The sequence below is a fragment of the Vibrio sp. 1078-1 genome (genome assembly GCF_033340475.1).
The window spans coordinates 57,672-115,342 of record NZ_JAWOWM010000005.1 but is presented as its reverse complement, the minus strand read 5'-3'; the positions used below and the strand labels follow the sequence as shown (position 1 = coordinate 115,342).

At 42.6% G+C, this 57,671-nt stretch carries 54 protein-coding genes (2 of these 54 cut by a window edge); 23 read left to right on the top strand and 31 right to left on the bottom strand.

Translation table 11 applies throughout. The annotated features are described in order from the left end of the window. The 3 genes in view from R7190_RS12835 to cutA are tightly spaced (at most 14 nt apart) and all read left to right on the top strand, a layout consistent with a single transcriptional unit that may run on beyond the window. Positions 1–156 carry the 3' end of an SgrR family transcriptional regulator gene (locus R7190_RS12835; RefSeq protein ID WP_186585320.1) on the top strand. The gene continues 1,554 nt to the left of window position 1, outside the view, so only the last 156 of its 1,710 coding nucleotides appear in the window; its start codon lies beyond the left edge, outside the window; it ends in the stop codon at positions 154–156. Beyond that, positions 140–391: a hypothetical protein gene (locus R7190_RS12830; RefSeq protein WP_186585318.1), complete on the top strand. Its 252-nt coding sequence runs from the start codon at positions 140–142 to the stop codon at positions 389–391. Before R7190_RS12835 ends, R7190_RS12830 begins: the two co-directional genes overlap by 17 nt. Before the next feature lie 14 nt (positions 392–405). After that, on the top strand, positions 406–738 hold the full coding sequence (gene cutA / locus R7190_RS12825) for a divalent-cation tolerance protein CutA (RefSeq protein WP_186585316.1): 333 nt from the start codon (positions 406–408) through the stop codon (positions 736–738). Here cutA and R7190_RS12820 read toward each other — a convergent pair. Next, positions 700–1,296 carry a DUF2238 domain-containing protein gene (locus R7190_RS12820; protein WP_005376330.1) on the bottom strand — a complete coding sequence of 199 codons (597 nt, stop codon included), beginning with the start codon at positions 1,294–1,296 and terminating at the stop codon, positions 700–702. The genes cutA and R7190_RS12820 overlap by 39 nt on opposite strands. Before the next feature lie 242 nt (positions 1,297–1,538). Between R7190_RS12820 and R7190_RS12815 the strand changes: the two genes are divergently transcribed. Both R7190_RS12815 and R7190_RS12810 read left to right on the top strand, forming a co-directional pair. Continuing rightward, a complete protein-coding gene (locus R7190_RS12815; protein ID WP_005386285.1) occupies positions 1,539–2,378 on the top strand; it encodes an isopenicillin N synthase family dioxygenase in 840 nt (279 codons plus the stop codon). A 128-nt stretch (positions 2,379–2,506) separates the two neighbouring features. Then, on the top strand, positions 2,507–3,127 hold the full coding sequence (locus R7190_RS12810; RefSeq protein ID WP_005376328.1) for a DNA-J related domain-containing protein: 621 nt from the start codon (positions 2,507–2,509) through the stop codon (positions 3,125–3,127). Between the two features lie 79 nt (positions 3,128–3,206). Here the strand turns inward: R7190_RS12810 and R7190_RS12805 are convergent, their stop codons facing one another. From R7190_RS12805 to tesA, 4 genes are all read right to left on the bottom strand, one after another. Next, positions 3,207–4,862 carry an ABC-ATPase domain-containing protein gene (locus tag R7190_RS12805; protein WP_017821933.1) on the bottom strand — a complete coding sequence of 552 codons (1,656 nt, stop codon included), beginning with the start codon at positions 4,860–4,862 and terminating at the stop codon, positions 3,207–3,209. Positions 4,863–4,933: 71 nt separating this feature from the next. After that, positions 4,934–6,847, bottom strand: a complete 1,914-nt coding sequence (locus R7190_RS12800) for a sensor domain-containing phosphodiesterase (RefSeq protein WP_017821934.1) — start codon at positions 6,845–6,847, stop codon at positions 4,934–4,936. Positions 6,848–7,028: 181 nt separating this feature from the next. After that, on the bottom strand, positions 7,029–8,228 hold the full coding sequence (fabV, locus tag R7190_RS12795; RefSeq protein WP_186585314.1) for an enoyl-ACP reductase FabV: 1,200 nt from the start codon (positions 8,226–8,228) through the stop codon (positions 7,029–7,031). 82 nt (positions 8,229–8,310) lie between these two features. Continuing rightward, positions 8,311–8,913 carry a multifunctional acyl-CoA thioesterase I/protease I/lysophospholipase L1 gene (gene tesA, locus R7190_RS12790; RefSeq protein ID WP_005376324.1) on the bottom strand — a complete coding sequence of 201 codons (603 nt, stop codon included), beginning with the start codon at positions 8,911–8,913 and terminating at the stop codon, positions 8,311–8,313. On the opposite strand from tesA, the gene R7190_RS12785 reads away from it, so the two are divergent. The 3 genes from R7190_RS12785 (at position 8,912) to R7190_RS12775 (ending at position 13,852) form a co-directional block, all read left to right on the top strand. After that, on the top strand, positions 8,912–9,604 hold the full coding sequence (locus R7190_RS12785; protein ID WP_047101137.1) for an ABC transporter ATP-binding protein: 693 nt from the start codon (positions 8,912–8,914) through the stop codon (positions 9,602–9,604). The genes tesA and R7190_RS12785 overlap by 2 nt on opposite strands. After that, positions 9,604–12,060, top strand: coding sequence for an ABC transporter permease (locus R7190_RS12780; RefSeq protein WP_318137549.1), 2,457 nt, complete (start codon positions 9,604–9,606; stop codon positions 12,058–12,060). Before R7190_RS12785 ends, R7190_RS12780 begins: the two co-directional genes overlap by 1 nt. A gap of 352 nt (positions 12,061–12,412) precedes the next feature. Next, complete coding sequence (locus R7190_RS12775) at positions 12,413–13,852, top strand: FAD-dependent oxidoreductase (protein ID WP_186585312.1); 1,440 nt, start codon at positions 12,413–12,415, stop codon at positions 13,850–13,852. Between the two features lie 28 nt (positions 13,853–13,880). Here R7190_RS12775 and R7190_RS12770 read toward each other — a convergent pair whose 3' ends face one another. Genes R7190_RS12770 through R7190_RS12760 form a run of 3 tightly spaced genes read right to left on the bottom strand, consistent with a single transcriptional unit; the run spans position 13,881 to position 16,251 of the window. Next, positions 13,881–14,816 carry a biotin-dependent carboxyltransferase family protein gene (locus R7190_RS12770; protein WP_186585311.1) on the bottom strand — a complete coding sequence of 312 codons (936 nt, stop codon included), beginning with the start codon at positions 14,814–14,816 and terminating at the stop codon, positions 13,881–13,883. Next, positions 14,813–15,496 carry a 5-oxoprolinase subunit B family protein gene (locus R7190_RS12765; RefSeq protein WP_005386313.1) on the bottom strand — a complete coding sequence of 228 codons (684 nt, stop codon included), beginning with the start codon at positions 15,494–15,496 and terminating at the stop codon, positions 14,813–14,815. The genes R7190_RS12770 and R7190_RS12765 overlap by 4 nt, the downstream gene beginning before the upstream one ends. Then, entirely contained in the window at positions 15,496–16,251 is a 756-nt protein-coding gene (locus R7190_RS12760; protein ID WP_186585310.1) for a 5-oxoprolinase subunit PxpA, read from the bottom strand. Before R7190_RS12760 ends, R7190_RS12765 begins: the two co-directional genes overlap by 1 nt. A gap of 319 nt (positions 16,252–16,570) precedes the next feature. Here R7190_RS12760 and R7190_RS12755 point away from each other — a divergent pair, with 319 nt between their 5' ends. Together R7190_RS12755 and galE are read left to right on the top strand one after the other, a co-directional pair. Next, the gene (locus R7190_RS12755) at positions 16,571–18,529 is read left to right on the top strand and encodes a diguanylate cyclase domain-containing protein (RefSeq protein WP_186585309.1); all 1,959 of its coding nucleotides are present in this window, start codon (positions 16,571–16,573) and stop codon (positions 18,527–18,529) included. Between the two features lie 54 nt (positions 18,530–18,583). Next, positions 18,584–19,600, top strand: coding sequence for a UDP-glucose 4-epimerase GalE (galE, locus tag R7190_RS12750; protein WP_005386320.1), 1,017 nt, complete (start codon positions 18,584–18,586; stop codon positions 19,598–19,600). 334 nt (positions 19,601–19,934) lie between these two features. On the opposite strand, the gene R7190_RS12745 is transcribed toward galE, so the two are convergent. Continuing rightward, positions 19,935–22,073 (bottom strand): TonB-dependent hemoglobin/transferrin/lactoferrin family receptor, encoded by a 2,139-nt coding sequence (locus tag R7190_RS12745; RefSeq protein ID WP_053303617.1) that lies wholly within the window; start codon positions 22,071–22,073, stop codon positions 19,935–19,937. Between the two features lie 231 nt (positions 22,074–22,304). Here R7190_RS12745 and R7190_RS12740 point away from each other — a divergent pair, with 231 nt between their 5' ends. Further along, positions 22,305–23,192 (top strand): LysR family transcriptional regulator, encoded by an 888-nt coding sequence (locus R7190_RS12740; RefSeq protein ID WP_017634152.1) that lies wholly within the window; start codon positions 22,305–22,307, stop codon positions 23,190–23,192. A 77-nt stretch (positions 23,193–23,269) separates the two neighbouring features. Here the strand turns inward: R7190_RS12740 and R7190_RS12735 are convergent, their stop codons facing one another. Then, positions 23,270–25,903 carry a bifunctional acetate--CoA ligase family protein/GNAT family N-acetyltransferase gene (locus tag R7190_RS12735; protein WP_186585306.1) on the bottom strand — a complete coding sequence of 878 codons (2,634 nt, stop codon included), beginning with the start codon at positions 25,901–25,903 and terminating at the stop codon, positions 23,270–23,272. 236 nt (positions 25,904–26,139) lie between these two features. Between R7190_RS12735 and R7190_RS12730 the strand changes: the two genes are divergently transcribed. From R7190_RS12730 to yciH, 4 genes are all read left to right on the top strand, one after another. Continuing rightward, positions 26,140–26,709 carry an SPOR domain-containing protein gene (locus R7190_RS12730; protein ID WP_005390018.1) on the top strand — a complete coding sequence of 190 codons (570 nt, stop codon included), beginning with the start codon at positions 26,140–26,142 and terminating at the stop codon, positions 26,707–26,709. Between the two features lie 149 nt (positions 26,710–26,858). After that, positions 26,859–27,848, top strand: coding sequence for a D-alanine--D-alanine ligase (locus R7190_RS12725; RefSeq protein ID WP_025767772.1), 990 nt, complete (start codon positions 26,859–26,861; stop codon positions 27,846–27,848). A gap of 128 nt (positions 27,849–27,976) precedes the next feature. Beyond that, positions 27,977–28,363, top strand: coding sequence for a DUF3319 domain-containing protein (locus R7190_RS12720; protein ID WP_005376294.1), 387 nt, complete (start codon positions 27,977–27,979; stop codon positions 28,361–28,363). 1 nt (position 28,364) lies between these two features. Next, entirely contained in the window at positions 28,365–28,676 is a 312-nt protein-coding gene (gene yciH / locus R7190_RS12715; protein ID WP_005376292.1) for a stress response translation initiation inhibitor YciH, read from the top strand. Between the two features lie 687 nt (positions 28,677–29,363). On the opposite strand, the gene R7190_RS12710 is transcribed toward yciH, so the two are convergent. Further along, positions 29,364–29,714 carry a hypothetical protein gene (locus tag R7190_RS12710; RefSeq protein WP_132936447.1) on the bottom strand — a complete coding sequence of 117 codons (351 nt, stop codon included), beginning with the start codon at positions 29,712–29,714 and terminating at the stop codon, positions 29,364–29,366. A gap of 81 nt (positions 29,715–29,795) precedes the next feature. Between R7190_RS12710 and R7190_RS12705 the strand changes: the two genes are divergently transcribed. Both R7190_RS12705 and R7190_RS12700 read left to right on the top strand, forming a co-directional pair. Next, on the top strand, positions 29,796–30,635 hold the full coding sequence (locus tag R7190_RS12705) for a LysR family transcriptional regulator (protein ID WP_054576202.1): 840 nt from the start codon (positions 29,796–29,798) through the stop codon (positions 30,633–30,635). A 295-nt stretch (positions 30,636–30,930) separates the two neighbouring features. Continuing rightward, positions 30,931–31,143, top strand: coding sequence for a hypothetical protein (locus tag R7190_RS12700; RefSeq protein ID WP_005376260.1), 213 nt, complete (start codon positions 30,931–30,933; stop codon positions 31,141–31,143). Between the two features lie 90 nt (positions 31,144–31,233). Here the strand turns inward: R7190_RS12700 and R7190_RS12695 are convergent, their stop codons facing one another. The 10 genes from R7190_RS12695 to R7190_RS12650 all read right to left on the bottom strand — a co-directional run bounded on the left by R7190_RS12695 (position 31,234) and on the right by R7190_RS12650 (position 41,085). Then, a complete protein-coding gene (locus R7190_RS12695; RefSeq protein WP_017634770.1) occupies positions 31,234–31,623 on the bottom strand; it encodes a universal stress protein in 390 nt (129 codons plus the stop codon). Positions 31,624–32,497: 874 nt separating this feature from the next. Continuing rightward, the gene (locus R7190_RS12690; protein ID WP_005376257.1) at positions 32,498–32,659 is read right to left on the bottom strand and encodes a YoaH family protein; all 162 of its coding nucleotides are present in this window, start codon (positions 32,657–32,659) and stop codon (positions 32,498–32,500) included. 41 nt (positions 32,660–32,700) lie between these two features. Beyond that, positions 32,701–33,822: a conjugal transfer protein TraF gene (locus tag R7190_RS12685; RefSeq protein ID WP_053349901.1), complete on the bottom strand. Its 1,122-nt coding sequence runs from the start codon at positions 33,820–33,822 to the stop codon at positions 32,701–32,703. Positions 33,823–33,882: 60 nt separating this feature from the next. Beyond that, positions 33,883–34,764 carry a DUF2861 family protein gene (locus tag R7190_RS12680; RefSeq protein WP_053303637.1) on the bottom strand — a complete coding sequence of 294 codons (882 nt, stop codon included), beginning with the start codon at positions 34,762–34,764 and terminating at the stop codon, positions 33,883–33,885. 6 nt (positions 34,765–34,770) lie between these two features. Beyond that, positions 34,771–35,433 carry a response regulator transcription factor VxrB gene (vxrB, locus tag R7190_RS12675; RefSeq protein WP_005376251.1) on the bottom strand — a complete coding sequence of 221 codons (663 nt, stop codon included), beginning with the start codon at positions 35,431–35,433 and terminating at the stop codon, positions 34,771–34,773. Further along, complete coding sequence (vxrA, locus tag R7190_RS12670; protein WP_025767766.1) at positions 35,408–36,862, bottom strand: sensor histidine kinase VxrA; 1,455 nt, start codon at positions 36,860–36,862, stop codon at positions 35,408–35,410. Before vxrA ends, vxrB begins: the two co-directional genes overlap by 26 nt. Before the next feature lie 155 nt (positions 36,863–37,017). Next, positions 37,018–38,394 carry a Re/Si-specific NAD(P)(+) transhydrogenase subunit beta gene (gene pntB / locus R7190_RS12665; RefSeq protein ID WP_005376248.1) on the bottom strand — a complete coding sequence of 459 codons (1,377 nt, stop codon included), beginning with the start codon at positions 38,392–38,394 and terminating at the stop codon, positions 37,018–37,020. An 8-nt stretch (positions 38,395–38,402) separates the two neighbouring features. Continuing rightward, positions 38,403–39,959, bottom strand: coding sequence for a Re/Si-specific NAD(P)(+) transhydrogenase subunit alpha (locus R7190_RS12660; protein ID WP_149192252.1), 1,557 nt, complete (start codon positions 39,957–39,959; stop codon positions 38,403–38,405). A gap of 434 nt (positions 39,960–40,393) precedes the next feature. Then, positions 40,394–40,675 carry an HlyU family transcriptional regulator gene (locus tag R7190_RS12655; RefSeq protein ID WP_017634616.1) on the bottom strand — a complete coding sequence of 94 codons (282 nt, stop codon included), beginning with the start codon at positions 40,673–40,675 and terminating at the stop codon, positions 40,394–40,396. Positions 40,676–40,716: 41 nt separating this feature from the next. Next, entirely contained in the window at positions 40,717–41,085 is a 369-nt protein-coding gene (locus tag R7190_RS12650) for a late competence development ComFB family protein (RefSeq protein ID WP_005376241.1), read from the bottom strand. Between the two features lie 253 nt (positions 41,086–41,338). Here R7190_RS12650 and R7190_RS12645 point away from each other — a divergent pair, with 253 nt between their 5' ends. Further along, positions 41,339–42,577, top strand: coding sequence for a GGDEF domain-containing protein (locus tag R7190_RS12645; RefSeq protein WP_031777241.1), 1,239 nt, complete (start codon positions 41,339–41,341; stop codon positions 42,575–42,577). A 249-nt stretch (positions 42,578–42,826) separates the two neighbouring features. On the opposite strand, the gene R7190_RS12640 is transcribed toward R7190_RS12645, so the two are convergent. Then, positions 42,827–43,786: a diguanylate cyclase gene (locus R7190_RS12640; protein WP_017634619.1), complete on the bottom strand. Its 960-nt coding sequence runs from the start codon at positions 43,784–43,786 to the stop codon at positions 42,827–42,829. A 273-nt stretch (positions 43,787–44,059) separates the two neighbouring features. On the opposite strand from R7190_RS12640, the gene R7190_RS12635 reads away from it, so the two are divergent. After that, positions 44,060–44,497 (top strand): DUF3069 domain-containing protein, encoded by a 438-nt coding sequence (locus R7190_RS12635; RefSeq protein ID WP_005376232.1) that lies wholly within the window; start codon positions 44,060–44,062, stop codon positions 44,495–44,497. 76 nt (positions 44,498–44,573) lie between these two features. Here R7190_RS12635 and modC read toward each other — a convergent pair whose 3' ends face one another. The 4 genes from modC to R7190_RS12615 all read right to left on the bottom strand — a co-directional run bounded on the left by modC (position 44,574) and on the right by R7190_RS12615 (position 48,670). Continuing rightward, entirely contained in the window at positions 44,574–45,680 is a 1,107-nt protein-coding gene (gene modC / locus R7190_RS12630; RefSeq protein ID WP_085569024.1) for a molybdenum ABC transporter ATP-binding protein ModC, read from the bottom strand. Next, on the bottom strand, positions 45,677–46,366 hold the full coding sequence (gene modB / locus R7190_RS12625) for a molybdate ABC transporter permease subunit (RefSeq protein ID WP_054575444.1): 690 nt from the start codon (positions 46,364–46,366) through the stop codon (positions 45,677–45,679). The genes modC and modB overlap by 4 nt, the downstream gene beginning before the upstream one ends. A 27-nt stretch (positions 46,367–46,393) precedes the next feature. Continuing rightward, a complete protein-coding gene (gene modA, locus R7190_RS12620) occupies positions 46,394–47,149 on the bottom strand; it encodes a molybdate ABC transporter substrate-binding protein (RefSeq protein ID WP_017634622.1) in 756 nt (251 codons plus the stop codon). A gap of 69 nt (positions 47,150–47,218) precedes the next feature. Then, positions 47,219–48,670, bottom strand: a complete 1,452-nt coding sequence (locus R7190_RS12615; RefSeq protein WP_047101159.1) for a cobyric acid synthase — start codon at positions 48,668–48,670, stop codon at positions 47,219–47,221. A gap of 155 nt (positions 48,671–48,825) precedes the next feature. On the opposite strand from R7190_RS12615, the gene R7190_RS12610 reads away from it, so the two are divergent. Both R7190_RS12610 and R7190_RS12605 read left to right on the top strand, forming a co-directional pair. Next, the gene (locus tag R7190_RS12610) at positions 48,826–49,200 is read left to right on the top strand and encodes a YgiW/YdeI family stress tolerance OB fold protein (RefSeq protein WP_005376220.1); all 375 of its coding nucleotides are present in this window, start codon (positions 48,826–48,828) and stop codon (positions 49,198–49,200) included. Positions 49,201–49,354: 154 nt separating this feature from the next. Further along, on the top strand, positions 49,355–49,891 hold the full coding sequence (locus tag R7190_RS12605) for a hypothetical protein (RefSeq protein WP_017634623.1): 537 nt from the start codon (positions 49,355–49,357) through the stop codon (positions 49,889–49,891). 129 nt (positions 49,892–50,020) lie between these two features. Here the strand turns inward: R7190_RS12605 and R7190_RS12600 are convergent, their stop codons facing one another. From R7190_RS12600 to R7190_RS12590, 3 genes are all read right to left on the bottom strand, one after another. Next, positions 50,021–50,704, bottom strand: coding sequence for an ATP-dependent zinc protease (locus tag R7190_RS12600; protein ID WP_005388032.1), 684 nt, complete (start codon positions 50,702–50,704; stop codon positions 50,021–50,023). Positions 50,705–50,715: 11 nt separating this feature from the next. Further along, positions 50,716–51,903: an aromatic amino acid transaminase gene (locus R7190_RS12595; protein WP_213986417.1), complete on the bottom strand. Its 1,188-nt coding sequence runs from the start codon at positions 51,901–51,903 to the stop codon at positions 50,716–50,718. Positions 51,904–52,058: 155 nt separating this feature from the next. Continuing rightward, entirely contained in the window at positions 52,059–52,916 is an 858-nt protein-coding gene (locus R7190_RS12590; protein ID WP_025767758.1) for an AraC family transcriptional regulator, read from the bottom strand. Between the two features lie 120 nt (positions 52,917–53,036). On the opposite strand from R7190_RS12590, the gene R7190_RS12585 reads away from it, so the two are divergent. Beyond that, on the top strand, positions 53,037–54,422 hold the full coding sequence (locus R7190_RS12585) for an MATE family efflux transporter (RefSeq protein ID WP_005388027.1): 1,386 nt from the start codon (positions 53,037–53,039) through the stop codon (positions 54,420–54,422). Positions 54,423–54,506: 84 nt separating this feature from the next. Here the strand turns inward: R7190_RS12585 and nrdG are convergent, their stop codons facing one another. Beyond that, complete coding sequence (nrdG, locus tag R7190_RS12580) at positions 54,507–54,977, bottom strand: anaerobic ribonucleoside-triphosphate reductase-activating protein (protein WP_186585275.1); 471 nt, start codon at positions 54,975–54,977, stop codon at positions 54,507–54,509. 84 nt (positions 54,978–55,061) lie between these two features. After that, a complete protein-coding gene (nrdD, locus tag R7190_RS12575; protein WP_138940298.1) occupies positions 55,062–57,182 on the bottom strand; it encodes an anaerobic ribonucleoside-triphosphate reductase in 2,121 nt (706 codons plus the stop codon). Positions 57,183–57,491: 309 nt separating this feature from the next. Between nrdD and R7190_RS12570 the strand changes: the two genes are divergently transcribed. Continuing rightward, positions 57,492–57,671, top strand: partial view of an endonuclease/exonuclease/phosphatase family protein gene (locus R7190_RS12570; protein WP_064369248.1) — the 5' portion only. 684 nt of this gene lie beyond the right edge of the window; 180 of the gene's 864 nt are visible here — the first part of the coding sequence; the start codon lies at positions 57,492–57,494; its stop codon lies beyond the right edge, outside the window.

Below are 57,671 nucleotides of genomic sequence, written 5' to 3'. Positions count from 1 at the left end.
TGTCAGGTGATTCCTATGTTTCACTGTTGGCTAGGCGTGAATAAAGACCACAGCGGTGCGTTACAAAATGCAAAGTGTAATGCCTTAGGTTGGTTTGATTTTAATAATGTATGGGTCAAACCGGATATAGAAAGTAACCATGGCGAAACCGAATAAGAAGCAGCCGACGAAAACCGTCGATATCTATTGCTCAAAGTGTAAAACTCAACTATTCAAGTACCGTAAAGGCGGAAAAGGCGCACTGGTCAAGTGCTTCAAAGAACGCATTGTTGACGATTTCACACAAACCCCATGCATCTGTCCCAGTTGCGGGCAAGAATTTGCAAGAGATACCCTAGTGAGAGGAACGCCTGCTTACAAAATGATTGGCAGCAAAGTGACAATGAAATAATGAAGGGCTAGAAAATGAGTATAAAACATGACTACTGCATGGTGTTAAGCACAACCAGCAACGAAAAAAATCGAGATCAGATCATTAAAGGTTTGCTAGATGCACAATTAGCCGCGTGTATTCAAACAATGCCTATTGAAAGTCACTATGTGTGGAAAGGGGAGATTTGTACTGACAACGAATGGTTGCTGGTGATCAAAACTCGTCGAGAGCTCTATGAATTGGTGGAAGAGAAAATAGAAAACCTGCACGAATACGAGGTCGCTCAAATCGTACAGGTTCCACTTGTTGATGGGTTTAACCCTTATTTAGAATGGTTGAGAGAATCGACGTTGAGCCGACATTAAGAATAAAGACAACACTGCACCAACGGTATCGCACAACATATCTTTCTGGGCGTCCCATATGTCACCTTGCGAGCCCAGAAAGGCAATTCCCTCATCGCCACCAGCCAACTCCGCATACCACCATTCGATAATCTCATAGCCAGCAGCAAGTGACATGATAGCAAACAAAGCAAACCAGCAAGAGAACGCTTTGTTGAACCGTTTTTTGTTTATCAAGTATTCAGCGATCGGATATGCGTAAAGGCCAATTGAAAAGTGCGCAACGCGATCAAAATTATTTCGCTCTGAACCAATCATGTCGTTAAACCAGTCAAACGGCACTTCGGAGAACGTATATTTCGCACCGATAGTGTGCAAACAGAGCCAGATGAACATTAAAAAGTAAGCCGTATTACTGAACTGATAGCGAATCGAAATCGCCCAAATAGCAACAAGAATACCAATCGCCGGGATAATCTCCGCAAACCAAACTGCACGTGAGTTAGGTTCCAACGCTGAAAATAAAAACACGATGGCATAAAAAATCGTTAATCCTAAGAGTGTTGAGGTGCTTTTCATAGAGTTACTTGATCCTTCAATTTATCTTACAGTGGGACTCCATAGATTGTGTTAATGATTGCACTTAATTGAACGGTGTGCAATTGGTATTTTAATAGTTTTTTTGATCACTGAAAATGTTGATTTATTGGCAAACTGCTCAACATTAAAACGTTTGCGCGTGCACTTTTCATTAAAGTTTGATTTACAACATGCCCATCCATAGAATCCATGATTCAGTCTAATAAAAAAGAAGTAAAGCCATGAAACTGGAAACTGTCGATTATCTTGCTGACGATGCTGCTCAACAGTTCGTTACCTCTCTACGCGAAACGGGGTTCGGTGTGTTGAAAAACCACCCGATTCCACAAGAGCTTGTAGAGTCAATTTACAAAAACTGGCATGAGTTTTTCTGTTCAGAACAAAAGAATGATTTTCACTTTAACGTAGACACCCAAGATGGCTACTTCCCACCTTCTGTGTCTGAAGTGGCGAAAGGGCACAAAGTGAAAGACATCAAAGAGTACTTTCATGTTTACCCTTGGGGTCAGATCCCAGAGCAGCTTAAAGCTGAAATCTTAGAGTACTACGAGCGTGCCAATGCATTTGCTCAAGAGCTATTAGGCTGGGTTGAAGCGTACGCACCTAAGGACGTTCAAGAGAAGTTCTCTATCGCGTTGTCAGAAATGATCAATAACAGTGACAAAACATTACTACGCGTGCTTCACTACCCACCGATGACAGGCGAAGAAGAGCCAGGCGCTATTCGTGCTGCTGCGCATGAAGACATTAACCTGTTAACGGTTTTGCCTGCTGCTAATGAACCTGGACTGCAAGTAAAGAGTAAAGAGGGTGATTGGATCGATGTACCATGTGACTTCGGGAACTTAATCATCAACATTGGTGATATGCTTCAAGAAGCGTCAGGTGGTTATTTCCCTTCAACGACTCACCGTGTAATCAACCCTACGGGTGGCCGTCAAGAAAAGTCACGTATCTCATTACCGTTGTTCCTGCATCCAAAGCCGGAAGTGGTGTTATCTGAGCGCTACACTGCACATAGCTACCTTATGGAACGTTTACGTGAGCTAGGGGTTATTTAACCTTTACGTGATCTCCTTACAAAGGCCGATGGTGAATGACTATCGGCCTTTTTGCATTTATGCTACAAAGTGGAAACTATGTTTTTTGTGCCGTGAATGGGGCCCTAAACTCGTGTCAGAGAGGATGAATGGAAGGACAACGTACTGTCAATAGTATTGAGCCTCATGCAATAGAAAATCCGCTGCTTTGGCCAATGTTAGAAATTCTGAGAAAACAGCCCTCTAATTGGAAAGTGCACACCTTGGCAAGCTCGTTGGGTGAACAAGGTTATATTTCAAAGCTGGACGACTCTCCCGATAAGGATTTATTCAAAAGAAATTTCCTGATCATGAATGCATTATATCAACTGCAAGACACTCTGTATCCGGATAGCTGGCTTCAAGTCGAAGCCATGGATATTCAGCTCATGTCTTCGATGGAAGCTTTGAGGCATAAGATCGATATTCATGATCCTTTGCGTGAGTATTACTTAGATTGGCGCAATTACGAAGCGGACGAAGATGAAGTGCGTCGACTGTTGAATGAATTTTGGACAACTTATCAAAAGTTCATCGGTGGTTCGTCAGTAGCCAGCGTAGATAAGACAAAGGCACTGTCACTATTTGAACTTAACACTGACGCTACGCCTGCGGAAATTAGAAAACAATGGCGAAAACTCGCGCTTCGTTGGCATCCTGATCGAGAAAATGGCGATGCAGAAAGATTTAGAGTTCTTTGTGAAGCGTGGAATGTACTGAGAAACGAATGATTCGCTAAGAATAAAGATAAAGGAAGGCAGCTAACTATAGCTGCCTTTTGATTGAACTGTCTCTGTCAGCGTATCAAAACTAGCATGATGACTTAAACTGAGATTTTCGCATGCGGTTGAGGGCAGCCATAACGTCTAGTGTGCGTGGTTTGGCTAAGTCGCCTTGCTTAGGAAGAGCGGCATGCCACTCACCAGAAAGCATTTCTTCAATCTCCTTCGCCGGATGATTACACCAACCTGGAAGTTGAGCAATTTGGAACCATAACCAGCCAATTGTGTTGACTTCATCGGCTGACTCTATCTGTTCCAAAGCGCTAAGATCAGTAAACTCTTTACCAAATCGAAGTGACTCTTTGCCTTTCGCATTCACACGGAACTTGCCGTCAGTCAGAATATTCATCAACGCAACGCGGTTCAGTGCTCGAGGTGGGAAGGTCTGTAAACGTTCTTCTGACTCGTTATGGCGTTGAGTAGGGTGCTGAGCGATAACTTCTTTCGCTTTTTCAGTCACATCAACGGCTTGGTAGTCGTGCATTTGAATGACGGTATCGGCAACGTCTAAGTAGTCGCCCGACCCACCCATAACGATAATGGTAGAGATATCAAGATCATCTCGTAATTGACCAATGCGGTCGACGAGAGGAGTAATTGGCTCATCACCTTTTGCCACCAATGCCTGCATACGCTCATCTCTAATCATGAAGTTGGTAGCAGAAGTATCTTCATCAATCAATAATGTGCTTGCACCCGCTTCAATAGACTCTTGAAGCCAAGCGGCTTGCGACGTTGAGCCTGATGCGTCTTGAGTAGAAAAGTCCGCCGTATCTTTACCCATCGGTAAATGGTTGATGTAGTTTGATAGGTTCAAGTGGTGTACGCATCGGCCATCTTCGGCACGAATCTTCATAGCCTTGTTATCGGCAACAATGTATTCGCGACCATCTCCTGGAATATGATCGTAAATTGAACGCTCTATTGCATTTAATAAGGTAGATTTACCGTGGAAGCCACCACCTACAATCAGTGTGATACCTTTTGGAATTCCTAATCCTGTGACATGGCCCTTGTTTGGCGCATGTAAAGTGACTTGTAGAGATTCAGGGGCTTTAAACTCAACGGCTTCTTTCATTGGAAGGTCGCAATTACCTGCAATTCGAGGAAGAATACTGCCGTTTGCGACAAACGCGACTAAGTTATTGGCCTCTAACTGTTCTCGTAGGGCATCTTGGTCTTCAACAACTTGGCAGTGCTTAATTAAAGCGGCTTTGTCGAGTTCACGCTCTAAAGTTGCTCGACGGATAAACTTAGGCAGGTGGAAAGTCAGTATGTTGTTGGCTTTTTTCCCCAATACTGAACGACCTTCGGCTGGTAAGTTAACTCGAAAACGCAGTTCAATACCTTCTTCAGTAAACAACACCGCGGTGCTATCCAGTACAGTTTGGCCTGTCAGTGAAATTGATACTGAGTTTTCTTGTTTAGCAAACTGTTCAAAACTACGCGCAATAAAATCACGTGCCGCTCTTTGAAATGCAGGAGACTCGTCTCTTAGCCACTCAAGACCAGTCAAAGACCATGCGCGAGTCGCACGAAAACGTGACGCCGATGCATAAGGGTCACCCTGTACATGATCGATAAACAAAGTGAAATCAGTGAAGTCGTATTGACCTTTGATTTGCTGATAAGCTCGGTAGTTCTGCTTTTCAATTTTCTTAAGCGTGGCAGTCAACTGATCCATGAAGATATTGGCCTTTTAATAGAAGCGGGCGGCGATTATAGAAACCACCGCCCTCATAGTAAAGAGAATGCTTAGGAAGAGTAGGCGTATTGCCCGCCAGAAAGGCGCTGATTAAACAAACTTTGCTCAAATTCATTACAAGGCATAGGTTTACCATAAAGAAAACCTTGTCCGATATCACAACCCTCACCAATAAGAAACTGCTCTTGTTGGTGGGATTCAATGCCCTCGATCACTACTTGGAGTTCCAGTTTTTTTGCAATGTGTATGATTGAACAAATGATCTCGCGATCATCATCTGACTTTTCCATTTGCTGGACGAAGCTTTTATCAATTTTGATGGCATCAAACGGATATTTCTTTAAATAGCTGAACGAAGCATATCCTGTACCAAAATCATCAAGTGACAATGTCACACCTAGTTTATGCAACTTATTTAACGTTGTGCGTGCTACTATTTCATCAGCAATTAGAGCGCTCTCGGTTACTTCGAGTTCGAGAAAGTGTGCTGGCAAATGGAAAGTGTCGAGTAGGTGTTGCACTTGTTCTGCAAAATTTACGTTTTGTAATTGAATGGGAGAAACGTTGACGGCAATTTTGAAGTTATCGATTAACTCAGACCATTGTTTCGCTTTGTCTATCGCGGTACGCAGAACAAAAGAGCCAACTTCAAAGATAAGCCCGTTTTGTTCGGCCATATGTATCAATGCTTCGTTGGAAACGTCGCCAAGTATTGGATGTCTCCAACGAAGCAAGGCTTCTGCGCCAATCCATTTACGTGTTTTGGAGTCTACTTGAGGTTGAAAGTACAACACTAAATCGTCGTTACGCACTGCTTGTAAAAGGTAACTTTCCAGTTCATTGTGACTATTGAGATCCGCCGAATGATTTTCTCTAAAATAACTAAAAGGTTCGCCGGATTCTTTACATAGAAGCATCGCGTAACATGCATGTTGAAGGATACGCTTAGCATTGCTGCAATCTTTGTAAGCTTGAACTATACCGATATACGTGTGCAAATGTATTTCTGTTTTGTTGAAGACAAATCCATCTACGCTAATTTTAGTGATATCATCTAATAGTTGATTTAACCGAGCTTCAATATCCTCTCCCCAAATCAATAAAACCATGTCATTCGAACTTGGTCTACCAGTGATAAATCCGCTAGCACCGTGTCTGGTTAATCTGGAGTGAAATTCTTTTAAAATGTTGTCAAAGACCTCGAACCCGTGCCTGGTCTGAATACTGCGAGCGTTACTAAAACCAATGTTGATGACCACAAGCGATTGCTGATCACTATCAAGGGACTGTAAGGTGTATTGGACAATGTTCTCAAGTGCAGAACGATTTAGAAATCCAGTTCCCTGATCATGTGTTTTTTGGTAGCTCACTTGTTTTTCCGCGGCTTTACGGCGATCAATTTCTTGTGTTAAGGAGTAACTTAACTGGGCTAAATCCGTGGTACGATTTTCAATTCGACTCTTTAGCTCGGTGTTAAGTCGCTGAAGTTTATGTTGTTGGTACACAACTGAAAGCTGTGCTTCGATTGAATCTTTGAAAGTTTCAAGCAACTGACGGTAACTATCGTTGTACTCGTTTCTCTCAGAGTCAAGCATACAGATTGTTCCAAATGACTCCCCATTTGGCCAGAATAGCGGTAAGCCGCAATAAGAAATCATGCCTAGTTTGATGTCTGGGTTATTTTGCCATTCTTCATCTTCAAGCGCATTGGGGATTACAAGCTCGCCTTTCTGTTCTATAACTTGCTCGCAATACAAACCGTTACCAAGCTGCTCTGCATCGCCAGTACGATAAGGATTACCTAGAGTTTCGCTAGATGTATTTACTTCTATGCGATCCGGATGGATACGCATAATTAATGTGGTGGGTACGTGTGTTATTTGAGCCAGTAAGTTGACGATTTCTTGCCAACTTCTTCGCATAGACTCAGGGATTTCGTAGTCTAATGTTTGCAATCTCCCCATATAGGTCATCCTTTACGTGGTTTCACTTCCTGTGAATTTAAAAATGCAGACTGCTCTATTTTGTTCTCGCTTTTTAATTAAGTATAGGGTGGCTAGGGCTCGAAACAAAAAAAAGTCCTGAAAAGTGTTCAGGACTAGGAATAGTTGTCACATATCTCATCCTTGAAACAGATAACAAGCATCAAGGCTTAAGCGACATTAACGATTCAATAGAAATATCTTGCGAATAGTCGACATCTTTAAAGTTAAAGCCATTGAGCTTCATAAATTCATCTTTGAAACCTTGGTAATCACCAATCTCTTTAAAGTTATCAGCATTCATTTGTTCTAAAAGAGCGTGGACTTCTTGTTGAACTTGCGGTTCAAGTTCCAAGTCATCTATTCGAATCAAGCGTTCGCCATCAACTGGCACTTTCTCTTGATCGTATAACTTCGTAGTAAACAGCCGCTGCATTTGTTCAATACAGCGTTCGTGAGTACCTTTTTCCTTCATCACTCGATAAAGCGCTAACAGGTAAGGGCTTAGAGCAGGGATGAATACACTGGCTTTCGTCACCAACGCCTTACACACGGTTGCGTAAGCACCGCCGTCAAAGTTGGCGAGTTTGAGGTTTAATGAATGACTGGTTTGGTGTAAATCGATTTTCGCTCGACCTAACGTACCATCGAGATAAATTGGGTGCGTAATGTCAGGGCCCATGTAAGAAAAGGCGATGGTTTTGCAGCCGTTTGCGATAGAGTCGTTATTGATGAGTGTGTCAATCCAGCTTTCCCAGTCTTCGCCGCCCATTACTTTAATGGTGGCATTGGCTTCCTCTTCTGTTGCAGGCGTTAAGGTGGTTTCTATCCACTTATCGTTCTCCAGCATGATAGAAGCGCCAGTGACAGGTTCACCAATAGGTTTAATGACACTGCGCCAAAACTCATCAGATTCAGGTTTAGGTCGAACACCGGTTGCCAAGCTATAGATGACTAAGTCAACTTCACCCTCAAAGTACGTTTCAATGGCTTCAATCACTTGATTGCGCACCGAACCAGAGAATGCATCGCCAACAATATTTATTGCGGTACGCCCGGCTTGATTTGCTTCTTGCTTAAAAAAGACGTTGTTATACCAACCCGCACTCCCAACCCCTTTCTCTGAAGGGCCACGCTCAAATGAGACGCCAATGGTATCGGCGTTAGCGCCACCGAACGTTAGGGCTATTCGTGCCGCTAGGCCGAAACCAGAGGAGGCACCAATAATCAAAACCCGTTTTGGGCCTTTTTTGATCTGTGGGGCGTGCTTTACGTATTCAATTTGCTCTTTAATAGATGCATGACACCCTTTGGGGTGCGCAGAGCGAGCAACAACACCTTGAATTAACGGTTCTATTCGCATGTTGTTATCTATCCTCGATGAGTGGAATTGAAAATAGATTAACGTAAAGTTACGTAAAACTTATTGAGCTAGACCATTAAAATTAGAGATGTTTAATTAATTCTTGAGCAACGAAATCAGCGATCCAAGGTTGTGCATCTGGTTTTGGGTGAAGGCCATCATCCATCATCCATTCTGGTTTGGTGACAACATGCTCTAAGAAGAATGGCATCAAGGCAACTTGTTGATGCTGTGCAAGCTTAGGGTAGATATCGTAAAACATATCGCTATAGCGCTTACCATAATTAGGCGGAACCCGAATTTGCATCATGACAACGTCCGCACCAGAATCTTTTATCATGGTAATCATTTTTGAAAGATTCGACGTAATAAGTTTAGGAGGGAAACCTCTTAGGCCATCGTTGGCACCTAACTCAATAAGTACCATGTCAGGGCTATGCTGAGTTAGCAACTGAGGTAACCGTGCTAAGCCATTGCCAGTGGTATCGCCAGAAATGCTGGCATTAATAACTGTTACATCTTGACCATGTTCTGACAACGCATCAGGGAGTAAGCTAGGCCAACTCTCTTCGATCGGCATCTGATAGCCTGCACTCAAGCTATCACCCAAGACAAGTAGCTTTTCGCTCGCATGTGCAGTAGCGGAAAAACAAAAAAATAGAACTAAGGAAAGTATACGAATCATGCAAACACCTGTACTTAATGCACCTATTGTTCAAGCCAATTTGGTTTCTAAACAAGTCTCTACTAATCAAGAACAATTAACAATCCTCAAAGACGTAAATGTTGACATCCGAAAAGGAGAAAAAATCGCCATCGTCGGAACTTCCGGTGCAGGTAAGTCAACATTGATGACGTTGCTAGCTGGTCTTGATACGCCGACATCAGGCGAAATTACTTTATTAGGTCATGAATTATCAAAACTGGACGATGAAGCACGTGCGAAAATTCGGGCTGACTCTTTAGGTTTCGTTTTCCAAAGTTTCCTGTTAATCCCGAGTTTGAGTGCATTACGTAATGTCACGCTTCCTTGTCTTTTACGTGGTGAAGCCGAAGATGAAGCAAGAGCAGCGGAATTGTTAGCTGCTGTTGGATTGGAAAAACGTGTCGATCATCTACCAAGCCAGTTATCTGGTGGTGAACAACAGCGAGTTGCGCTAGCGCGTGCATTTATGACACAGCCTGAGCTGTTGTTCGCAGACGAGCCTACCGGCAATCTTGACCATCAAACCGCAGACAAAGTGATTGAGCTGCTATTCGATCTTAATGAACAGCATGGGACAACTCTGATTTTAGTAACACACGATGGTCATCTAGCAAGCCGATGTGACCGTATTTATCGTATGGAGGCGGGTGAGCTTAAGGAGGAGATGTAATGTCTGCAGTATCATCAAGTGAAGCAACATCCACAGAGCAAAACAGTACAACACAGCACTCGCCGAATAAAAGTTTGATACGTTGGAGTTTCGGCGAAATAAGGCAGGGGAACCTTTGGCCTATTAGCGTTGCTCTTATTCTCGTGATTGCGAGTATCTTTGCGCTTTCTGCATTAGCAGAACGAATGGAGCAGGTGATCGTCAAGCAAGGGAAGGATGCATTAACGGCAGATGCGGTGTTTGTGTCTGCTAATCCCATTCCGGACACGTTGTTAGCCTCGACTGAAAGCCTTGAACGTTCGACGATGACACGCTTTGCCACTATGGCATTTAGCGATAATGGTATGCAGCTTATTTCTGTAAGGGCGGTGGATGATAATTACCCTTTAATGGGAGAGCTCGTTCTTGAAAATAATCCAGCCGGTCGCGTTAAAGAGAACCAACTCTGGCTTGATGAGCGGATTATGACTCAACTAAGCATAAAGTCAGGTGACAGTGTCACGATAGGCGATGCCGAGTTTACTGTATCAGGCGCAGTATTGATGGAACCAGGCTTGAGCTTTAATCCATTTCAGCAAATGCCTTCTGCATACATTCATCAAAGTGACGTAGATAAAACAGGAGCAATTCAAGTTGGGAGTCGAGTTCAATACCGTCTATTTTTACAAGCCGATGATAAAACACTAAAGAGCTTACAAGATGATACGCAGCTTTCTCCGAGCGATCGCTGGCGCACGCAAGATACTGCCAGTCGTAGTAATGAGGTTTTTGAACGCACGACGCAGTATCTGTCGTTGACAGTAGCAATTGTCATCATTATGGCGGCGACAACCTTGGTTCTTACTTGTCAAAATTACGTGAACAGCCGGACACAAACTATCGCGATGTTGAAAAGTCTTGGTGCGAGCCGCCGATGGATTGAAAAGTGGTTATTTATTCAAGTCACAATCCTTCTCATTAGTGCCAGTGTCGTCGGTCTATTGTTAGGGAGCGGGCTGGAATATTTATTACGCATTCCACTCAAAGACTTATTACCCGAGCCACTCCCTAGTTACGGCGTCACACCATTGTTGGTGGCATTTATCTCAGCAGTCTTGATTACGGTGCCTGCTCTCGGTATACCATTGTTAGGCTTGATTAAAACTCCCGCGTTAGAAGTGCTACAGCAGGGTAAAGCGCAACGTTCTTGGAAGCGAAGTTTACTTGTTCTAGTTCCCGTTGTTCCACTGCTTTTACTGTATGCAGATAACACCTTAGTTTGGATCGTGCTCACTGGTATAGCGGTACTGTTTGTGGTACTCGCAGCAGTTAGCGTCACACTCACAAAGCTGTTTGCACGTGTGTCAACCCATCCTGCAATGAAGCTTGCGTTGAGTCGTATCAACCGGACGCCAGTAACCAGCGGCCTACAGTTTGGTGCTTTGGCATTATCTTTGATGTTGCTGTCTATCATTTGGCTTGTGCGCAGCGATATTCTCGCGGATTGGGAGAGAACCTTACCTGCAGACGCGCCAAATGTGTTCGCTTTGAACATTGGTGATTATGAGCTCGATAACTACCTAGAAACCCTAGATAAAAATGGAGTTACGCGGTCACAAGCTTATCCAATAATTCGTGGACGACTAACAGAGATTAACGGTCAAAACGTCAAAGAGATTGATTACGAAGGAGAAGGTTCTGACGCGATACGTCGAGAGCTAAACCTGACATGGGGAGATACCCTACCAGAATATAATGATGTGCTTTCGGGTGAATGGACAAACAAAGGGAGTGTATCTGTAGAAGCGGATGTAGCAAATGACTTAGGCATAAAACTCGGTGATACGCTGCGCTTTGTAATAAACAGCCAGAATTACGATACAGTAGTAGATACCATCCGTTATGTCGAATGGCGTGACATGAAGCCTAACTTTTATTTTATTTTCTCATCTGACGTGATGGCTAATTTACCTGGTTCTTACCTCATCAGTTATAGGATTGAAGAAGGAAATGAAGCGTTGTTGACGTCAATGTCACGTGCTCACCCAACGGTCTCTGTTTTAGATATCCGAACTATGGGCGAGAAAATTCAGGCTTTGATTCAGCAAATCGTATCAGCAATCACCATCCTTGCTCTTTTAGGCGTTGTTGCTGGTCTGCTGCTCATCTTTACGCTACTGAGGTTAAGCTTGTCCCAACGCCAACAAGAGATTCGTTTGTATCGCACATTAGGTTCAAGTAAGAAACGGATCAACACAACCCTGTGGGCCGAGTACGGAATTATGGCGTTGATTGCTAGTGGTGTTGCGGTATTCGCTGCGGAAGTTTGTGTGGCCGCAGTCATGACATATGGATTCGATCTCAATGCACAAATTCACCCCGAATTGTGGATAGCTTTACCGCTTGCAACATTTGTTACGTTGGCACTTGTAGTGATGAGTTTGTTGAAAAGATTGTTAACGCCAGTAAACACTTAATCGCAGCGAGTGTTATCAAGTTTGGAACACTCCATGACACTTTTATTTTAGTTATCCACAAAAACAGTGGATAACTTTTGGGATAACTAAATGGGGTAAAAAGTGGGGTGTTTCTGCAGGCTTTGCGCCATGGGTCTTACAGTGAAATTCTTATTCACATAGACACAAAAAAGTGTCTTCTTAACCATGTCGTCAAGTACTTTTTCGCAAATTTTTTCTACTTTAATGCACTTTACAGGCGCTGTTGGATATTTCGCAAACCCATGAACTTTTTGTGATTTTAATCAAGTCCAAACACGAGTAGAATTCACCGTTAGTAAAGAATTTTCCTTATAAAATTTTTAGTGAAGCAATGAAGTCTGAGTTTCCAAGTTATAAAGATAAGCATATCGCTGTTGTTGGTGGCGGTGTAGCAGGTGCAACAGCAGCAATTCATTTTGCGGAGCTGGGTTTTAAAGTTTCCGTAATAGAGAAGGGCGTATCACTAGTAAATGGTCCACCCATTTGTCATTTGCATGCTGGTGGTAATTTATATCGAGAGATTTCCGAGCGACAATGCTTAGACTTGTTAGCACAATCTATTGATACTGTTCGCCTGTATCCGCTTTCACTGAATATTCGTCCGACAATCATCGCGGTTCCTCATTCCGATGGTGGAGACCCATCCACACTAATTCCGCGATTAGAGGTTGTGAAAAGTGCTTATCAAACGCTCGTTGATAAAGATGAGAGTAATAAAGTGCTCGGCGAACCAAGCGAATACTACAAACTGTATTCAAAAGCGGAGCTAGAAGCTCTCGCGCAACGTACTCAACCAAGTCATCCTACAAACTTCGATGAGTGGTGTATTCCTTTTGCTCAACATGCTGATCTTGAAGCGCTAAAGTATCCTGTTGTCGCAGTTCAAGAATATGGTTGGAGTGTTTTTCGCCTCGCTGCAATTGCCAACTTAACACTAGATACGCTTCCTAATGCTTCGGTCTTCACACAAGCAACGTTTAAGCAAGCCGATTGGATGGGGGAACACTGGCAACTTGGCTATGAACGTGAAGGTATCGATTACCTTATGACATGCGACTACTTGGTTAACGCGTGTGGCTTTGAAACAGGCTCAATTGACAACACAGTTGGTGCCAAGCGAGACAGGTTGGTGGAGTTTAAAGCCGCTTACGTTACGAGGTGGGCAGACTGTCAACAACAATGGCCAGAAGTTATTTTTCATGGCCCGCGTGGAACCGATAAAGGAATGGCTCAATTGACGCCTTATGGCGATGGTTACTTTCAACTTCATGGTATGACAAAAGGAATCACGCTGTTTGAAGATGGTTTAGTGGAGAGCACGAACTCATCTGCTCAACCTGAACTGCCTATGCCTTTACTCTCGAAGATCCGTAACGGCTGGAGAGAAGAAGTGTTAGAAGAGCGAACGAACAACGCCATCAAACACATGGCACAGTTCATTCCCGACTATCACTCTGCTGTAAAAGGAGGAAAAGCATTATTTGGCGCTCAGCAAATTCCCGGCACAGATCCAGTACTCAGAGCGGCAGATGTGACTTTTGAAGATAACCACTACGCGAGAATAGAGGTGGTAAAAGCGTCATCGACACTACTCGCAGCGCAAAAAATGCTTCAATTCTGGTTTGACATCGATCCTAACCAAAATGTGGAAACACAGCATCCGGTCGCTGTAAAGTGGTCTGAACAAGAGGTCGAGCAGTACGCGATTAAACTCACTCAAGAGCGAGGCTATCCACAAGCTTTAGCAGTGCGTTATGGTATGCCTGCATAATCGGCTGTGTTTGGGCTCAGTGGTTGTATTAATACCCAAAAAACTGAGCCCATTGGCACCATACTTCTTGCAAGCCTAGTCTATCTCCTTTCACAAAATTGACTTTTTGTCCGGGTTTCGCCTGTGCCAGTCTAGGTAAGTCAATACGAGCTACGCAGCCAAATTTAGGATACCCGCCAATAGTCTGGTGATCGTTGAGCAGCACAATAGGGTTACCATCGCTAGGTACTTGAATTGAACCTAATGCAATTCCCTCTGATAGGACGCCTTCGTAAGGTGGATGAATGTTATTGCCCTCAAGACGGTAGCCCATGCGATTCGAATTGGGGGAGATGATGAATGCTTTGTTGTAAAATGCTTGGCGAGTGTCTTCATCAAAGTCCTCGTTCTGATAGCCTTCAATCACTCTCAACTTAATGGGTAAGTTGTAATCTGGCTTAAAGCGAAACGTCATTTGCCTTGGTTTACGTTTCGGTAAGTTATGAGGGACAAAGGGAAGAATATCGCCAGCTTTCAAAGCGCCACCATTTGAATCATAACCACCTAGAGATTCTCGCAAGACGGTCGATGCGCTTCCTAAGTGCTGAGCAACATTGAACCCACCTTTAACCGCTAGGTAGGAGCGAAGTCCATTCCTTGCGACTCCGAACTGAAGCTTCTGTCCTTTTTTCAACGTAAAGTCAGACCAATTTGAAATAGGTTCACCATCTATTTTTGCATTTAAATCACCGCCACATATAGCAAGGTGGCAGTTATGCAATGCAATAAAACAAGCGTTACCCAGAGTAATTTCAATTGCAACGCAATTGACTACGTTACCAAGCAAATGGTTGGCCCAACTGTAAGCATAGTCGTCGACCGGGCCACCTTGAGTCACACCGACATGCGCTAAGCCAAAACGACCAAAGTCTTGAACTAAAGAGAGCGGTCCTGGCTTTTCCACCAGTAATCCACCGTAACTCATAGTACGCCTCCTAAATCGATAAACTCTTGTTTTGAAATAGCATTAAAGGTGACCTTGTCACCCACTTCAAACGGTATAAAAGGAGGAGAGTCGGAGAAGAGCGCAAGCGGGCTTTTACCAATAATGTTCCATCCGCCAGGACTATCTGATGGATAGACGGCCGTTTTAGAGTCTGCGATTCCTACACTTCCGGCCGGCACTTGAGTTCTTGGTGTGGCAAGCCTTGCCATGTGCAATTGAGTATCAACGTCAGAGAGAAATGCAAAGCCTGGAGCAAAGCCAATTGCAGAAACCGCGTACTCGGTTTTCGTATGCAGGGTAATAAGATCGTCTAATGACAGACCTCGCTTTTGAAAACGAGATAGATCTAACGCGGTTTCTTCAGAGTAATATACAGGGATAGTAATGTGATTCGGCTGGGAAAGCTTAAGTGATTGAGTATCAAACTGGCTCACGATTTGTTGCAGCTCATTGACTAAGTTCTTTTCGTTGATTCGAAAAGGTAAGTAATCAATGAGAATAGTTTGATAGGAGGGGACAACGTTCATAACAATTGAAGCGAAAGTTTCTCTTATGCTGCGAGCAAGCTCTCCGACTGCATTTTCAGAAATACTCTCATCAAACTTAATGAAAATACTGCACTCGGAGATCAAAGAGATATTAAATTTCTCTTTATGCATTAATTTCCTCCAGCGTATAGGCTTTGGCGGATCTTTTGGATCAGCGCGATCGACTCTTCATTGTCACCATGAACACAAATTGTGTCGGCTTCCAATAATATGTAACCGCCTGAAGCGGTTTTGACACGCCCAGAGTCAGCTAAGGTCCGGACTTGCTCAAGTATCGCGTGCTCGCTTTTTAACACGGCATTGTGCTGTGTTCTAGGAGTCAGTAAGCCGTCATCTTGGTATAAACGATCTGCAAATGCTTCAAATAGCAAGGGAACATCATAATCGTCTGCGATTTCTAAGTATTTTTCGTTTTCCTGTGAAGCTAGGATCATTAACGGTACTTTGAACAGTGCTGCCGCCTTTACTACCGCTCTAAATATCGCATCACTTTTCATCATGTCGTTGTATAGAGCGCCATGAGGTTTTATGTAACTGATGTTTGTGTATTGCGCCCGGCATAATGCTTGTAAAGCACCAACCTGATATATAACCATGTTCGTAATTTCATCACCCGTCATGCTTATGCTTCGTCTGCCAAAGCCTTGTAGGTCGGCGTAACCTGGATGTGCGCCAATATCAACATCGTTGTCATTCGCTAGGGTGATAGTGTCGTGCATGACATTAGGGTCGGAGGCATGAAAACCACACGCGATGTTCGCCATATCAACATGGGGCATCACGTCTTCATCTGCGCCCATACTCCAAGAGCCAAAGCTCTCGCCCATATCACAGTTCAATGTAAGTTGCTGTTTATTCAATGTCATACGTTTTATTTCTACACAAGCAAGGGGTTTACGATGCAGGAAAATGCATCTAGGTTCAGTGACTCACTTCATTCTTCTATCATGAAAACGAAGCTTTTTGAGCAGATAGCTGACGAAAAAGATCACGTTAGTCCATAAAGATGTTGCCGTTATTTGAGTTGATCCGAATTTTAAGGTATTTCGTTTCTTTTCCATCCAATTTTTGAGAATTTAAGGTTATTTTGCATTAGCATCGTGTTAATCTTGTCGCCCTTCATGGGTGATAGATTGCATAATGGTTCTTCTGTCATTTTTGTGGTTGTCTGCGACAGGAATATATATGTCATTACGAGCGAAGCTTATTTGGCCTCTTCTGGTCTTTTTAACGGCTATCTTTGTTATCTCAAAAGGTTACACCTCGTATACTGTATACCAATCGTCTAAGCATGAACTGGTCGAGCAGACAAGAAAGCTGATTAACAATGTTTCTTTCTCAATTAAAGATGCGCTGACAACAAAGGACAAGCAAAAAGCTCAAACTATTCTCGCCAACTTTTTAAACCAGCCAAATGTAACGCGGGTCAAACTTTATGACCAAGATGACCAACCATTCGCTGTTATGGAGATAAGTGGGGCACTAGCACCCGTTCCAAGTCAAACCGAAAGAAGTAGGTTGCACGCTCTAGGCTATGCCTTATCAACCAAATTTCTTTATGTTCTAGAGCCGATTATCCATGATGGCTATGTCATTGGTAGCATGAGAGTTACGCTTTCTCATCGCCCAATTGTAGAAGCCATACAATCTTTACTTCAAGATGGCGCTTTACTTCTTCTGTTTCTGATCGCTGGTGGCACTGTTTTTTACATAAGTATCGAGAGGCTTGTTCTCAAGCCCGTTATGGAGCTTAGCCGCGTAATAGAGAATGTGACACACGGACGAAGCACGGAAAATCAAGCACGCTATTACGCCAACGATGAAATTGGAGAGCTCGCGAGATCTTTCAATCAAATGATGAACAGGTTAACAGTACGTGAGAAGCAGCGGCAACATTCACTAGACACACTAGAACAAAAGCGCGCATTTTCAGAAGAGGTTATCGAATCTGTTCAGCATGCATTAGTTATTACCGACAATTCCGGACGTGTTATTCATTGTAATACGGCGACCCAGCAAATATTTCAAAAAAAATTAGATGAGCTTAAATACGCCAATATTCGTGATCTAATTAAAACCAAAACACCGAATGAGCTGAGTCAGATCCTGAGTCGAGGCCTAGAGTGCGATGATATTCACCTCAAAAATGCAGATAACGAACAGCAGTTGAGCCTAACCAGTCGTCGCCTCTCGACACATGAATACTTACTGTTTTCGATTCAAGATATCACCGAAATTGAAGAAGCCATAAACCGGCAACGTGTTGCGGGACGCGTTTTTGAAAGCAGCCAAGATGGTCTCATTGTTCTTAATCATCGCGGTGTCATTACGATGGCAAACCCTGCCGTCACTAAGTTAGTCGGCTTAGAGGTGGATCAGCTTATTGGGAAGTCATTCATCCAAACGCTAAAGTGGCGCAAGTTACAGGAAATGATGCCTAGTATCATCGAGTCGATAGAAAATTATGGCGTTTGGCAAGGTGAAGTTATCGAGAAGAACCATATTGGTCAGTTTGTACCGATGTTTGCTCGAGTCAATCGTATCGTTAAGTGTGAAGACTATGGTTTCTATGATCTGGTTATTGTTCTTACCGACCTTTCCGGCGCAAAAGAGATGGAACGATTGGAGCATTTAGCTCATCACGATGCTTTAACGGGGTTAGCAAATCGATCTAAGTTCCATTTAGAGTTGGAACAACTAGTACAACGCTCTGGATACTTGCGTGACGAATTTGCAGTTTTGTACCTCGATCTGGATGGATTTAAAGAAGTTAACGATACCTACGGTCATGATGCAGGTGATGAAGTTTTGAAAAAAGTTTCCGAGCGTCTAACATCTGCGACGAGACATAGTGATTTAATCGCAAGACTTTCTGGTGATGAATTTGTCATGTTGGTTAATCCCGCCAATCAAAAAGTGGTCACCCGAATAGCAGAACAGTTGCTCGAGAGCATATGTGCTCCAATTGAGTACAAAGGTCACTTACTCAAAGTTGGCGTTAGTATCGGCGTAAAATTAGTCGGCGTAAATGAGCGCGATGCTACTCGAGTTTTAAAAAGTGCGGATACGGCAATGTATCAAGCAAAGAAAGCCGGGAAAGGCCAAGCAATATTAATGGGATGCGAATTACAAGAGACAGTTTAAATCGTAACGTCAAAGCTTTAAACTAACCCGATTCGCGTCAGAAGGAATAATAAAATGAAAGTACTCGTTACGGGTGGTATGGGTTATATCGGTAGTCATACGTGTATTCAAATGATCGAAGCTGGCATGACGCCAGTAATTCTAGACAACCTGTACAACAGTAAATCTACGGTATTAGATCGAATTGAAAAGGTATGTGGTGTAAAGCCAACCTTCATTCAAGCCGATATCAGAGACAAATTAGCGATGGTAGAAGCACTAAAGTCGCACAATATTGAAGCTGTTATCCATTTTGCAGGTTTAAAGGCCGTCGGTGAGTCTGTAGCAAAACCTCTAGAGTATTACGACAACAACGTTAATGGCACGTTAGTATTGGTTGATGCAATGCGTGAAGCCGGAGTTAAATCGTTGGTATTTAGTTCATCAGCGACTGTATACGGTGATCCTGCATCTGTACCCATCACTGAGGACTTTCCAACTAGCGCAACTAACCCATATGGGCGCAGCAAATTAATGGTAGAAGAGTGTTTAACCGACTTCCAAAATGCGAACCCTGACTGGAGCATTACACTTCTTCGTTACTTTAACCCGGTAGGTTCACATCCAACAGGCGAGCTAGGTGAAGATCCTCAAGGTATTCCCAACAACTTAATGCCGTTTGTTTCTCAAGTTGCGGTAGGGCGCAGAGAGTTCCTTTCTGTGTTTGGTAGTGATTATCCGACCAAAGATGGCACAGGCGTACGTGATTATATTCATGTAATGGACTTATCCGATGGTCACGTTGCTGCATTAGAAAAAGTAGGTAGCAAAGCTGGCCTTCATATCTATAACCTCGGTACTGGTAACGGCTACAGTGTACTGGACATGGTGAAAGCATTTGAAGCCGCAAGTGGTAAAGATGTCCCATACCAACTTGTTGAGCGTCGTCCAGGTGATATTGCAGAGTGTTGGGCGGATCCATCAAAAGCGATGAATGAGTTAGGTTGGAAAGCAACTCGTACTCTAGAAGAAATGACTGGCGATACATGGCGCTGGCAGTCTACTAACCCTCAAGGTTATCCAGATGCCTAATCTTTAATTTACATAATAGTAACAAAAAGGCGCATAATTGCGTCTTTTTTGATCCAAATCGGAAAAAATCGTAAATTACTGGTTAAAAGGTAGCAAGTATATATAGAGCTGTTAAACTATGCCCGACTCTTAATTTGGGTTATAAATTTTCTCGTAGCTATTGGGGTAGTTCATGGAACTCGGTCTGATCATCACTTTCATCATTGCAGCAGCAGTAATGGTGAAAAAAGAGATGGCAAAACAGTAAACTTTCATTTTTCATACTTTTCTTTACATTTTTGAAATGAAAGCCATAAAAAAGCCAGCATTACGCTGGCTTTTGTGTTTTTAAGGTTTAGAACTCGTATTTAACACTAATGTTGTAATTACGCTCAGCTTGCGTTTTGTCTCGACTTAACTCAGTCTTACCGCGAACATCGTTCCAAAGATGGTATTCTTCATTCGTTAGATTCATAACACCAGCACGAATGGTTATATCTTTCATTGGTTTGTAGTACGCCGTTAAGTCAACGACTGTCGCAGACGGCAAAGCAACTTGGTCTTTGATTCCGCCTTTATCACCATCAGAGTTGATATCACTGTTCGATTTCTTAGCCGTGTAGTTTACTTTTAGGCTTGTCCCCCAAAGTGCATTTGGTGAATCGTAATTTACAGCAGCTACGGCATTCCATGGGTTTACACTGTTCAAAGGATTACCATCACCATCTTCACCTTCTGTGTATGCTGCAACAAAGCGAGTTGTCACGCCTGATGGAAGACCAGCAATGGCATGCCAATCAAGACGGTTAGAGAGCTCAACCCCTTTAATGTTTGCTTCACTAATATTGATATTTGTGAATTCAGTTAAACCACCATTGTTTGATGACGTTTGCTCAATAAAGTCACTGTAATCACTGTAGTAGAACGCTACTTCAGTTGCAGACGCTGCAGTGTTATGACGGTAACCAAGTTCATAAGACAAACTCTTTTCAGATCCCAAATTTGGGTTAGGGCGGTTGGTATAGCCATGAGCCGGATTATCGTAGGTGTAGTAAAGCTCGTCGAACGATGGCGCTCGGAACCCTTGGCTCACTTGCGCGAAGATCGTGCCAGGTTGCGATACAGAGTAAGTTGCTCCTAAACGACCAGTTAATGCAGAGTCGCTAAACTTCTCGAATGACTCTTCAGAAGTATTTGAAGGATTAGTAGAGAAGTAATCGTAACGCACACCTGGAGTCAGAATTAGCTTGTCATTAAGAAGCGAAATTTCATCTTGCAAGAATAAACCAAAGCTTTCTTCTTTTGCATCCGGTGTGTAAACGTAAACAGTATCTGGCGTGCCAGGATCGGAATTAAACTCGCGATTGGTATTACTGATGTCACTATGTTTGTACGATATTCCGTAAACAATATAGTGATTTTGAATCTCTTTATCTAACTGAGTTTCGAATTCAAATTTGTCTTCAGTATATTCGTAATCTTTTTTCTGTTGGTTGTCACCACTAGGCGGTACGTAAGGTGGGTAACCTGGGCTGGCTTCGATAAAGCGATTAGACACGCCGTTTTCTTCTTTACCAATCCATGTAAGCTTGGACGTGATCGTATCCGAGATAGCTGCATCTGCAAACCAAATGTGCTTGAGCCCAATGCGATTTTGCTTGGTTGTGTCTTCAGCGTTGAAGTTTTTGTAACTTTTATGTGCGATCTCTGAGTCAGTCTCGTTGTAAATAACTTCTCCCAAGAACTCCAAGCGATGAGCGTCATTCAATTGAGATTGAAGTTTTACCAATAGATCGTTTTTGTAATAATCTTGGTTGTCCACAGAATAGTTATCGTAAGGCGCCTTAGAGAAATTTTGTAGCTCTGCACCATCACGGCGTGTAAAGGCTATAAGTGCTTCTGTATTACCGAAACGCTTTGCTAAAGCTACATGCTCACTAAAAGAGTTATCTTCCGATGAATAAGAGAGTTTAGCTTGACCACCAAAGTCTTTACCATCTTTGAGGAAATCCTTCGGATCTTTTGTTTCGAATGCGACAACACCGCCAATTGCATCACTACCATGTAGGCTAGAAGCTGCTCCTTTAACAATTTCGACACTCTTTAGCATATCGGGGTCGACAGTAACGGCACTAGAATTGATAAACGAATATGGTCCACCGCTGAATACACCTGGTTGAGATGCACCGTCTACTAAGATTTTAACTCGTTTACCTTCCATCCCGCGAATGTTAATACTTTGGACGCCTTGGCGTTGAGTGCCATTAACAGTAACACCTGGCGTATACTCGAATAGATCATTCAAGTCCTTTACCATGTTTTCTTCGATGTCTTTCTCTGATACAACAGCAACAGAAGCAGCAACAGTGTTTATGGTTTGGTTGGTACGGGTGGCCGACACAACGACTTCTTCAAACTTAGAAGCTTCTTCCGCATAAGCAGTATGGGAAAGGGCAACTAAAATGGAGGCTGACAAAATTGATTTTTTATACATTGGCTTCAATACCTTAGATCCATAATAGGTAACAACACGCGGATATTAATGGATCTAAATGGTAATTACTATCATTACCATTGTCATTTATTGATTTGTATTGAATCTTCTTCTTAGGCTATGAGCATTCCTAGTCTTTAGTTATCAATATGTTATATTATTTGTCGTTAGTTCTTGATAAGTTCATCCAAATACAACGAATGTGATGAATATCACATTAAGAGAGGCCATGTGCAGAGTCCAATTACGTTAGAAGCACTCCATATTCTAGATGCTATTGATCGAAGAGGGAGTTTTGCTGCTGCTGCGAATGAGTTAGACAGAGCCCCGTCATCGCTGAGCTATCAAATCCAGAAACTCGAGCAAGACTTAGACATTATTATCTTCGATCGCTCTGGTCACAAAGCCCATTTTACTGAAGCAGGTAAGCTTATTCTTGAAAGAGGAAGAGCCATTTTACAAGCCAGTGAAAAGTTAGTGAACGATGCAACGTTATTGGCGAATGGCTGGGAACTGGATATTACCATTGCCTTCGATGGCATTATTCCTATATCCAACTTTTTCCCGATGGTTGATGCGCTGGCCGAGGTCAGCTCAACTCGAGTCAGGCTGCAAGAGGAGATTCTGGCTGGTAGCTGGGAGTCGTTGAATACGGGGAGAGCTGATTTACTGATTTGCCCATCACTGGATACGCTTCCTCAAGAAGTTAAGTCAGAAAAAATTGGTAAAATGAGTATGTATTGGGTAGCTTCCGCTGATCACTATGTTCACAAGCGTAGTGGTAAGTTTGATGAAGCAGCGCGAGAAAAGTATCGGATTATTGCTATTGCAGATACCGCACGTGAGCAACCAGCGCTCTCAATTAATATCATTCAAAAACAGCCTCGCTTGACCGTCACCAACTTTACGGCAAAAGTAGAAGCGCTAACTGCAGGTTTAGGCATTGGTACATTACCAAGCCAAATTGCACAACCTCTTATTGATAGTGGTGTATTGAAACGAATCGAAGGCACTGAAGAACAGCCGATGGATATTATTTTGGCATGGCGCCGGAACACTATGGGTGAGGCAAAATCCTGGTGTATTCAGTACTTAAAAAAGAATTGGAAACTAAAGTAACAACGTAACTTTTACTTCTTAGATTCCCATTGATTATCGAATGTAAGAAGTAAAAGTCATCGCTAATGCTGCGCTTTTCAATTTAAAGGGAGCACCATATCTGCCGTACCGTCTGCAAACTGGACATCGATCTCAAACCCCAAGTTCTGAGCCAACATCAACATTCCTCTGTTTGTTGGCATGGTCATTCCAGACATTTGCTTTGTGCCTTTAATTTTGCAATAGCTGATTATTTTCTGCATCAGCACTTTGCCTAAACCTTTTCCTTTCAAATCTGAACGAACCAAAATAGCAAACTCAGCGTCACTATTGTCTGGTGTAATCAATGCGCGGGCTACCCCTATGATAGACGGTCCGTCAGTATTAAACGCTACCGCAACAAACGCCATTTCGCGGTCGTAGTCTATTTGAGTAAAGTTTGCCAAAGCCTCATGGTTGAACTCTCCAACTTCAGAAAAGAATCGCTTATAGAGATCTTCTTTCGATACGCTATTAATGAATTGAGCATGCAGCGGCTCATCCTCAGGCAAGATAGGGCGAAGCAGGATAGGTTGGCCATCTCGAAGCGTCACCGTTTCGACAAACTCTGCCGGGAAAGGGCGAATCGCTAGCCGTTTTTGGGCGTCTCCTTCGTACTTACACAGTGTGACATCTGCATCAAGGATAGTTAAATCGCTTCCGGACACTAGCACTGGATGGATATCCAGTTTTTGTATTTCTGGTAACTCAACTGCCATTTGGGAGATACGAACCAAGAACTTCGACAACTCAGTAATATCGAGCGCATCTTTGTGTTTCTGCAGGCGAATCTTTCCAGACTTTAGGGCAACAACGACAAGGTAGCGCGCAAGCGTCATGTTCAAAGGAGGAAGTGCAGCGACGGCATCTTGGGCGATATTCCACTCAGAGCCGCCTTGACCAAGCAAGATCACTGGTCCAAAGACTTTATCTACTGCAATACTAACCCGTAGCTCTTCAGCGCTGCCGAGCTTTGCCATCCCTTGTACCAACAGCCCATGTACATTGGCGGAAGGGTAACTGAGCTTTACGGTATCTAAAATGGATAGCGCTGCGTTGGAAACTTCTCGACTGTTTCTTAAATTTAGAGCGACACCGTGAACATCCGATTTATGAGGAATGTCTGGAGAACGTAATTTAACCGCAACAGGGTATCCAATATTTTCTGCCATATGAACAGCTTCAATGTCGTCAGATGCAATCCACGTAGGCAAAACGTTAAACCCGAACAGCTTAAATAATGGGCTGGTTTGATGCGTATCCAAGGTGACTGTGTTTTTATCCAGTAGTCGTTCGTTTACCCATTCTTTTGCTGAACTCACACTTCCAGAATGTAATGGCTCTGCCGTCGTTGGCGTTTCCATTAGTTGTTTCTGGTTTCGTCTGTATTCGACCAAGTGCATGTATGCTACAACCGAACTTTCAGGTGTTCTATAGGTTGGAATGCCTGCTTGAGTAAAGGCCAGTCGCGCTTCTCTCGACGTTTGTTCTCCTGACCAGTTGGTCAAGATATTAAAATGCTTATGCCGAGGGTGAGATTTGATGGCATTAATAACGACTTGAGCAGTTTCAAGAGGATCAGAAACAGCAGAAGGACTATGCATAATCAATATCGCATCTGCACAGTCGTTATTCATCAGCGCGTTAATGGTATCAATATAGCGTTTTTGGGTTGCGTCACCAGACAGATCAATTGGATTTCGAGCACGCCAGTTGGATGGAAGTACTGCTTGTAATTGCTCAATGGAAGCGTCATCAAGCGTTGCGAGTTGGCCACCACGTTCAATCAAAGTATCAACGGACATAACAGCAGGGCCGCCGCCATTGGTGATGATCGCTAAACGCTCTCCACGAAGTGGCACAGAATGCGTGAGTGTTTCTACCGCGGCAAAAAGCTCATGCGTATTGCTGACTCGTAACATACCAGTTCTGCGAATAGCAGAATCGTAAATTACGTCAAGTGTATCTCCGTCTTGCTGCTCAAAAGTATTCATCTCTTTAGAGCGGCCCGCTTTTAGCACCAATATACGTCGGTTACGTGAAGCGGCGCGCGCAGCAGACATAAATCGGCGAGCGTCTTGGATATTATCAACATAAAGCAGAATAGCTTCAGTGTTTCCATCCATACTCAAATAGTCGAGCAAATCTGCAAAATCGATATCTTGTCCGCGCCCAATCGAAATGAACGAAGAAAAACCAATGTTCTTATCATTTGCCCAGTCTAAAACCGTGGTACAAACCGCCGCGGATTGTGAGATGAAAGCAATTTTTCCGGGTTTAGCTGCAACAGGGGAAAACGTGCAGTTAAAATTGTGCCAAGGAAGGATGATACCTAAGCTGTTTGGGCCTAAGACTCGAATGTTCAATGATGAGATATCTAAAGGATTAGGGTCATCAGAGATAACAATCGCAAACGGTGTGCCTCTCTCATCTAGCTCTTTAAGCAATTGCTCGTTACGTGAAACGTTCGTACACAAAATTGCAATATCTGGCGTATAGGGCAGGGAAGCTACATCAGGGTAAGCGATCACGCCAGATACGGCTTTATATCGCGGCGTTACTGGCATAATCGCGCCACCAAATCCACTTTGTAGAAGGTTGCGTATCACAACATGTCCTGCTCGCAATGCTTTTTGAGATGCCCCAATAACGGCCACAGAGTTGGGTTTAAAGAGTTTATGTAATTTATTCATGCTGACTCCTGGCCGTTTGTAAGTCACGTTGGCTTCTCGGTTTCATATCAATCATAAACGAATAATTTACTGATAAAACATCTTCAGACCAGACATTGCAGAAAATGTGTACGATGCTTATGGAGTTTGTGTTATTCATCACATCAAAATCACAGATTATTGTATTTGATGCTTGATAAACGGCCCTGCTATCGGCATGATTTATCGTAATATTTATCCAGAGCATTTGTTACTTCATGAAAAAAATCGCAATCATCGGCTTGTCAGTTCTGCTTTCTGCTTGTGCATCTGAAACTTACATCACGGATGTGACCTCAGAAAGTTACCGAGAGGACTACAAATCAGATCGTATCTCTAAACCAATTATGGCGTCTGAAAACGCTGTAGTAGAAAAAGACGTACAACCAACTGTTGTGAAAATGACGGCAAAGCCTGAAGAGAAGAAAGTAGTCAAGCTAACGCCAAAAGAGCAGGCGAAGCCAGTTAAGATCGTACCACCAAGTAAAAAGCAAGCTGGCATTCAACGATTCGGCTATACCATTCAAGTCGCAGCTGTGGGTAGCCAAGCGAAAGTCGATCAGTTTGCAAATAAGCTGCCACAGAACGGTCAGCCAATTTGGGAAAACTACAAAGTTGTAAACGGTACTAAGTGGTTCTCAGTTTTGTACGGAGACTACGCAACAAGCGCAGAAGCCAAGCAAGCGATTTCGACTTTGCCAGCTCAATTTCAGCAGTTAAGGCCATTTGTTAAAAGCATTGATGCAATCAAAAACTCAGCTTACCCAACGCTTAACAAATTAAATTAACACATCAAATAAGGGAGCGAATAGCTCCCTTATTTATTTGCTCAAATCCTATTCGAACAACATTCCTCACATTAAAATTACTGTACGTCACACTTCAAAGGTTTATCATAATAAATAGTATCTTTTGTAGGTCACGGAAAGATGGATTCATGATTAAAAATATTCTTTTACTATGCGGCGGTGGCTCTTCTGAGCACGAGATTTCATTATTGTCTGCAAATTTTGTCGAACAACAACTAAACCTTATTGAAGACGTTCACGTTACACGCGTAGAAATAAAAAACGAAGGTTGGATGACCAACCAAGGTGAGTTGGTTTACTTGGATCTCAATACCAAGCAGTTGTGCTCAAGTGAATCTAATCAAACCATTGATTTCATCGTGCCTTGTATACATGGTTTTCCTGGCGAAACAGGCGACATTCAATCTCTGTTTGAAATCGCAGGTATTCCTTATCTTGGCTGCGGGCCAGAAGCGAGTAGCAATAGTTTCAATAAAATCACATCTAAGCTTTGGTACGACGCTATCGGCATACCCAATACGCCATACTTATTCTTAACGCGAAACGATGAAGAAGCTCACGTTCAAGCTCATAAAGCCTTTGAAAAGTGGGGAAAAGTTTTTGTTAAAGCCGCTCGCCAAGGCTCTTCCGTTGGCTGTTACAGTGTCACAAAAAAAGACAAGCTTTCTAATGCAGTAAATGATGCTTTTGGGTTTTCTGACCAAGTGTTGGTTGAGAAAGCAGTAAAACCTCGAGAACTTGAAGTTGCTGCATATGAGATGAATGGCCAACTACATATCACTAAGCCAGGCGAGGTCATCGCGCCTGATGGTGCTTTTTACTCGTACGATGAAAAGTACAGCAGTTCAAGTCACTCGCTCACAGAAGTTGAGGCGAAGAATCTAACTCAAATACAATTAGATTCCATCCAACACGCGTCTGAGACGGTATTTAAACAAATGAATCTTCGTCATTTATCTCGTATCGACTTTTTCCTAACGGAAGATGATGAGATTTACTTAAACGAAGTAAACACATTTCCAGGAATGACTCCGATCTCAATGTTCCCTAAAATGCTTCAAAACAACGGGCACAAATTTCATGAGTTCTTGGAAGATTGTATAAACAGTGCAAAGTGATTAACGTTATCGAGACGCGTTTTATGATACAAGTTGTTTTCTAGAGCAAGGTTTATTCAAGCCGTATTTGAATATTGCTCAGTAGCAATTATGATTATATCAACGCATTAAACAGATGACTCAGTGGTATGGCGATTTCAAATTATAGAGGTTTTAACCTGCAGTCAGTCGGATCAGATGGCAGTGTTTGGAAGGTTAAAATCAAGAACCACGTCTTACAGGGAAGTTTGACGGCGGTAAAGAAAAGCATTGATTGGTGGTGTGACACCGCATCGATTATTGATCCCAAAGAGTTTGCTTCACTCGGACAGAGAGTGCAGCAAACAGGTGTTGCAAAATCAGAGGTCTTTAACGGCTATACTATTCAAAATGATACAGGCCAACCTAACTCTTGGTACTGTATGTTTAATGGTAAACTGATTAAGGGCAGTAAAGCCGCTATTCAACGCCATATCGAAGCTTATTTGGTTGCAAAGCAAAAAGCGATGCAAGCTCAACAACAAAAGAAACAATAGAATGACTCTGGTATATTCAACAGAAACCGGTCGAATTAAACCGGAAGAAGAAAAAGTATCTCGCCCTAAAGGCGATGGTGTTGTTCGGATTCAGCGCCAAACGAAAGGCCGTAAAGGTAAAGGCGTATGCATTGTTACAGGTTTAGACTTGGATGATGCACCTTTAAAGTTATTAGCGGCAGAACTCAAAAAAGTCTGTGGCTGTGGTGGCTCTGTAAAAGATGGCAATATCGAGATTCAAGGTGATGCTAGAGACAAGATCAAGGCACATCTTGAAAAGAAAGGCATGACAGTCAAATTAGCCGGTGGCTAATTTAATATTTCCAGTAAACAAAAATGGCGTCTAAAGAAATAGACGCCATTTTTTATAAGTTGCTAATTGAAGAGCAAGCAATCGTAGATTGATAGATCGATATTAGCTATTTTATGGTAAATAACCATTATGTTTAATGCTCACCGTAAGGCCCTTAAATTTAAAATCTGCAGGGGAATAGGAGCATACTCAGACAACATTTAGCGTACGGCTATATGTGATTTAACATAATATACATAATGCGAACTTAAGAGTTAGAAGATTAGCATTGGTAAAGTCAGTTTAGTTACACTGTATTTGGCTTTTGCTTCCTTGCAAATTTCATCAGCTGTCTTGTATGGGCCATGAACTTCGATTCCACCACAGCGACCACTTGAACTGTATCTTTGGTTACGTCCGACACCATGCACGTTGGTTTTGCATCTTGCTCATTCGATATGAGTCAACATGGACACGCATTTGCTTAACCCAAACGTGTAAGTACTAGATTATCTTTATAGGAACAAGGAATCTAACAGGTGTAAACTCTCTACTTTTCAATCTATACCTAGATCTTTCTTCATATGCTCACTCAACTCGTTAGTGGTTCTTACATTAATCTTATGTTTGCAATGATGGATTCTCAACTCTTCACCAAATAATTTTACTAGTGATTTGGTATACAAAGCACTAATATTATTTATTATTCTATACAATGTATCTTTCTGATAAACAGATCTTTTCGAATTTTGTATTGCAGTCTTCATATTTAAATATCCTCACACGTTTAACTTTATAATTTAAAGTGTCAATTTCAACTTTTATTATTACTTTTTCCGATATGGAATGAGTCATTATCAATGATGCACAATCAAGAATTAAATCACCCGAATCCAACTTAGTAATTTCACGAGACAAATTTTTTATTTTTAAATCTTTATTTTTTATATTTAATCCGATTGATTTAATTTCTTCAGGATATCGGTTTAACTTAATATCCAATATGATTTTATTAAGATAGTAGTCTGCCTTTATTTCATGGCGGCTTTTAAATATCATTGTCCCCCTCCGATGATGCAAGTTATACTTTCCCACCAGTTAAAAGACAACGTGACTCAGAGTTGCAAAAAGGTAACAATCATGGAATTGATGAACAATGAGCTGATCTGCTTTGCAGCCATTTGTAAACACCTCTCTCTTACATCGGCATCAAAAGAACTTGGAAAGTCGAAAGCTCAAGTCAGCAGGCAGCTAGCAGCATTAGAAAAACAACTTGGCGTAACACTCGTCCACAGAACAACAAGGAAACTCGTTTTAACTGATCATGGCGAAAGCATTAGAGAGCTTGCTATCAAGACGTTAGAGAGTTTGCACGAGTTAAATTACAGAGCTAGCTCGTTGAGTGAATGCATTGATGGAAAGTTTAAAATCACAATGCCCAACTCTATAGCCTCTTCTATTTTTGGTTCTGTTCTTAAAGACTTAAAAGAACGATATCCAAAAGTTGATTTTGAAATATCGTCAAGTAACAATGTAGAAAATTTATTAGAAAGCAATGTAGATTTAGCGATTAGGCTTAATAATGTTATTGATGACACTCTTATTGCACATAAAATTGGTGATTATAGTGATGTTTTGATATCTAGGGTAAGTAATGCCAACAACAAAACACTATTAATCTACAAACATCATTCGAATAAGGAATCAATTAAAAATCAATATACTGATGTTATCGAAGTTGATAACACCTCTATTTTAATAAACTTTGTTTCTGAGGGAGTTGGGGTTGGTGTCATTCCAAACTATCTTGTTAAAAGTAACTATATAGACAAAAACATCCGAATATCGCAAACTTTTGATATAGAACGTTCCATGTATATTGCCTACCCTTATCAAAACCCTTTGCCAAGAAAGCTAGCTGAGATATCTACTTTTATTCGGTCTGAGTTATCACAAGTATTGAAGAGTGAGTCATTTTAGGGCGGTTGTTCAGATTTAGAATTTTGCGTTGTCTACTCAACTAGGCCTAACGCTAATTTTTGTAACATATTATTTCAGCGGCATTTATTAACCCCCCATCTTTATGCTTGCTATCACAATGTGGGATGCTCTTCCGCTTTGTTATCAAGGTTTTGCGTGGAATAAATCACGTGGGGTAAATGATAGATTGACTTACATTAAAATTTTCATCAAAAGCAACTTTATATAAAATTGATTTCATACCAATCTATGTGTATCTTCTACCCATATCCCCACAATAACCAAGGAGAATGCCATGGATAAGCTACTCGCGTCTGCATTAGAAATTAAGCAGCGAACTATGGTGACTGGCTTTTTTGCTAGAAATGGATTCAAAATCGCTATGACCGATTTTGATGATGTCACTTTTGAGCGAGAAGGCGTGCAAGTTAACGTACATTTTGATCTGCAGTCAAACGCGGAGTCTGCATCTGTTTTATCTCATGAGGCATCAATCATTCCTGGCTAAAAACTTTTATTATCACCGATACACCAAGCCGAACATAAACGTTCGGCTTGTTAGTGACAAAAAATGATGAGTGCGAACAAGAGTTGTCGATCACTCGTCTAAATAGACGATTAATAAATCAGCTTCAACCTCGTTCACAACCTTTGGTATCGATGAAAAAAAGCGACTCAATAAGTTGTGATGATGACCACATACAACTAAGTCTATCCCCTCTTTTTTGACGATTCCCGATAGTTTTATATGAAGATCGCCGATTACTACCATGGTCTCGTTTACTGGATATAAGCATTTATCAGCGAGCTCTTGCAGCCTTCTTTCCAATTCTTGCTCTTCCTTCGCTTCCATGACTATGCGATCAACATCTACGTAAACAAATGAGAGTTTGCTGCTTGAGTTATCTGCTTGCATTATTGCTTTTTCGATAACGGCTTGGCTAGATTGAGATAAGTCGACAGCAACCAAAACGTGCTTATAACCCATCATTCCTCCCTAGGTTAGTTTTTGTTCTCATATTAAGTCTAGTCCACATAGAGCGAACACAACATCAAAACTACTGCTACATGATAGTTAAAGGAGTTTAGTGTAAAACAGGCAAATAGTTTTCATTACAACCTTGTTGCTTCCTCTCATCCAAAGATCAACGATGTTTTTCCAATTTCTTCTCTAATTATCGGACTATTTAACAGCAAGGATGCCAGGAAGCGTTACGTTGTAATGCGCGTTACTGCTCTTGATTTCTACTACTCTTGAGGATTCATATTACCCACTTCAACGTCGCCTAGTTTAGTAAAACTACTTTAGATTAAGCATATTCAATATGTAACGCTCCGCTCAAATCCAGGAGACGTATTTCGGCTAAAAAAGCAGCTCAATAAGATGAATTTCGATTCATCTATTACATATGTCTGCGAGTGCTTACTGTTCTTATATCGCTTATTTAATAACTCTAGTTTAATTATCGTTATAAGTTACGGTGTCTCTTTTTTTCTTTTTTTAGCATAATCTTCTGTCTGAGAACGAAGCTCTCTTGGGCTTTGTAATTAAATTACAAGATCAATCGCGACCAATATGGTTGGCAGATTAAAAGACCGAGGTAAACAATTGATATAATAGAGTTTAACTTATAAGTTCTTTAAAAAATGCCTAACTACCTGCACTGTGTAAGCCAAGGTTAATATGATGAGGTAAAATTTTACTAACCCGCTATTTAGTTTTAAAGGTAGTTGCACAAGATTACAATCATAGAGGTATAGTAAATTTTAGTTACAGCGTAACCAGGGTGGTGTTTGGGAGTGTAAAGGAATAGAAAATAGAAAGGCAAAAAAACAGGGCGTATGCCCTGTCCATGAATTGATTAGTTTTGTTGCTGTTGTTTTTCTGCGTACTCAGAACGAATCCGTTCGGCAACAATTTTGATAGCTTCTGCAGTACTTGTGCCCTTCGCCATCAATTCTTGAATTCTCTCTACAGCTTGTTGTTGTTCTTGGTGAGATAGAGGGGGTAAATCGTCAAACATAAAAAGCTCCTCATTTTGAGGAGCTGACTATAACGATTCAATTAATAGGTAGCAAGGAAATTAATGGATGCACCCATAGCGTTCTCGTTTGTGTACTGAGCTGCGATATCCAATTCGAACAACTTAAGTGGAGACAACCCGATACCAGCAGTAATGGTTCCTTCGTCCTTACTTCGAGCTAAGTTCTTCATATACCCTGCTCGTAATGCCATTTGACGCAAAATATCAAATTCAATACCAGCTCGAATCATTTGCGTATTATCATCAAAGGATGAAAAACGTTTTTCTTCGTTAAGATCGTAGTCAACACTCATCGTAAAGTAATCGGCAACAATCCCTGCCCCAACGGTGTATACAGGACGCATGCTATATTCGTATGATTTTATCGTATCGCTGCCATATTGGAATGATTTTGTTTTAACGTCTCTTCCGATCAAATTTTTCGCTGAAATACCGAGACGATATGGGCCAAAGAACCAAAGTGCGCCTGCGTCTAAGTTAAACATCGTTTCCGCGGTCTCATTTTCACGTAAGTCTTTAGTATCAAAATTCTGAAAACTCGTGGCGTATGAGTACGTGTATATACGCTGAAGTTTAGGAGTAACACCAAAAGAAAGGTGTTGGTTCATGAAATTAGTGTATTTAGCAAGTGAAATACCAGCTTCAGCCACGCCAATAGAAACACCTTGTACATAGCTATCATCTAATGGATTAGTACCTGAGGTATCAACATTTGGTTGTACGAATGATTCAGTGTATAGCTTACCGTATGCAGTTGCAGATAAGAATTTGTTGGGGATACCAATGGCAACGACACCACCAAGATCAAAGTCTGTCTTTTTCCCATCGATAGCATCCATCGATTTTTTGATTTCATCGACGTCTGTTAATTTGCTGATGCGTTCGATCTCATCAACTAGATCATATTGATCATCGTAGCTGCCACCAAAACTTGGCACGATCATGCCTGCATCGTCATTTCGACGATAAATCGCAGTAAGAGCGGGGTTGAAAAAAGGCGCAGTTAGATAAGTTGCTGATACGGTACCAACACCACCCATTGCATCACTACGAGCCTCTATCGCATAAGTAGCAGCAGAGGCAGCATTAGCGAAAAGAATAGTAGCAACAGAAGTGGCAAGAATTTTATATTTGTTTTTCATACTACACTTGTGATTTTAGTTCGTCCTGAACCTTTATCGGCACAAGTAGTATTTCTTTAACTATTCTTCCTGGGAAAGATCATAGGTTCGGCTAATAGTTTGAGCCTGCTCAACAATTATATCGCCCTGCCAACGGCGACTATTGATACTTACCGCCAATACGTATCTATCGTTTGGGACACCCGCTAGCTCCAATGAATTTGGATAGTTAGACTCGTAAGTCTTTTTCCACATTTGCTCGTACTGGCCATCAATGTAGTCATACAAACCGACTTCAAGTTGCGGTAATGGACAATGGGGATTACGAAGTGCGCTCTTTTCTACTTTCCAATTCTCTTTAGATGTCCAACGAACATATTGAGAAGAGTTTGAATCTCCAAGTATTACCCAAGTTCGATACTCTTGTTTATCAGTAGAAACAACGGTTAAGTGATATAAACCAGCTTCAAGCTTACCGGTTAAGTTATAGCGTTTCGAGTAACTACGCTCGTTGGCAAGTTCTGTCCCGTTCGGCTGTTGTTCATAGCTGAATGAACTGTCCGCGGATATAGAATCATCCACCCATCGATTAAATGAAATATTTTCGATGTCAGTTGTAGCTCTTAGCTTGATTACCAATCTAAATGTATCTCGCCCAGGGCTTTGAATAGTCTGACGAATAACGTTCACACCACTTATCCAATCAGGCAGCGTTACACCAGTGAGAGCCTTGCCACAGTTTTTAGATAGTGACTGACCAAGAAGATCATTAAGGTGAGGAGTCAAATCTTTACTTGGTTCCGTTTGCCAGAGTTCAACAAGAGAGTTGAACATACCCGCAAGATCATCTTCAAGTAAGTGTTGATGTGCCTGTGTTAAAGGCGTGTTAGTTTGAAACCAGTCCATTGCATGGACTGGTTTCACTAACGCTAATGAGAGAACTACAGGGAGTAGTATTTTCATTACGACTTATGCTTTCATCTTGTAGCCAACACCACGAAGTGTTTCAATTTCCAGTCCTGGCAGTTTTTGACGAAGCTGTAGTACATGTGTATCAACCGTACGTGTTGTCGGGAAGTGATTGTAACCCCAAACGTGGTCAAGTAGCTCATCACGAGTAAACACGCGACCTAAGTTTGACGCCAAAAATAGCAGCAAATCAAACTCTGTTCGAGTAAGCGTAATTAGCTCGTCTTTATAAGTCACTTCACGAGTCGAGCGGTCAATCTCTAAGTCTTTTGTAATCACTTTATCAGCGTTGCTTTGTTCTGCTGAATCCGGTGCTCGTAGCTGTGCACGGATTCTCGCAAAAAGCTCCGCCTCAGCAAAAGGCTTTGTTAAGTAGTCGTTCGCGCCGGAATCAAGGCCTGCAACTTTATCTTTTACGGTAACAAGTGCCGTTAACAAGATAACTGGTACGTCTTTAATCTGTTTCCATTCTGGGAGACATTGTACAGAGTCACCATCTGGGAGTTGGCGATCGAGAATTACCAAGTCAGCTTTTTTCCATTGTGGCTCTACGTCTGCAATACGCTCCACATGTAAACACTCATATCCTGCTTGTTCCAGGCTTACTAACAGGCCGTCAGCCAAGTTTTTATCGTCCTCAACGAGAAGCAGTGTCTGTTTCACAAGGTATCTCCAATATAAAAGTTGTAGGTGGTCCCATTAAGGACATTTTTCCGCCCATGCGGCCTACCATAGATTCAACGATTGTTAATCCAAGTCCTAACCCGCTCTTACTTACGAACGGTTTCTTCAAATTTGCCCAATCTTTAGCCGTTAGGCCTCCTGCATCTCGGACTTGGAATACTATTTTTTCTTCACTAGTTGAGACATCCAATTCAACCGGTGCGACACCGTACTTAAGCGCATTACGAAGCAAGTTATCGATACAAGTTCCTAACCAGTACACATTAACTTTAGCAGCCACATCTTCATTGATGTTAAAAAGCACGGCACTATCAAATTCTTCTTCGATCTTAAATTCTAACCAATCTGCAACGGATGGTACCCAGTCTGTTGCAAGCATTTGGTTATCAGATTGCAAATAATCTTTACTTGCTTCTGCCAATTGACGCAGGCGGCGCGTATCTTCACACAATCTGCGGAATTCGTCATACACACTTTCAGGCAAATGCTCGAACTCTCGACGAAAGCCTTCAACCGTTAGTGACAGAGATGCAATCGGTGTTCTGAGCTCATGCGTTAAAATTTGCAACACGAGCATTCTACTACGTAGTTCTTCTCGCTTGCTATTCCAACGGTACACCGCCCAACCAATCACCAAAAGAATATTGGCGATTACCAGTATGATCATACTGATCCGCAAAACTTGCGAGTGATCTTCTACATCCCAACAAATATTGCCTCGTTTAACAAAGCAACTTTTGCTTTGAGAGGCTAGAGCGTATGACAGACCCGCATTCGCTACGTTCTCTTGCCAGATATCTTTCTCGAAAACAAAGTAACGGTCACCACGTCTTAGCCAAAGTTCGTTACCTTCAATAAACATGCTCGCGCCTGCAATCAAAGCATTAATGGCGTCGTCATCCATGTTTTTCAAGCTTTCTAGCAACTCATCCCCTTCCTCGTTATCACGCTCTTTTATATGCATGTACTGAGATAGTTTGGGTTTGAGTTCTGGATACTTATCCACATAACGTGCCGCGTACGTCCCACCACCAGGGTGAATGAGACCACTACGCGAGAACCAACGAGGTGTCAGCTGCGTCCCTTTACAAATCGCTCTTGTAAATACTAAAGGCTCAGTAATTAAAGGACTTAATGGTAATTTGCCACGACAAGTATTCGCCAAGCTGTAAAGCTGTTGGATATCTTTTAACGGATAGTCAGACGTTTGCGGCAGAAGCGAATCTGGCGCAAGTAACTTGGTAGGATAATTTGATTGCAGAATACGAATATCGTACGACTTAAGAGCTACTTCATAGTTAAATAGCTCTGTAAACGTATCTATTCTTTCTGGTAGTGAATCGGAAAATGCAGGTGCCGAAAAAAGCGGCAATACAGTTGCAAAACCGAGCAAAAACTTTTTAATCAAACTGTTACCGTCACTTGTTACATTAGCCAAAACTATACATCAATCTACAAGCAATTGACATCTGCTAACAGAAGGATTTGCATTACTATAACATTGAAACGGAACAAAAAAGGGCCAGCGATTGCTGACCCTGTATAGTTTTAAATCAAGAATGGTTAAAGTGCTTTAAAAATAGACTCAACACTTTCTTTCGCATCACCAAATAGCATTGATGTATTTTCTTTGAAGAACAGTGGGTTCTGTACTCCTGCGTAACCAGTGTTCATTGAGCGCTTGAATACCACTACGTTTTTCGCGTTCCATACCTCCAATACGGGCATACCAGCGATTGGGCTGTTCGGATCTTCCAGTGCGGCTGGGTTGACCGTATCGTTAGCACCGATAACCAATACGGTATCGGTTTCTGCAAAGTCATCATTGATTTCATCCATTTCAAGAACGATATCATACGGTACTTTTGCTTCAGCGAGTAACACATTCATATGCCCCGGTAGACGACCCGCTACTGGGTGAATCCCAAAGCGAACTTCAATACCTTGTGAACGAAGTACATCAGTAATTTCATGAACAGGGTATTGTGCCTGAGCTACTGCCATGCCATATCCTGGAGTGATGATTACTGATTTTGAGTTCTTCAACATCTCTGCAACTTCTTCAGCCGTTGTTTCACGATATTCGCCCTGCTCTTCGTCACCTGAAATCACTATCTCTTGACCAAAACCACCGGCAATAACACTGATAAACGAACGGTTCATTGCTTTACACATGATGTAAGAAAGAATCGCACCTGATGAACCTACCAAAGCACCTGTTACAATCAATAGATCATTTGCGAGCATGAAACCTGCTGCCGCTGCTGCCCAACCTGAGTATGAGTTCAACATAGAGACAACAACTGGCATATCAGCACCACCGATTGAAGCGACTAAATGGTAGCCGAATGCGAACGCGATCAAAGTCATCACAATAAGAGCGAACATGCTGCCATCTGCTTTTACGAAGTAGATCATAAGAAGCGTAGAAATAACAACCGCTGCGAGGTTCATTTTGTGCTTATGAGGCAGGTTAAGTGGCGACGAAGAAATCACACCACGCAGCTTACCAAATGCGACAATTGAACCGGTGAAAGTTACGGCACCGATGAACACACCCAAGAATACTTCTACAAGGTGGATAACATGCTCAGCATGTGTTGCTGCTTCTGGCGCATCTAGGTAACTGTTGTAGCCAACTAAAACCGCAGCTAAACCTACAAAGCTGTGTAGAATCGCAACCAGTTCTGGCATCTCGGTCATTTCTACTTTCTTCGCATAGAAAATACCGATCGCACCACCTATCGCCATCGCGATAATGATCCAACCAAAACCTTGCGCATCTGGGCTAAAGATCGTCGCTATCAGCGCGATCGTCATACCAGCGATACCGTAGTAGTTACCATTACGAGCAGACTCTTGCTTTGAAAGTCCCGCCAAACTCATGATGAAAAATAATGCAGCAACAATGTAAGCTGCTTGTACTAATCCTGCAGACATTGTGACTCCTATTTATCTTTGCGGAACATTTCAAGCATACGCTTGGTGACGGTGAAACCACCGAAGATATTGATACTCGCGATCAATACGGCAATAAAAGATAGGAATGAAACGACGCCATTACCTTGTCCAATTTGCAGTAATGCACCAACGACAATAATGCCAGAGATAGCATTCGTTACTGACATTAGTGGAGTATGAAGTGCATGGGTAACATTCCATACTACGTAGTATCCGACAACACACGCTAGAACAAATACAGTAAAGTGAGAAAGAAACGCTGCCGGAGCAACCGATGCAACCCATGCAAAGGCTCCAACAGCCGCTGCCACACCAATAATTTTCTTCGTTGGAGACGTAGGTTCTTCTACTTTAGGCTCTGGCTTCGCAGGCTGTTCTTGTTTCACTTGCGGCTGAGCTGAAACCTGAATTGGTGGCGCTGGCCAAGTAACTTCACCTTCTTTCACCACGGTAACGCCACGGATAACAACATCTTCAAAATCAATATTGATGTTGCCATCTTTCTCTTTACACAGCAGTTTTAGAAGGTTAACAAGGTTTGTCGCGTAAAGCTGAGAAGATTGTGTAGGCAAACGACCAACCATGTCAGTGTAACCAACAATTTTTACCCCGTTATCCGTCATGATAACTTGGTCTTTCACTGTATATTCACAGTTACCGCCATTAGCGGCTGCCAAGTCAACAATTACACTGCCCGCTTTCATGCTGTCGACCATTTCTTTGGTGATCAACTTCGGCGCAGGTTTACCAGGGATGAGCGCGGTCGTAATAATGATATCAACATCTTTAGCTTGCTCTGCGTATAATTCTGCCGCTTTTTTGTTGAAGTCATCAGACATTTCTTTTGCGTAGCCATCCCCAGAGCCTGACTCTTCTTGAAAGTCAACGGTCAGGAACTCAGCGCCCATCGATTCAACTTGCTCTTTTACTTCTGGGCGGACGTCAAACGCACGGACAATGGCACCTAAGCTACCTGCAGCACCGATAGCCGCCAAGCCAGCGACGCCAGCACCCGCAACCAATACTTTCGCTGGAGGTACTTTACCGGCAGCCGTAATTTGACCTGTAAAGAAACGACCAAACTCATGAGCTGCCTCAACCACTGCACGATAACCAGCGATATTAGCCATCGAAGATAGCGCGTCTAAGGCTTGTGCACGTGAGATACGAGGAACGGAATCCATGGCAAGAACGTTAATGTTCTTACTTGAAAGTTGTTCCATCAACTCAGCATTTTGAGCCGGCCAAATAAAGCTAACCAGTGTTGATCCATCTTGCAGTAACGCAATTTCGTCAATGCCTTGCTCATCATCCACAATTGGCGCATTAACTTTTAAAATAAGGCCAGATGCCCAAACTTCTTCACTAGAAACGATTTTCGCACCAGCTGCTTCATAAGCGGCATCATCGAAACTCGCTAGCACCCCCGCTTGGGATTCAATCGCGACATCGAATCCCAATTTTATTAACTGCTCAACCGACTTCGGCGATGCAGCCACTCGCGATTCACCCGCGAGTATCTCTTTAGGTACACCGATTTGCAAAACGCATACTCCTTGTATACATATCAATAAATTAGTCCCAAAACAGAGCGTCGCTCTACTCTAATTCTTTTTTATTTCTATCTGTTTACCACGCAAGACAATTGCAAACGAAAGATGATGTTTGGGGACACCCATTTGCACAATAACACCTTGACTAACAGCCCTGTTATTATTCTGTTTGTATCGAACGCGTCTCATTACTTCAAGTGTTTTGTAATTTAAATACTAAATTTCATTACATATAACGCTAAGTAATGAATGATTGTCGCTCTGTGCTCGAAAAATAACAACGCAACACCGTACTAGACTGAGGTCTAACCAGGTAACGATTAAATACTGACTTAACAGAGATTTAAGCGTTAAAAAGAAAGAACCACTAGCATATACACTAATGGCTCTTTTTAAGATGACTGGAATCAAATTGCAGTAAATTGCTAGTCGAAGATTTTATCGCCCATTTGATCAATAAACATTTGAGATTTCTTCAACATAAGGTCATTGGCATCTTGCTCTGAGCCAAGTAAATCGGAGCGAATAAACCGATGTGTTTTCACTTCATCATTGTCATGCTTTTCTATTCGACCAGCGATGCGATATTGTCCGCCCTCTGAAAGGCTCTCTGGGTAAATAAAGAAACCTTTATACTCAACTGGCTCGATAGTTTTAGCTTCAGCGGTTTTCTCACTACCACCAAACAAACGCGAAAAAAATCCCACGATTCCTCCTTGGGTCAACTCACTAGTCAACTGAGCGACTCTTACTTGATATTAACGTTAAGGATCGGTTTTTCATACCAATCCAACTCTTTGTCATCATCATAACTAGTATGGGAAAAAATTACAGGCACATCATACTCTCGGTTCTTACGCCTGTCTTCTTTCACCATTTCTGCGGCGTTTTTCACCGCTATATCCGCGCTTTGCTTAAACTGGCTTAATTTTTGTTCAGGAAGTGAAGACAAAAAATCAATATCATGACGGATATAGACAGGCTTGAGCTGGATAAGCGCAAGGCAAGCAATATCGGCTAACTGTTCGTTGTCATACTGTTCTAAAAATTCGGGCAAACTGAGAACCTGGCCTACTAATGTTTCCATGTAATTGTGCACATCTGAGCTTATCTGCATCTGTAAATCTCCTTTTTCCTATGAAATGAGTATAGCAACGACTTGTTTATAACAACTTATTGATTGCTCTTAATTTAATCAATCTCTCTCTTTTTGCCGTAATGTCTTCCAAAATACTTGGGAAAAGGAACAAATAGACGTATTCTTGCTAGTTCTCAAAGTTCGAAATTCAATAACGGATAAATATCCATATTGATAAAACGATTTACCTAACCAATTATATAGTCAACTATTTTCAGGCAGTTTGTAATAGATGTCCTCATCGTCAATGACTTCATCAGGCTTCAGATTCTTATTCCCTTTTTTGCTACTGGGCATAGTGAGTTCGGGCATGGACAGCATTATTCAGATGACTCAGGCAAACTGGGGCATTGCCGCAAACTTGCCGTACATACTATTAGGTTGTGCGCTACTCCTTTGTTATTCATTTAAGCAAGGCAGAGAGTCCATGGTGTGCTTGGCAATGTTGCTAGCCTATTTTGTGATACAGCACCGCCTACAAGTCCCGCTTCAAAGTGGTACCGCTTTACTTGAGCTAACCATTTTAACCACGTTACTTCCTGTCTCGTTTCTTACGGTATTTTTGTTTAGTAAAGAAGGTTTTGACTCTAGAGCCATGTTGACTTACATCTTGATGTTAGCAATGTTCGTTCTTTGGTCTTATCTAACGCTAGCATATTACGTTGAAGGAGGGTTTGAACAATGGACAAGCGGTATTTTATTTATTGTACCTACGGTCTCTAAACTGCCTTTAATTCTTGTTTTATATTGCGTGGGTATTGTCTGTTTTCTTGGAATCCTTGTTTTAAAGAAGAATGAAATTATTCATGCGATGACCTACTCTGCCATGGTATTGGCGTCTGCGACGTTCATTTTCTTTGATGTGCAGTACATATCAAGCACCATGTTTACGCTAACAGGGCTGCTTATCATTATTTATGCCGCTTCCGCTAGCCATCAACTGGCTTTCACCGATAGCCTAACGCTGATTCCAAGCAGACGTGCACTTGATCTCGATCTAAAACACATGGGTAAGAAGTTCACGATCGCAATGCTTGATGTTGACCATTTTAAAAAGTTTAACGACACCTACGGTCACGATACTGGTGATGACGTTCTAAAAATGGTCGCTTCGCGCCTCACTAAAACCCCAGGCGGCGCAAAAGTTTATCGATTTGGCGGAGAAGAATTTACCATCGTTTTTAAAGGCAAATACGCTGACGAATGTAAGAACTTTTTGGAAGAAGCTCGCAAATCGATTGCAGAATACGAGATGATATTACGCGATGAAGAATCTCGCCCTGAGAACCATAAACAAGGACAAAAACGTCGTGGTAGCAACAGTTCGAAAAGAAAGTCGGTTTTTGTTACCGCAAGTTTCGGAGTTGCTGATAGCCGGAATGGGCAAGCTCCTCTGGACGTTATTAAATCAGCGGACGAAGCACTTTACAAAGCGAAAAAGGCCGGACGTAACTGCATAAAGCTTCGTTAGACCCTCACCAATCGTGAAAGTTAACAAGCTTGTCTGGGTTTAAAACAAAACCGAACTTCCCCATCAGCATAATAACTGCACTCATCGTTGCCACTATCCCGATGTTATCTATCTAATCAAAGGTATAAGGTATACGCCCGATTGCGACATTCCGTTCGCACTGTTTGCCTATCTTACTTTGAGTTAACTTTAAAAGAATTACCAAAACGTGACAACGCAACAAAAAAGTGGCATTCATAAGACTTTGTTTTAAAAAGAATTAACTACAGTATGTGTGTTTCTTCCCAAAGATTTTGATGTATATAGTGCTTTATCAACGGTTGCATACAAGTCTGATTGCACTTCTTTCCCTGTTGGTTGAAAAACAAAAACGCCCTGTGACACTGTCACTCTATTTGACACACTAGAATACTCATGTGGGTAATCGAGAAAATACATAGCCTCTTGTATACGCTCGGCTTCTCTTTCTGCTGTTTGAGTGTCGGTACACCCTAGCAACACAACAAACTCTTCTCCACCATATCGACCTACATATTCCCCAGAGCGACAAAACGTCGCCTTTAGTTGATTCGCAATCGCTTGCAAGCAACGGTCGCCTTCAATATGACCGTAATTATCATTAAACGGTTTAAAAAAATCGACGTCCAATAGAATCAAAGCCATTGGCATATTGTGACGGCCATGCCATGCAACCATCGATTCCAACTTATGGTCGATATAACGGCGGTTATAGAGTTTGGTTAGGCCATCTTCATTCGCTTGCTGAGTCAAAAGTTGATTAACTTGCTCCAATTGAGCTGTCGCTTGCTTAAGCTCTCGTCTCATATGAGCAATACGCTGCATTGCGATAAGTTTAGAGTTCAGTACCAGTTTATCTACCGGCTTAATTAAATAGTCATCACCGCCCGCGTCTATGGCTTTAGCAATCATTTCTGGCTCTTCGTGACTACTCAAGAAAATAATAGGGATCCAATCCGGAAACGTTTCTCTTATATGAAGAGAGACTTCAAAACCGTTCATATCTGGCATTGATATATCGAGTAACACCAGTTCCGGATCAAAACTCTCGTAGGTATTTAACGCCTCTAGTCCACTACCTACGGCTTTTACAATATGTCCAAGTTGCTTTAGACGAATAGCCAACTGCATCCTGTCTAGCTGAACATCGTCAACCAGAAGGATTCGCATCGATGTCCCTGTCGGTTGCATAACGCGTTCCATTTTTAATTATGTCTTTATTAAACATATACCATACTCATAGAGTTGTTGCATTCGACTCATAATTAAGTGCTATATTTTTGTTTGAATATCACGGAATCCATTGCATAAAGCAGTTAGACTGGACGTTACCCTATCTAATCATGGCCTGTGAGCAGAAGTTCAACAAACTCATTCACTTTGGTCATCTTGTGGATTAATGGGTATAGCTATTTGATGCATTTGGTATTAATATTCCCGCCTTTTTGTAATGAGAGACACACCATGTCAGAAGCAACTAACAGCGAAAGCAAAAAAATCGATCTAGCCAGCATTTCTCCAGAGCTACGTAAAGTTATCGAATTTGACGAAGTTCCAGAGCAAATGTTCGAAATGGTTACCTCTATCCATGAAGTGTCTGAAGAAGCGGTACGTGAATCATGGGACGAAATGCCAGCAAGTGCACAGAACATTCTAGACAACTTTGAACAGTTTCATGCTCTAGTTTCTGTAGGCCAAGCATTCGCTGGTATTAATGTGATGGAAGAGTTTCCGACTCTTAATCTGCCAGAAAACATGACAGATGAAGATAAAGAAGAATACCGTGCTCAACTACTTGATAATGTGCTTCACAACTGTGTGAAAGACATGGTTAAGCAACTTAAGAAAGCACGTCGTGACCCACTTCTTAAGCGTGAATTCAAAGAAGTATTCGCGAAGTAATTCCGACATTCTTCTAGTAACAAAGGCCGCACTTTGCGGCCTTTTTTGATCATGAAGCGTAAATCAGTCTAAACGGTTAATGAGGCGCTAGTGCCATATCTTTTTGTGTCACACTGACACCTTTAATTTGTGCAAAAACACGGCTACCAACTTTTAGGTTGAGATCATCAAGGGCCCACGGTGTGATCGTTGCCCACAAATAACATTTCTCGTCTAGCTTGAGTGATACATTAATACTCTGCTTGTCATCGGCTGCGTTAAACGCCTCGATGGAATCGACAATAGCAGGCAAAATATTTCGAATCGACGTCGCCTTGGGTTGCTCGAGCGTGATAGAAACGTCGTTGGCACGCACTTGCAAGCGTATTGGCGTGTCTGGTGTTCCGTCGATCTTTTGCACCCACAGGAATACATTAGGTGCAAGGCTGATACAAGTCAGTGCATAACGTGCATGATGTTCAGCAATCCGGCCTTCAAATAAGCTGCTTTGATCTGAGAAAGATTGCCATGGACGCATAGCATGAGAAGCCCACACTTCCTCAAGCTTACCTGAACTCGAAATTTTACCTTGGTCAATAATTGCAAGGTGCTGAGCAAGCCTTAAAATTTCCTGGAGACTGTGTGTGACATAGATAATAGGGATATTTACCTTCTCCGACAACTCCTCAAGAAAAGGCATTACCTCACGCTTTCTTGGCATATCGAGTGAGGCAAGTGGCTCATCCATCAAAAGCAAATTGGGTTTAGATAGCAATGCGCGCGCAATCGCAACACGTTGCTTTTCACCACCAGAAAGTGATACCGGAAAGCGCTTTAGTAACGGTTTGATAGACAAGAGTTCGGTGACTGCATCAAAATACTCGTCATCTTTTTCTTTAACGCCATATAACAAATTGCCTTGAACCGAATAGTGAGGAAACAGACGTGAATCCTGAAACACATAACCAATACCACGCTTGTGCGTTGGTAGGTTGATTCCCTGTTCACTGTCAAACAAAACATGCTCACCAACCGCAACATACCCTTGCCTTGGAGTGACCAATCCGCTGATGATGTTAATCAACGTCGTTTTACCTGCACCAGATCGTCCAAACAAGGCACTAATTCCATTACAGGGTAACTTAAGTTTGATGTCGAAGTCAGTCTCACCAAGCATTTGTTTAAATTGGACTTTAATCGTCATTGCTTCGCACCCAATCTGCTTGCCGCTTTACGATTTAGCCATTCAGAGATCATTAATGTAGACAAGGCTAACGCGATAGAAATGATACACAGACGAGCCGCCTGCATTTCTGCACCTGGCGTTTCAATAAAGTTGTACATTGCCAGCGGAATCGTTTGGGTCTCACCCGGAATGTTAGAGACGAAACTGATCGTCGCCCCGAATTCGCCAAGACTACGAGCAAATGACAGCATCGTGCCCGTAATAATTCCGGGAATGGTCAGTGGTAACGTGATGGTGAGAAACACTTTTAAAGGAGAAGCGCCTAACGTAGAGGCTGCGTGCTCCAATTTAGGGTCGACGCTATCTAAGCTTAAGCGTACTGAACGAACCATCAAAGGCAAAGCCACGACAATACAAGCGACTACTGCCCCTTTCCAATTAAAGCTAAATACTACCCCTAAGTTTTCATAGAGCCACTTTCCAAGGACCCCTTGTCGTCCTAAAGAAATCAACAATAAATAGCCGATTACCACTGGCGGCAATACCAGTGGTAAATGAATTAAGCTATCGAGAATCGATTTACCAAAGAACGTTTTTCGAGAAAGTAGCCAAGCAAGAAAAACGCCGAGAGGAATCAGCCAAAGTACTGCGTACGCGCCTACTTTGAGGCTTAACATTAAGGCTTGGTATTCCAGTTCTGTCACGCTTCGTTCCTATAATTGAAGGCCGGTTTATTGCTGAAAGCCATATTGAGCAAAAACGCGTGCGGCTTCGTCCGATTTTAGGTATTGGAAGAACTGCTCCGACTCAGTAGAATCATTCACAATTGCAGCCGGGTACACAATAGCCGCATGCGTATCACTCGCAAATTCGCCGACAATTTTGACTTTATCAGTTAACTGAGCATCGGTTTTGTAGACCACACCTAAAGGCGCTTCTCCACGTTCAACCAACGCCAAAGCTAAGCGCACATTCTTTGCTGGTGCGACGTGAGTTTGAACCGCTTTCCATACACCCAGTGTAGTCAATGACTCTTTCGCGTACATACCAGCAGGTACTGACGTCGGATTGCCTAAAGCAAGACGATTTCCATGCAATGCCTTCTCCCATGCCTTTGCATCAGAAAAGTTAAATGAGGTTAATTCTGAAGACTGGGGAGCAATCAACACTAAGCTATTGCGCACTAGATTTGTGACATTGTCACGAAAAATGACGTCTTTATCGACCAAATAATCCATCCATTTCGTGTTCGCAGAAATGAATACATCCGCTGGTGCGCCATTGATAATTTGTCGAGCGATAGAAGAAGAACCACCATAAACGGGAGTGATAGAAACGTCATACTTTTCTTCAAAGTTTTGCGCGATCTCGTTAATCGCATTCGTCATAGAAGAGGCTGCATACACTTTTAGGTTCGTTGCTGCGTTTGCTGAAAATGAAATGCTTAATACTGCCGCAAGGCAAGCATGCTGTTTCCATGCTTTCATAGAGATACTCCAATACAAGGCAAGCGAAAGAACAGGTTATTTGAATATAAAGTTCAATCAGTTAATGTGCTATTTAAACAAAAAATCAAGGCGCATATGTTGTTCTATCGCATCTGCGATGCGATTAATGCCTTGCTCCTTTAACTCTTCAAAGTCTTGTTGTTTGATTTGGGTGCCGTTTACCCATTCTGATACCAGGCTTAAGACATCTGCCTCGTCAAAGAACCCGTGAAGGTAGGTTCCCATGATTTGGCCACACTCGCTGATCGCCCCCTCCGCTTCACCGGAACTGAATGTAAGAGGTTGCAGGCCCCGTACTTCACTTCGCCCTACGTGGATTTCATAACCCTTTACATTGGCTGTTTTGCCGTTAAGAGAAAGCTGTGCTTGTGTGTTTGTAAGCTGTTTGCTGTTAGTTAGCGTCGTAGTGATATCAAGCAACCCAAGTCCTTCGCTTTGACCTGGTTGGCCTTCGACGCCGTTTGGATCATCAATCAAGTTTCCAAGCATCTGGTAGCCGCCACAGATACCAATCACTTTTCCACCAAGACGAATATGACGCAAGATATCGTTATCCCACCCTTGGCTTCTTAGATACTCCAGATCGTCTCTCACTGATTTGGTCCCAGGCAAAATAACCAGGTCGGCTTTATCTATTTTTTCGCCTTTACCTACATAACGTAGATTGATGTCTGGATTCAATCGCAGCACATCAAAATCAGTATGATTACTAATCCGGGTTAAAACAGGCACAACAACATTCAGTTTTACCTCAGAGTGCAACTCTTGCTGCGCAGTGATCGCGTCTTCTGCTTCTAAATTCAAACCATGGAGAAAAGGAAGTACACCAAGTACAGGTTTACCTGTTTTTTCTTCTAGCCAATCGAGGCCCGATTGCAATAAACGAATATCACCTCGAAAACGGTTGATAACAAATCCTTTTACTCGCGCTTGTTCAGATTCAGAAAGTAGCGCAAGTGTTCCGTACAAATGTGCAAACACTCCACCACGATCAATATCAGCAACAATGATCACTGGTACATCAGCGGCCTCAGCAAAACCCATGTTTGCAATATCGCCTTCTCGTAAATTGATTTCAGCAGGACTCCCCGCGCCCTCGATAATGATCGAATCAAATTCTTGAGTCAGACGAGAGAAGGAATCTAACACCGTGTCCATCGCCACTTTCTTGTAATCATGAAAGCCAGCCGCATCCATATTGGAAATCGCCTTACCCTGCAAAATGATCTGAGCACCTGTATCACTGTTAGGTTTAATTAAAACCGGATTCATATGTACAGTTGGCTCAATATTACACGCCTGTGCCTGAACGGCCTGTGCTCGACCTATTTCACCGCCATCTTTGGTTACCGCACTATTTAGTGCCATGTTTTGTGGCTTAAATGGGGCAACATTTATCCCTTTTCGTGCTAATACACGGCATAAACCTGCCACAAGGACACTTTTTCCGGCATCCGAAGTGGTGCCTTGAACCATTAAAGATGGGATCGCTGATTTCATGAATGTTTGTAAGGAATAGAGGAAGATGAACAATCATAACGTCATCGTCCCCACTTACTCAAGCAAATGAATAGAATATGAATGTTGAAATCATCATTGGTTCAAACAAGCCCTGTTTTAATGACCCCATCAAAACAAACCGATGAGGATGTAACATGAAAAAGAATACAATTATCGCAACAATCGCCGCCTTAGCTATTGCTCCTTCTATCGCGTTCGCGAAAGATAACGCTCAAAACCAATCAAACTTGCAGTTTAACGGTCCTGTCACTGTGGAAAAATTGGATGCCTTGCTAAACGACTCCAATATGTTTACTGAAAAAGATGTGGTCGTTGAAGGTAACTTATTGCGTCAAGTTCGCGCGGATAAGTTTGTCTTTAGCGATGGTTCCGGTGAAGTGATGGTCGAACTCGATGACGATATTCAGCTAAATACTCCGATTGATCACACGACTAAAGTCCGTCTGTTTGGCGAATTTGAAGGCGGGAACAAACCAGAGATTGAAGTCGAACAACTCGTGGTCATGTAAAACAAACCCCGATTGCTGTGCATATCAACATGATGTAGTGACGATTACAGCTAAATAGTGACGGCAAGCACTTAAAATGATAGCTTTATCAATCTTGGTCTGCTTTTTGCAGACCATTTTTTTGTTCATTTTAATCATCTTGCCCGGAGACACCATGCTAGGTAAAGCTCTAAAGGTTGCAGCCTTTGGTTTGTGTGCTATTTTGCCACTTTCCGCACACGCAAATAATTTCAACTACAACACGATGGAATTTCGCATGGGCACTAGCCCTGGTACATTTGGTGGCGAGTTCAATACCTACTTTACAGAGAATACCCATTTCATTGCTCGCGCAGACAGTGAATTCAGCGGAGACTGGGACATTGCTGGTGGTATAGGCTTTAATGGGCCAGCAGGCCAATTTGCAGATATTTATGGCCAAATGTTGGTACACAACATTAAAGAGAACGGCAGTGATAAAGTGGGCGACGAGTGGCGCACGGAAGTGAATATTGGCACTCGTATTTGGTTTATGCAAAATGTTGAGCTACATGGCCGTATCGGCCAAATCATAGATAATGACGATTCGAACACCATTTACAATCTGGGCGCACGATTCCACTCAACTCAGCAACTATCGCTTGGTGCAGATTTCAAAAATAATGGTGTCTATGGCCAGCAAATTGTAATGTCTGCTCGTTTTGCATTTTAGTGGACATGACTATGACTACCAGGGCATCACAAGCAAGCATATGATTCAATAAAAATGGCCTCCAATTTTGGAGGCCATTTTTTGTTAATCACGAATCATTAGCTTGTAGCAGAAACTAGCTGTAATACATCAGTTTTTAGCGGTTTTTTTAGGTTTATCTTGCACATATTTTTTCGATACATCTACAACGGCGATATCTCTAAAAAAGCTTCGACCAAGCAAAATTGGAAACGTCATATGTCCGCGATCCGCTAACGTAAACTCTGTCTTTTCTTTGTGATCCCCAACGGTAATGTAGGCTTTTACCACCGCTCGTTTATCCACCTCTTCTGACGAAGACTGCTTAACTTTAGCCCAGCGCTCAACGGGTACTTTAAATTCTTTGGTGTCTTTGTCACCTAAATCTATCTTAAATTTAACCCAGTCTTTACCATCACGCTCAAACGGAACAATGTCAGTCGCACTAATTGATGATGTTGTCGCACCTGTATCGACTCTAGCCTTGAAAGTCTGGTCAATTTCAGGAACATAAACCCATTCTTCAGAACCAAGAATTAACATGCCATCGGGTGTTTTTGTGACCTTGACTGGCTTCTTAGGCTTTGGTTCCGGCTTTTTCTCAGGTTTCGCTTCTGGTTTGGGCTCCACCTCTGGCTTTGGATCTACATCAGGTTTCACTTCTGGCTCGACTTTAACGGGCTCTTCGACCTTTGGCGACTCTGGCTCAACAGGTTCCTGCGTCGTTTGAGTTGACGTACAAGCAATTAAACTGCCGCTCATCATAAGCGGCAGAATCAGTTTCCAGTTTTTCATCCACACTCCAATTAAGCTTGAGATACTTTCTTAATTGCGTCCGCTACGTATGGAATATGAGTTTCGGTAAGTCCGGCAATGTTAATTCGACCATCGCCAACACCATAAATGCCATAATCTTCACGCAGTTGCGCCATTTGGTTTCCACTAAAGCCTAGCACAGTAAACATGCCTTTGTGACCCTCAATGAAATCAAATTGATCTGTATTATGGTTGTTTCTCAACTCGTTACACAAACTTTGACGAAGGCTAACCAAACGATGTTGCATTTCACTCAATTCTTGCTTCCAAACGGAAGTGAGATTGTCATCTTGCAGAATGGTCTTAACTAAAGCTGCACCATGGTCGGGTGGCATCGTGTAAGTCGAGCGAGCTAGAGTGAGGAGTTTACCTTTTGCATTGGTTACATCATGCATGTTCTTACCAACCACAATCGCTGCACCAGTTCGTTCACGGTACAGACCAAAGTTCTTCGAACATGAAGTAGTAATCAACATCTCTTCAACGTTATCTGCCATAAAACGAAGGCCTTTTACGTCTTCTTCTAGGCCATCACCGAAGCCTTGGTAAGCAATGTCCACAAATGGGATGAAACCGTTCTTCTGCGACAATTCTGTAATGGCTTGCCAAGCAGAGAAGTCAATATCCGCACCAGTTGGGTTGTGGCAACAACCATGAAGAAGTACCACATCTGAAGGCCCAGCTTTCGCAAGATCATCCATCATTTTTTCGGTGTCTACTTGTTTCGTTTCCGAAGAGAAATAGTGGTAGAACTTAACTTTAAGGCCTGCTGCTTCCATCACTGGCTTGTGGTTTACGTAGCTTGGGTTGGAAATCCAAACCGTCGTATCTGGCTGTGCGATCTTCATTAGATCACCGAGCATACGCAGCGCACCACTTGCACCTGGCGTTTGAATAGCTGCAACACGATCCATTGCAGACGTTCCCGTCAGTAGCAAATCGATCATGCTTTTATTAAATTCTTCGCAACCTGCAAGACCAACATAAGACTTGGTTTTTTGAGTTTCAACAACGACATCCTGCGCCATTTGAATGGCTTTCATAATCGGCGTTTCGCCTGCGCTGTTTTTGTATACGCCAATGCCAAGGTCAACCTTGTTTGGACGTTCATCGTTACGGTATGCAACGGATAGAGATAAAATAGGATCTAATACGGGAGTTGGGAGATTAGAAAACATGAAAGTCATAACCCTTTGAAATTCAAGTACCGAACCTCACGTTAACACCATCGCAAAAAATGACGAAATGATTTTTCACTTATTTCATCAATTAGAGAACAAAATTCTGGATTGCGGTGAGTTTTGTGCGCTCTATCGTTCAGAAAAAGAACGATTCACTCCTCGTTGTACCAATCCACTCTACCGTTTTTTCTAAACTCTCTTGGTGTCATGGTCGACCACGCTTTAAAACGTGTACTAAAGTTAGCGCTGGTCGGATATCCGACTATTTCTCCAATATGCTGAATTGGCCATTCTGTTGAACGAAGTAACCTAGCAGCATATTCCATGCGCATACGCGTTAAATGTGCCATTGGGCTTCGACCAAACTGCTTTTGAGTCAGTCGATGCAAATGAGGCTCCGAACATGGATATAGAGCCGCCACCTGCTCAACGCTCCAATCCTTATGGAGCTGACGTTGGACAAGGTCAAATACACGCCGAAGCCTCAATTGGCTGCGTGATATCGACTCTGAGGGCGGCATGTTTAACATCAGCTCTAACTGAGCCACACTATGCTCACCTACCGCACCACCATAATCGATTGGAAGGTTAATGCTGCGTAGTAACGTTTGGATACATGCATACATCACTTCAGGTGTAGATGAAAGCTGGTAGCGAACATCGCATTCTAATATCGGCCACTCTCTATCAGGAGCAAGAAAAAGCCACGCGATCTGCCAAGGTTCTTCTTCTATACCAAAACCGTTTTCAACACCTGCGGGTACTGTAATCAACGAGCCCGGTTCCAAATCGTATCGATAAGTCCCACTCTCTAGCCACCCTTTACCACGCACCGTATAGAGCAGCATGTGTTTCTTTTGGTTTTTACGATAAACAGAGAAGAAGTCACGACAAGTGGCAATGCCGCACTGCACAATGCCTCTCTCCTCAAGTGCTAATACTCGACTGTGATCAATAAACTCTTGATAAGTTTTTTCTGAAATCGCGTAGCGTTCTTGTTTATCTTCCATGATTTATTGGCTCACATGTGCGTTAGTAGAGAGTTTTACAAAGGTTTTGGATTCCTTTGAAAAATACACCGCCAAATCATGAGGATAAACTACTCGCATTAATCTTTAAGGAGAAATGCGATGCTCTTAACACGCGAATACATCGATAAAGCATTTTGGCAAAAGCTGATTACGATTGGCCTACCTGTTTCACTTCAGTCCATGCTTTTTGCTTTGCTCGGCGTCGTGGATATTTTCATGGTAAGCCTACTCGGAGAATCTGCAACGGCAGCAGTTGGAGTTGGAAATCGTATCTTTTTCTTCAACCTAGCGGTTGTCTTTGGCCTGTGCGGTGCAGTTACCGTACTTGCTTCGCAATACTACGGCTCAGGAAACCTAGCCGGAATTCGCAGAACGTTGGCGCAATCTTGGTTTATTTCCATTTTGGTGACGCTGCCGTTTATCGTTCTTTATGCGATTTTTGATGAAGAGATCGTCTCTTTTATGTCAGACGATCCTGAATACGTCACTTATGCACGTGATTATCTTGTGGTTACGGGCTTTAGCCTCATTGCTACGGCGATAGTAGTACCGATTGAAGCGGTATTGCGCTCCGTGGGCCAAACCAAACTGGCAACCAACGTTAGTATCTCCGCCATTGTCGTTAACGTCGCGCTTAATTATGTTTTGATTTTTGGTTTATTTGGTTTCCCTCAATGGGGCGTATTTGGTGCAGCCGTAGGTAGTTTTGTTTCTCGATTTTTCCAAACCGCCGTCTTGATTTATTTTTTCTACAAACGATATGCTTACCTAATTCCGACTAAGTTCGATTGGGTACAAGGCCGCTTAAAACAGTATCGAAAAAAGTACTTTAAGGTTTCTTTACCCATGTTGGTCCACGATGCGCTTTGGACTGGTGGATTGATCGTTTACAGCATCATCTATGGTCAATTGGGCGTTTCAGAACTGGCGATCATCTCATTCTTATCACCGATTGAAGGGGTACTGATTTCAACCTTTATGGGATTTGCGGTCGCTGCATCCGTTCTTCTTGGGAATGATATTGGTGCAAAACATTATGACCGAGTCGAGAAAACGGCGTGGTGGTATGTGTTAACCAGCGCAATCTTAGCCACCTTGCTGTTTTTCCTAGTGTGGTTGAGCTCGCCCATGATTCATCACCTATTGGTACTGAGCCCGTTAACCGATGCAGACATGGCACTTAACGTATGTTTAGTCATGGCGCTAGGTATGATTTTGAGGGTGTTTAACATGGTTGGGATTGGCGGCGTACTAAAGAGTGGCGCTGATATTCGCTATAGCATTTTCATCGACACGTTCGGTCAGTGGGCTATTGGCATCCCCCTTACTTATTACACAGGCATGGTGTTAGGGCTGCCTTTGCATTTTGTCTTGATGTCTCTGCTCGCGGAAGAGTTAGTGAAAGGCGTACTGACGACTTACCGTATTCAATCTAAACGTTGGATAAATAATATGGTTGAAGATGACCAATCGGTGACGGCGTAACCAAAAAGACATTAACGAACTCACACCAAAAGGGCTCACCCGTTATGCACGCGTGAGCCCTTTTTATGTGCGGAGAATGCTTGATTAGATGTCCGTAAAGCGATGAATGATTTGGTTTGAACTGCCACGCCATTCGAGATTGAGGTCTTTCTTGTCTTGTTCAAACTTACCATCAATCAAAACATCGATGTATTGCACCACTTCCCTTTGCGCGTCATTCAGTTCCGTCAGCGTGTAGCCAGTCCAAACCCAAATGTCTTTACCTGGGCACTCCTCTCTCACCCTTTTCACTATCTTCAAAATATGAGGCACATTAGCAGGGTGAAGCGGATCTCCACCCGACAACGACAAGCCACGGCGTTTGATACGCGTGTCGTTTAAGTCAGCGATGATTTTGTCTTCCGCTTCTTGCGTGAAAAGTGCACCAGAATCCAAACGTTGCGTCGACTGGTTATAACAGCCACGGCACTGATGCACACAACCCGACACAAACAGCGTGCAGCGCGTACCCGGTCCGTTAACAACGTCAATTGGATAGTATTGGTGATAATTCATAATGCGTCTCTGTGTTATCGCGAAAGAGAAAATCAACCTGTTTAAAGTTGATTTTCAAAGTGTTAAAACGAGTGGTAGTAAACCTTACAGGTGTTTAACTCGGCGCTTCACTTCTTCTTGCTTACCGAAGTTAAACGGGCGTGCATCTGGGCTGCCTAGGTAGCCACAAACTCGACGTGTTACTGATACTTTGGTTGAATCATGGTTGCCACAGCTTGGGCAAGTGAAGCCTTTACTTGTACAGTCAAACTCGCCGTTGTAGCCACACTCGTAACACTCATCAATTGGCGTGTTTGTACCGTAGTAAGGCACTCGGGTGTAACTGTAATCCCATACGTTTTCTAGTGCTTCAACGTTGCGTTGCATGTTCGGGAACTCGCCGTAACAGATAAAGCCGCCGCTTGAGATTTCTGGATAAGGCATCTCAAAGTCGATCTTGTCGTATGGGTTCACCTTCTTCTCTACATCCAAGTGGAAGCTGTTGGTGTAGTAACCTTTGTCTGTTACGCCATCAATCACACCGAACTCTTTTGCATCGATGCGGCAGAAACGGCTGCATAGGTTTTCACTTGGCGTTGCATATAAGCTGAAGCCATAGCCAGTTTCGTCAGCCCATTGATTCACAGCATCTTTTAGATGCTTGATGATAGCGACCGCTTTTTCACGCAAAACAGCGTCATCATAAACGTGCGCTTCTGTACCGAATAGCGCGTTAATTGTCTCGTGTACACCGATGTAACCAAGAGAAATAGACGCACGACCGTTCTTGAAGATATCTGCGATTGAGTCGTCTGCTTTCAAGCGAACACCACATGCGCCTTCCATGTATAGGATTGGGGCCACACGTGCTTTCACGTTTTCAAGGCGAGAGATACGTGTCTCTAGTGCTTTACGAGCAAGACGTAGGCGGTCATTTAGAAGCTCGTAGAATTTCTCTTCGCTTCCGTTTGCACGGATAGCGATACGAGGAAGGTTCAAGCTCACGACGCCAAGGTTGTTACGACCTTCGTGAATCAGCTCACCGTTTTCTTCGTAAGTACCAAGGAAGCTACGGCAACCCATTGGCGTTTTGAATGAACCGGTTACTTCCACTACTTTGTCGTAGTTAAGAATGTCTGGGTACATACGCTTAGACGCACACTCAAGCGCAAGTTGCTTGATGTCGTAGTTTGGATCTTCTGATTTGTGGTTCAAACCATCTTTGATGCCGAATACAAGTTTAGGGAATACCGCTGTTTTACGGTTCTTGCCTAGACCTGCAATACGATTCTTCAGAATCGATTTCTGGATCAGGCGTGATGCCCAGCTTGTACCAAGACCAAAACCGAACGTAACGAATGGGGTTTGACCGTTCGCTGTATGCAGCGTGTTTACTTCGTATTCTAGAGATTGAAATGCGTCGTAACACTCTTTCTCAGTGCGCGCTTTTGCGAACTCTTCTGGCTCAGCAATGTTCCACTCTTTTGCAATCTCTAGGTGTTTCTCGTAGCTTGTGATTACGTACGGTTCTAGAACCTCATCAATACGGTTGATGGTTGTACCGCCGTAAATGTGGCTCGCGACTTGAGCAATGATTTGTGCTGTTACCGCTGTTGCAGTCGAAATTGATTTTGGCGTATCAATCTCAGCGTTACCCATTTTAAAACCATGCGTCAGCATGCCTTTAAGATCGATAAGCATACAGTTAAACATTGGGAAGAACGGTGCGTAGTCTAAATCGTGGTAGTGAATGTCACCCACTTCGTGCGCTTGAACCACATCGCGAGGAAGAATGTGCGTCTTCGCGTAGTGTTTCGCTACGATACCAGCCAACAAGTCACGTTGAGTCGGAATTACTTTGCCGTCTTTGTTCGCGTTCTCGTTGATTAGATCCAGATTACTTTCTTCAATCAAACCTTCGATTTCGCGAGTTAGTGCACTTTGCTTCTCACGAGCGATGTCGCGATCGTGGCGATATTCAATGTAAGAACGCGCTAGGGCTTTGTAAGGACCTTGCATGAGTTCATTTTCGACTAAGTCTTGAATCTCATGGATGTGAACTTCATCGTGTTCTCTTAACTGTAACTCGACAGCAAGAGCCACATTAAGAGCATAAATAGCGACATCTTTATCTTTGTTTTCCGCTGCTGCTTCAACTGCTGCTTGGATACGATCCCTGTTGAACGGAGCTCTTGATCCGTCGCGTTTGATTACGATTGGTTTCACCTTGTTCTCCTTACCCGAGCATACTCACAGAGTTATCCACAAACACACTATATGGGGTTATTTTTTATTCTAGCAACACAATATATTGTGGCGTATTTAACGAGAAGCACCACTCAAAAACATTGATTTTGATCAATAAAGATTGGCTAGCGAACAAGAAGAAATCGATCTTATTGGCGTTGATCTCAGTTGCGAAGAAAACCATGAAAATTGCAAAATTGGTACTAAATCTACTTGCTATTTTTGGAGGTCTTGTAGGATAAAGGATGGAAAGGAATACGCTAAAAGATAGGAGTGCAACAGGCCAAAATGCGATCACTTTTTGTTACGTTAATATTACTTTTTAGTTCTCTTTCATTTGCTCAAAACTCCATCAATCTAACCAGTTGGAACATAGAATGGTTATCTATAGATGGTGGAAAAGTGTCGAGAACACCACAAGATTTTGAAAAACTGACCCACTATGTGGATAAAACACAAGCCGACATT

Coding starts and splice junctions, on each gene's coding strand:
- R7190_RS12830 (WP_186585318.1), top strand. CDS start 140: ATGGCGAAACCGAATAAGAAGCAGCCGACGAAAACCGTCGATATCTAT.
- cutA (WP_186585316.1), top strand. CDS start 406: ATGAGTATAAAACATGACTACTGCATGGTGTTAAGCACAACCAGCAAC.
- R7190_RS12820 (WP_005376330.1), bottom strand. CDS start 1,296: ATGAAAAGCACCTCAACACTCTTAGGATTAACGATTTTTTATGCCATC.
- R7190_RS12815 (WP_005386285.1), top strand. CDS start 1,539: ATGAAACTGGAAACTGTCGATTATCTTGCTGACGATGCTGCTCAACAG.
- R7190_RS12810 (WP_005376328.1), top strand. CDS start 2,507: ATGGAAGGACAACGTACTGTCAATAGTATTGAGCCTCATGCAATAGAA.
- R7190_RS12805 (WP_017821933.1), bottom strand. CDS start 4,862: ATGGATCAGTTGACTGCCACGCTTAAGAAAATTGAAAAGCAGAACTAC.
- R7190_RS12800 (WP_017821934.1), bottom strand. CDS start 6,847: ATGGGGAGATTGCAAACATTAGACTACGAAATCCCTGAGTCTATGCGA.
- fabV (WP_186585314.1), bottom strand. CDS start 8,228: ATGCGAATAGAACCGTTAATTCAAGGTGTTGTTGCTCGCTCTGCGCAC.
- R7190_RS12785 (WP_047101137.1), top strand. CDS start 8,912: ATGCAAACACCTGTACTTAATGCACCTATTGTTCAAGCCAATTTGGTT.
- tesA (WP_005376324.1), bottom strand. CDS start 8,913: ATGATTCGTATACTTTCCTTAGTTCTATTTTTTTGTTTTTCCGCTACT.
- R7190_RS12780 (WP_318137549.1), top strand. CDS start 9,604: ATGTCTGCAGTATCATCAAGTGAAGCAACATCCACAGAGCAAAACAGT.
- R7190_RS12775 (WP_186585312.1), top strand. CDS start 12,413: ATGAAGTCTGAGTTTCCAAGTTATAAAGATAAGCATATCGCTGTTGTT.
- R7190_RS12770 (WP_186585311.1), bottom strand. CDS start 14,816: ATGAGTTACGGTGGATTACTGGTGGAAAAGCCAGGACCGCTCTCTTTA.
- R7190_RS12765 (WP_005386313.1), bottom strand. CDS start 15,496: ATGCATAAAGAGAAATTTAATATCTCTTTGATCTCCGAGTGCAGTATT.
- R7190_RS12760 (WP_186585310.1), bottom strand. CDS start 16,251: ATGACATTGAATAAACAGCAACTTACATTGAACTGTGATATGGGCGAG.
- R7190_RS12755 (WP_186585309.1), top strand. CDS start 16,571: ATGTCATTACGAGCGAAGCTTATTTGGCCTCTTCTGGTCTTTTTAACG.
- galE (WP_005386320.1), top strand. CDS start 18,584: ATGAAAGTACTCGTTACGGGTGGTATGGGTTATATCGGTAGTCATACG.
- R7190_RS12745 (WP_053303617.1), bottom strand. CDS start 22,073: ATGTATAAAAAATCAATTTTGTCAGCCTCCATTTTAGTTGCCCTTTCC.
- R7190_RS12735 (WP_186585306.1), bottom strand. CDS start 25,903: ATGAATAAATTACATAAACTCTTTAAACCCAACTCTGTGGCCGTTATT.
- R7190_RS12730 (WP_005390018.1), top strand. CDS start 26,140: ATGAAAAAAATCGCAATCATCGGCTTGTCAGTTCTGCTTTCTGCTTGT.
- R7190_RS12725 (WP_025767772.1), top strand. CDS start 26,859: ATGATTAAAAATATTCTTTTACTATGCGGCGGTGGCTCTTCTGAGCAC.
- R7190_RS12720 (WP_005376294.1), top strand. CDS start 27,977: ATGGCGATTTCAAATTATAGAGGTTTTAACCTGCAGTCAGTCGGATCA.
- yciH (WP_005376292.1), top strand. CDS start 28,365: ATGACTCTGGTATATTCAACAGAAACCGGTCGAATTAAACCGGAAGAA.
- R7190_RS12710 (WP_132936447.1), bottom strand. CDS start 29,714: ATGATATTTAAAAGCCGCCATGAAATAAAGGCAGACTACTATCTTAAT.
- R7190_RS12705 (WP_054576202.1), top strand. CDS start 29,796: ATGGAATTGATGAACAATGAGCTGATCTGCTTTGCAGCCATTTGTAAA.
- R7190_RS12700 (WP_005376260.1), top strand. CDS start 30,931: ATGGATAAGCTACTCGCGTCTGCATTAGAAATTAAGCAGCGAACTATG.
- R7190_RS12695 (WP_017634770.1), bottom strand. CDS start 31,623: ATGGGTTATAAGCACGTTTTGGTTGCTGTCGACTTATCTCAATCTAGC.
- R7190_RS12690 (WP_005376257.1), bottom strand. CDS start 32,659: ATGTTTGACGATTTACCCCCTCTATCTCACCAAGAACAACAACAAGCT.
- R7190_RS12685 (WP_053349901.1), bottom strand. CDS start 33,822: ATGAAAAACAAATATAAAATTCTTGCCACTTCTGTTGCTACTATTCTT.
- R7190_RS12680 (WP_053303637.1), bottom strand. CDS start 34,764: ATGAAAATACTACTCCCTGTAGTTCTCTCATTAGCGTTAGTGAAACCA.
- pntB (WP_005376248.1), bottom strand. CDS start 38,394: ATGTCTGCAGGATTAGTACAAGCAGCTTACATTGTTGCTGCATTATTT.
- R7190_RS12650 (WP_005376241.1), bottom strand. CDS start 41,085: ATGCAGATAAGCTCAGATGTGCACAATTACATGGAAACATTAGTAGGC.
- R7190_RS12645 (WP_031777241.1), top strand. CDS start 41,339: ATGTCCTCATCGTCAATGACTTCATCAGGCTTCAGATTCTTATTCCCT.
- R7190_RS12640 (WP_017634619.1), bottom strand. CDS start 43,786: ATGCAACCGACAGGGACATCGATGCGAATCCTTCTGGTTGACGATGTT.
- R7190_RS12635 (WP_005376232.1), top strand. CDS start 44,060: ATGTCAGAAGCAACTAACAGCGAAAGCAAAAAAATCGATCTAGCCAGC.
- modC (WP_085569024.1), bottom strand. CDS start 45,680: ATGACGATTAAAGTCCAATTTAAACAAATGCTTGGTGAGACTGACTTC.
- modA (WP_017634622.1), bottom strand. CDS start 47,149: ATGAAAGCATGGAAACAGCATGCTTGCCTTGCGGCAGTATTAAGCATT.
- R7190_RS12615 (WP_047101159.1), bottom strand. CDS start 48,670: ATGAAATCAGCGATCCCATCTTTAATGGTTCAAGGCACCACTTCGGAT.
- R7190_RS12610 (WP_005376220.1), top strand. CDS start 48,826: ATGAAAAAGAATACAATTATCGCAACAATCGCCGCCTTAGCTATTGCT.
- R7190_RS12605 (WP_017634623.1), top strand. CDS start 49,355: ATGCTAGGTAAAGCTCTAAAGGTTGCAGCCTTTGGTTTGTGTGCTATT.
- R7190_RS12600 (WP_005388032.1), bottom strand. CDS start 50,704: ATGAAAAACTGGAAACTGATTCTGCCGCTTATGATGAGCGGCAGTTTA.
- R7190_RS12595 (WP_213986417.1), bottom strand. CDS start 51,903: ATGTTTTCTAATCTCCCAACTCCCGTATTAGATCCTATTTTATCTCTA.
- R7190_RS12590 (WP_025767758.1), bottom strand. CDS start 52,916: ATGGAAGATAAACAAGAACGCTACGCGATTTCAGAAAAAACTTATCAA.
- R7190_RS12585 (WP_005388027.1), top strand. CDS start 53,037: ATGCTCTTAACACGCGAATACATCGATAAAGCATTTTGGCAAAAGCTG.
- nrdG (WP_186585275.1), bottom strand. CDS start 54,977: ATGAATTATCACCAATACTATCCAATTGACGTTGTTAACGGACCGGGT.